The 57,671-nt window shown below is 52.6% G+C and carries 49 protein-coding genes, 2 tRNA genes and 3 pseudogenes (1 of these 54 running past the window's edge); 35 read left to right on the top strand and 19 right to left on the bottom strand.

Translation table 11 applies throughout. From position 1 onward, the window contains the following. Together A1355_RS15480 and A1355_RS15475 are read left to right on the top strand one after the other, a co-directional pair. Positions 1–357, top strand: the end of a protein-coding gene (locus tag A1355_RS15480; protein WP_064029749.1) for an SDR family NAD(P)-dependent oxidoreductase. The gene continues 378 nt to the left of window position 1, outside the view; the window shows 357 of its 735 coding nt (coding positions 379–735); its start codon lies off the left edge, out of view; the stop codon is at positions 355–357. 199 nt (positions 358–556) lie between these two features. Then, on the top strand, positions 557–868 hold the full coding sequence (locus A1355_RS15475; RefSeq protein WP_064029747.1) for a hypothetical protein: 312 nt from the start codon (positions 557–559) through the stop codon (positions 866–868). Positions 869–1,081: 213 nt separating this feature from the next. Here the strand turns inward: A1355_RS15475 and groEL are convergent. Both groEL and bfr read right to left on the bottom strand, forming a co-directional pair. Continuing rightward, positions 1,082–2,090, bottom strand: a pseudogene (gene groEL, locus A1355_RS15470) (chaperonin GroEL); the annotation flags it as partial. Between the two features lie 146 nt (positions 2,091–2,236). Continuing rightward, the gene (gene bfr, locus A1355_RS15465; protein ID WP_064029745.1) at positions 2,237–2,704 is read right to left on the bottom strand and encodes a bacterioferritin; all 468 of its coding nucleotides are present in this window, start codon (positions 2,702–2,704) and stop codon (positions 2,237–2,239) included. A 241-nt stretch (positions 2,705–2,945) separates the two neighbouring features. On the opposite strand from bfr, the gene gcvT reads away from it, so the two are divergent. From gcvT to A1355_RS15355, 22 genes and pseudogenes are all read left to right on the top strand, one after another. Continuing rightward, a complete protein-coding gene (gene gcvT, locus A1355_RS15460) occupies positions 2,946–4,031 on the top strand; it encodes a glycine cleavage system aminomethyltransferase GcvT (RefSeq protein WP_064029743.1) in 1,086 nt (361 codons plus the stop codon). A gap of 3 nt (positions 4,032–4,034) precedes the next feature. Then, positions 4,035–6,941, top strand: a complete 2,907-nt coding sequence (gene gcvP, locus A1355_RS15455; protein ID WP_064029741.1) for an aminomethyl-transferring glycine dehydrogenase — start codon at positions 4,035–4,037, stop codon at positions 6,939–6,941. A gap of 149 nt (positions 6,942–7,090) precedes the next feature. Then, a tRNA-Val gene (locus tag A1355_RS15450) sits at positions 7,091–7,168 on the top strand. A gap of 48 nt (positions 7,169–7,216) precedes the next feature. After that, positions 7,217–9,124: a threonine--tRNA ligase gene (gene thrS, locus A1355_RS15445; RefSeq protein ID WP_064029739.1), complete on the top strand. Its 1,908-nt coding sequence runs from the start codon at positions 7,217–7,219 to the stop codon at positions 9,122–9,124. A gap of 22 nt (positions 9,125–9,146) precedes the next feature. After that, positions 9,147–9,671, top strand: a complete 525-nt coding sequence (gene infC, locus A1355_RS15440; RefSeq protein WP_082885574.1) for a translation initiation factor IF-3 — start codon at positions 9,147–9,149, stop codon at positions 9,669–9,671. A 148-nt stretch (positions 9,672–9,819) separates the two neighbouring features. After that, positions 9,820–10,017 (top strand): 50S ribosomal protein L35, encoded by a 198-nt coding sequence (gene rpmI, locus A1355_RS15435; protein WP_054761633.1) that lies wholly within the window; start codon positions 9,820–9,822, stop codon positions 10,015–10,017. A 31-nt stretch (positions 10,018–10,048) separates the two neighbouring features. Then, entirely contained in the window at positions 10,049–10,411 is a 363-nt protein-coding gene (rplT, locus tag A1355_RS15430; protein WP_064029735.1) for a 50S ribosomal protein L20, read from the top strand. 127 nt (positions 10,412–10,538) lie between these two features. Further along, positions 10,539–11,558, top strand: coding sequence for a phenylalanine--tRNA ligase subunit alpha (gene pheS, locus A1355_RS15425; RefSeq protein WP_064029733.1), 1,020 nt, complete (start codon positions 10,539–10,541; stop codon positions 11,556–11,558). Between the two features lie 14 nt (positions 11,559–11,572). Then, on the top strand, positions 11,573–13,948 hold the full coding sequence (gene pheT, locus A1355_RS15420; RefSeq protein WP_064029731.1) for a phenylalanine--tRNA ligase subunit beta: 2,376 nt from the start codon (positions 11,573–11,575) through the stop codon (positions 13,946–13,948). Continuing rightward, on the top strand, positions 13,948–14,247 hold the full coding sequence (gene ihfA, locus A1355_RS15415) for an integration host factor subunit alpha (protein WP_064029817.1): 300 nt from the start codon (positions 13,948–13,950) through the stop codon (positions 14,245–14,247). The genes pheT and ihfA overlap by 1 nt, the downstream gene beginning before the upstream one ends. After that, positions 14,231–14,584 (top strand): MerR family transcriptional regulator, encoded by a 354-nt coding sequence (locus A1355_RS15410; RefSeq protein ID WP_064029728.1) that lies wholly within the window; start codon positions 14,231–14,233, stop codon positions 14,582–14,584. The genes ihfA and A1355_RS15410 overlap by 17 nt, the downstream gene beginning before the upstream one ends. Positions 14,585–14,642: 58 nt before the next feature. Beyond that, positions 14,643–14,719 (top strand) — tRNA-Pro (locus A1355_RS15405). 308 nt (positions 14,720–15,027) lie between these two features. Next, positions 15,028–15,470 (top strand): annotated as a pseudogene (locus A1355_RS26630) (restriction endonuclease subunit R); the annotation flags it as partial. A gap of 477 nt (positions 15,471–15,947) precedes the next feature. Continuing rightward, entirely contained in the window at positions 15,948–17,861 is a 1,914-nt protein-coding gene (gene pgaB / locus A1355_RS15395) for a poly-beta-1,6-N-acetyl-D-glucosamine N-deacetylase PgaB (RefSeq protein WP_231883687.1), read from the top strand. A 6-nt stretch (positions 17,862–17,867) separates the two neighbouring features. Next, positions 17,868–19,217, top strand: coding sequence for a poly-beta-1,6-N-acetyl-D-glucosamine synthase (pgaC, locus tag A1355_RS15390; RefSeq protein WP_139306161.1), 1,350 nt, complete (start codon positions 17,868–17,870; stop codon positions 19,215–19,217). Beyond that, positions 19,214–19,654: a poly-beta-1,6-N-acetyl-D-glucosamine biosynthesis protein PgaD gene (pgaD, locus tag A1355_RS15385; RefSeq protein WP_064029722.1), complete on the top strand. Its 441-nt coding sequence runs from the start codon at positions 19,214–19,216 to the stop codon at positions 19,652–19,654. Before pgaC ends, pgaD begins: the two co-directional genes overlap by 4 nt. Before the next feature lie 90 nt (positions 19,655–19,744). Further along, the gene (locus A1355_RS15380) at positions 19,745–20,269 is read left to right on the top strand and encodes a glycine cleavage system protein R (RefSeq protein WP_064029720.1); all 525 of its coding nucleotides are present in this window, start codon (positions 19,745–19,747) and stop codon (positions 20,267–20,269) included. Position 20,270: 1 nt separating this feature from the next. Beyond that, a complete protein-coding gene (locus tag A1355_RS15375; RefSeq protein ID WP_231883686.1) occupies positions 20,271–20,741 on the top strand; it encodes a peroxiredoxin in 471 nt (156 codons plus the stop codon). A gap of 287 nt (positions 20,742–21,028) precedes the next feature. Continuing rightward, positions 21,029–21,268, top strand: coding sequence for an OadG family protein (locus A1355_RS15370; protein WP_064029716.1), 240 nt, complete (start codon positions 21,029–21,031; stop codon positions 21,266–21,268). A gap of 55 nt (positions 21,269–21,323) precedes the next feature. Beyond that, entirely contained in the window at positions 21,324–23,147 is a 1,824-nt protein-coding gene (gene oadA / locus A1355_RS15365; RefSeq protein WP_064029714.1) for a sodium-extruding oxaloacetate decarboxylase subunit alpha, read from the top strand. Positions 23,148–23,185: 38 nt separating this feature from the next. Beyond that, the gene (locus tag A1355_RS15360) at positions 23,186–24,313 is read left to right on the top strand and encodes a sodium ion-translocating decarboxylase subunit beta (RefSeq protein WP_064029712.1); all 1,128 of its coding nucleotides are present in this window, start codon (positions 23,186–23,188) and stop codon (positions 24,311–24,313) included. A 16-nt stretch (positions 24,314–24,329) separates the two neighbouring features. Beyond that, positions 24,330–25,571, top strand: a complete 1,242-nt coding sequence (locus tag A1355_RS15355; RefSeq protein ID WP_064029710.1) for a glycosyltransferase — start codon at positions 24,330–24,332, stop codon at positions 25,569–25,571. Here the strand turns inward: A1355_RS15355 and A1355_RS15350 are convergent. The 17 genes from A1355_RS15350 to A1355_RS15290 form a co-directional block, all read right to left on the bottom strand. Further along, the gene (locus tag A1355_RS15350) at positions 25,568–26,695 is read right to left on the bottom strand and encodes an FAD-dependent oxidoreductase (protein ID WP_064029709.1); all 1,128 of its coding nucleotides are present in this window, start codon (positions 26,693–26,695) and stop codon (positions 25,568–25,570) included. The genes A1355_RS15355 and A1355_RS15350 overlap by 4 nt on opposite strands. Continuing rightward, positions 26,692–27,759, bottom strand: a complete 1,068-nt coding sequence (locus A1355_RS15345; protein ID WP_197471822.1) for a glycosyltransferase — start codon at positions 27,757–27,759, stop codon at positions 26,692–26,694. The genes A1355_RS15350 and A1355_RS15345 overlap by 4 nt, the downstream gene beginning before the upstream one ends. Before the next feature lie 29 nt (positions 27,760–27,788). Next, entirely contained in the window at positions 27,789–29,048 is a 1,260-nt protein-coding gene (locus A1355_RS15340) for a glycosyltransferase family 2 protein (RefSeq protein WP_064029704.1), read from the bottom strand. Continuing rightward, a complete protein-coding gene (locus A1355_RS24685) occupies positions 29,035–30,276 on the bottom strand; it encodes a glycosyltransferase (protein ID WP_082885573.1) in 1,242 nt (413 codons plus the stop codon). Before A1355_RS24685 ends, A1355_RS15340 begins: the two co-directional genes overlap by 14 nt. Positions 30,277–30,283: 7 nt before the next feature. Beyond that, complete coding sequence (locus A1355_RS24680) at positions 30,284–31,195, bottom strand: glycosyltransferase family 2 protein (protein ID WP_082885572.1); 912 nt, start codon at positions 31,193–31,195, stop codon at positions 30,284–30,286. A 584-nt stretch (positions 31,196–31,779) separates the two neighbouring features. Then, on the bottom strand, positions 31,780–32,943 hold the full coding sequence (locus tag A1355_RS15335; RefSeq protein ID WP_064029702.1) for a glycosyltransferase family 4 protein: 1,164 nt from the start codon (positions 32,941–32,943) through the stop codon (positions 31,780–31,782). An 89-nt stretch (positions 32,944–33,032) separates the two neighbouring features. Continuing rightward, positions 33,033–34,094, bottom strand: a complete 1,062-nt coding sequence (locus tag A1355_RS15330; RefSeq protein ID WP_082885571.1) for a glycosyltransferase family 2 protein — start codon at positions 34,092–34,094, stop codon at positions 33,033–33,035. Continuing rightward, positions 34,091–34,990, bottom strand: coding sequence for an alpha-1,2-fucosyltransferase (locus A1355_RS24675; protein WP_082885570.1), 900 nt, complete (start codon positions 34,988–34,990; stop codon positions 34,091–34,093). Before A1355_RS24675 ends, A1355_RS15330 begins: the two co-directional genes overlap by 4 nt. A gap of 36 nt (positions 34,991–35,026) precedes the next feature. Continuing rightward, complete coding sequence (locus tag A1355_RS15325; RefSeq protein WP_197471821.1) at positions 35,027–35,776, bottom strand: DUF268 domain-containing protein; 750 nt, start codon at positions 35,774–35,776, stop codon at positions 35,027–35,029. Then, entirely contained in the window at positions 35,769–37,082 is a 1,314-nt protein-coding gene (locus tag A1355_RS24670; RefSeq protein WP_082885569.1) for a polysaccharide ABC transporter ATP-binding protein, read from the bottom strand. Before A1355_RS24670 ends, A1355_RS15325 begins: the two co-directional genes overlap by 8 nt. 29 nt (positions 37,083–37,111) lie before the next feature. Further along, on the bottom strand, positions 37,112–37,942 hold the full coding sequence (locus A1355_RS15320; RefSeq protein WP_064029812.1) for an ABC transporter permease: 831 nt from the start codon (positions 37,940–37,942) through the stop codon (positions 37,112–37,114). A gap of 132 nt (positions 37,943–38,074) precedes the next feature. Further along, positions 38,075–40,285, bottom strand: a complete 2,211-nt coding sequence (locus A1355_RS15315; RefSeq protein WP_064029697.1) for a YgiQ family radical SAM protein — start codon at positions 40,283–40,285, stop codon at positions 38,075–38,077. Further along, on the bottom strand, positions 40,282–41,085 hold the full coding sequence (locus A1355_RS15310) for a spermine synthase (protein ID WP_064029695.1): 804 nt from the start codon (positions 41,083–41,085) through the stop codon (positions 40,282–40,284). Before A1355_RS15310 ends, A1355_RS15315 begins: the two co-directional genes overlap by 4 nt. 404 nt (positions 41,086–41,489) lie before the next feature. Continuing rightward, a complete protein-coding gene (locus A1355_RS15305; protein WP_064029694.1) occupies positions 41,490–42,110 on the bottom strand; it encodes a glutathione S-transferase family protein in 621 nt (206 codons plus the stop codon). Between the two features lie 3 nt (positions 42,111–42,113). Then, complete coding sequence (locus tag A1355_RS15300; RefSeq protein WP_064029692.1) at positions 42,114–42,581, bottom strand: hypothetical protein; 468 nt, start codon at positions 42,579–42,581, stop codon at positions 42,114–42,116. A gap of 17 nt (positions 42,582–42,598) precedes the next feature. Next, complete coding sequence (locus A1355_RS15295) at positions 42,599–43,684, bottom strand: flavin monoamine oxidase family protein (RefSeq protein WP_064029690.1); 1,086 nt, start codon at positions 43,682–43,684, stop codon at positions 42,599–42,601. Continuing rightward, positions 43,677–44,633 (bottom strand): hypothetical protein, encoded by a 957-nt coding sequence (locus tag A1355_RS15290; protein ID WP_231883685.1) that lies wholly within the window; start codon positions 44,631–44,633, stop codon positions 43,677–43,679. The genes A1355_RS15295 and A1355_RS15290 overlap by 8 nt, the downstream gene beginning before the upstream one ends. A gap of 355 nt (positions 44,634–44,988) precedes the next feature. Here A1355_RS15290 and ftsH point away from each other — a divergent pair, with 355 nt between their 5' ends. From ftsH to A1355_RS15240, 11 genes and pseudogenes are all read left to right on the top strand, one after another. Next, on the top strand, positions 44,989–46,896 hold the full coding sequence (gene ftsH / locus A1355_RS15285; RefSeq protein WP_064029688.1) for an ATP-dependent zinc metalloprotease FtsH: 1,908 nt from the start codon (positions 44,989–44,991) through the stop codon (positions 46,894–46,896). 25 nt (positions 46,897–46,921) lie between these two features. Continuing rightward, entirely contained in the window at positions 46,922–47,074 is a 153-nt protein-coding gene (locus A1355_RS25755; RefSeq protein WP_197471820.1) for a hypothetical protein, read from the top strand. 183 nt (positions 47,075–47,257) lie between these two features. After that, positions 47,258–48,442, top strand: coding sequence for an alanine transaminase (gene alaC, locus A1355_RS15280; protein WP_064029686.1), 1,185 nt, complete (start codon positions 47,258–47,260; stop codon positions 48,440–48,442). A gap of 35 nt (positions 48,443–48,477) precedes the next feature. Then, entirely contained in the window at positions 48,478–49,788 is a 1,311-nt protein-coding gene (locus tag A1355_RS15275; RefSeq protein WP_064029685.1) for a homoserine dehydrogenase, read from the top strand. Between the two features lie 3 nt (positions 49,789–49,791). Continuing rightward, a complete protein-coding gene (thrC, locus tag A1355_RS15270) occupies positions 49,792–50,886 on the top strand; it encodes a threonine synthase (RefSeq protein WP_064029682.1) in 1,095 nt (364 codons plus the stop codon). Between the two features lie 53 nt (positions 50,887–50,939). Next, positions 50,940–52,685, top strand: coding sequence for a single-stranded-DNA-specific exonuclease RecJ (gene recJ / locus A1355_RS15265; RefSeq protein ID WP_082885568.1), 1,746 nt, complete (start codon positions 50,940–50,942; stop codon positions 52,683–52,685). Then, entirely contained in the window at positions 52,682–54,211 is a 1,530-nt protein-coding gene (locus A1355_RS15260) for an ArnT family glycosyltransferase (protein WP_064029680.1), read from the top strand. The genes recJ and A1355_RS15260 overlap by 4 nt, the downstream gene beginning before the upstream one ends. After that, entirely contained in the window at positions 54,198–54,893 is a 696-nt protein-coding gene (locus A1355_RS15255) for a phosphatase PAP2 family protein (protein WP_064029678.1), read from the top strand. The genes A1355_RS15260 and A1355_RS15255 overlap by 14 nt, the downstream gene beginning before the upstream one ends. Before the next feature lie 81 nt (positions 54,894–54,974). Beyond that, positions 54,975–55,850, top strand: a complete 876-nt coding sequence (gene dapA, locus A1355_RS15250; RefSeq protein ID WP_064029676.1) for a 4-hydroxy-tetrahydrodipicolinate synthase — start codon at positions 54,975–54,977, stop codon at positions 55,848–55,850. A 1-nt stretch (position 55,851) separates the two neighbouring features. Next, positions 55,852–56,643 carry an outer membrane protein assembly factor BamC gene (gene bamC / locus A1355_RS15245; protein ID WP_064029674.1) on the top strand — a complete coding sequence of 264 codons (792 nt, stop codon included), beginning with the start codon at positions 55,852–55,854 and terminating at the stop codon, positions 56,641–56,643. A gap of 90 nt (positions 56,644–56,733) precedes the next feature. Beyond that, positions 56,734–57,671, top strand: a pseudogene (locus A1355_RS15240) (phosphoribosylformylglycinamidine synthase); the annotation flags it as partial.

Here is a 57,671-nt window from a genome sequence, read left to right as displayed (position 1 = left end):
GCGATCATGCAATCCCAGGGACGTGGCACGTTGATTTTTACCGGCGCGACGGCCTCAACCCGCGCCAGACCGCCGTTTACCGCGTTCGCCGCCGCCAAGGCTGGCTTGCGGGCCTTAGCGCAGGGCATGGCGCGGGAGTTCGGGCCCAAGGGTGTCCACGTCGTTCATACCATTATCGACGGCGTTATCGACGGCGACAGGGCAAGAGGCCAGTTTTCCCGATACGTCTCGACCAAGGGCGACGACGGCTTGTTAAAGCTGGAGGCGCTGGCCGAAAGCTACTGGGCGCTGCACCGGCAGCATCCCAGCGCCTGGACGCAGGAACTGGATTTTCGACCTTTTAAGGAGCCGTTTTGAACAGATTGGCCGATCGATCGGCGCAAGCCAAGACTCGTCGGCGCCGACCGATAAGTTAACGATAGTCAAACGGTGTTCGTGCACTGGAAATTACAGGATCGGTTTGTGAGCGGCGATTGGGAGTATTCCTAGACCCGTATGTCGGTACGCCTTCCAACGCCTTTCAGAGTAAACACACTAATTCAAACGAGGTAGACGGATGAAAATATTTTTGTATGCGGAGTTCCAAGTGGCGATTCCGTTCGAGCATATTGATTGGAGACCGATCAATGTCGAGATGAAAACATATCCGGGTTTAAAGTCCAAAACTTGGTTGAGCGGTATCAACAATCACACGGTAGGCGGTTTTTACGAATTCGATTCGATAGAAAATGCCCAACGTTATATCGACGGCTTGTTACTGCCGTTTACCCAACAAGTGAAGGGCAATTTGTCGGTAAAACTGTTCGATGGCGACGTCACCCAAGACGCCAATATCGGCATGGACTCCCCGTTTTATACGGGTGGATAGCCTGAATGACGATGACGTTGCCCGTCGCGTTCAACATCGGAAGCCACGCACTTGAAATTCGTTAGAAGACGTCACGTTTACGCCAATATCGGCACGTTACCCTGGCGTTTCCAGGCGATCGGTCGCAAAGTCCGGCGCAGGGACGCCTAATGCGCGAGGGATGATCGTAACCGTACGCGGGGCGATGACATCCACGTTGATGTTCTCGGTACTGCCGGCGCTGTCGACGATGATGGAGTTTTCCTTCGAGACCTGGACTTTCTTTGCGCTGCCCTGTTGTTCCAGCTCGGCTTTTTCCAGGCTGAAGCCCAGCTCTTCGGGAATCACCGTGCCGCCGGTCAGAATCGCCATGTCTTCCAGCATGGCTTTGCGGCGGTCGCCGAAGCCGAGCGCCTTGACCGCGCAGACTTTCAATATGCCGCGCAAGGTGTTGACCACCAGGGTGGCCAGCGCTTCGCCTTCCACGTCTTCGGCGACGATCAGTAGCGAACGGCCGGCTTTGGAGACTTTTTCCAACGGCGGGATCAGATCGCGGATGTTCGATATTTTCTTGTCGTGCGGCAGGATATAAGGATTTTCCAGTTCGGCGGTCATGCCTCTTTTTGGTTGGCGAACTACGGCCAGATGTAGCCGCGGTCGAACTGATTGCCTTCCACCACCTCAAGCTCGTTCTGCATGCTGGAGCCTTCCTCGACGGTAATCAAGCTTTCCTTGCCGACCTTGTCCATCGCATCGGCGATGATTTGACCTACAGCGTCGTCGGAGTTGGCCTAAATGGTACCGACTTGGGCGATGGCTTTGCTGTCGGTGCGGGGCTTGGACAGTTTTTTCAATTCCTCGACTGCGACGCTAACGGCTTGGTCGATGCCGCGCTTGATGCTCATAGGATTGGCGCCGGCCGAGACCGATTTTAAACCATCGCGGACGATGGCTTGCGCAAGACCCGTGGCGGTGGTAGTGCCGTCGCCGGCCACGTCGGAAGTCTTGGAAGACACTTCCTTGACCATTTGGGCGCCCATGTTCTCGAACTTGCCTTTCAGCTCGATTTCTTTTGCTACGGAGACGCCGTCCTTGGTCACGGTCGGCGCGCCGAAACTGCGCTCCAATACTACATTGCGGCCTTTCGGGCTCAGAGTTTGTTTGACGGTATCGGCCAGAACATTCACCCCGCCAGCATGCGTTGGCGGGCTTCGCCGGCAAATAACACTTGTTTGGCAGCCATAAATGCTTTTCCTCCAAAAACACTTCAATCGGAATGTTAAAAATGAATCGTCTTGGAAATTCAGCCTTCTAAGACGCCGAGGATTTCGTCCTCGCGCACCATGACATGCTCGACGCCGCCGACCTTGACTTCGTCCCCAAGCGAAATTACATCTGCGATTGCAGATAGTTTTCCAGGCCGACCATTTGGATCAGGCCCAATTGCTGTTCCAGCCAATGAGCGTGGTCTTCTTCAGTGTCGTCCAGCATCACTTCCAGGATTTCGCGGGTTTGGTAATCGCGCACGCTTTCGCAGTAGGCGATGACTTTGCGCAACGCGCCGACTACTGAAATTTCCACCGCCAGATCGTTTTTCAGCATCTCCGGCACCGTCGCGCCGACCAACAGCGGGTCGCGTTTGGACAGATTCGGCGTCCCCTCCAGGAACAGAATCCGCTTGATTAGCGCGTCGGCATGGTTGGTTTCGTCTTGTACTTCGTGGGCGATGCGCTCGTACAGTTTGTGTAATCCCCAGTTCTGATACATTCGGGAATGCACGAAGTATTGGTCTATCGCCGTTAGCTCGCCCGCCAGCAGTTCGTTGAGGTAGTCGATGACTTGTTTGTCGCCTTGCATATCCGCTCTCCCGTGTTGAATTGTCTGGGGACTATGGTAATACAAAACCCTTTGGTCCGGTGGTGTTCCGGGCGGTGGCTCGGGCTTTTCCGGCTTTCTGACTATACTCAGGATGTCCACCGCATTCGCGGTAGCGATTCCTGTTAATGAAGGTTCTCACCTTGGCCCCACGGATTGGCGATTGGCGCCGTTCACGGTAAGCTTGGGCTGGCTTCGATCGGCGTCGTCCAGGAGGGGAGATATGTCCGAGTTAAAGACCACACCACTTTACGATTTGCATGGCCGGCTAGGCGCGAAAATGACCGCCTTTGCCGGTTATCGGATGCCGGTGCAATACCGAAACGGCATTCTGCGCGAGCATCGGCATTGTCGAGAGCAGGCCGGATTGTTCGATATTTCGCACATGGGTCAGTGTCTGGTGCTGGGCAAGCATGCCGCCGAAGCACTGGACCAATTGACGCCGGGCGGCATGACCGAACTTACGATCGGCGCGCAGAAATACTCGGTGTTAACCCACCCCGACGGCGGCGTGATCGACGACATCATCGTCACCCGGATTCCGTCCGGGGTATCGATTGTGGTCAACGCCGGCTGCAAAGCCGGCGATTTTGCCTATCTGCAATCCGTTTTGCCCGCCTCTTGCGAATTCGTCGAACAGTCCGAGTTGGCGCTGTTGGCATTACAAGGACCGTCGGCCGCGACTATTCTCGAAAAGCTTTCGCCAAGTGCCTCGGCCTTGAAATTCATGCAGGTTTGCGACGACGACATCGCCGGGATCGCTTGCCACATTAGTCGTAGCGGTTACACCGGCGAGGATGGATTCGAGCTGTCGGTGCATGTTGACGATGTCGAGCGGCTAGCGGTTTTGTTGCTGGAACAGGATGGCGTAGCGCCGATAGGCTTGGGTGCCCGCGATACCCTGCGTTTGGAAGCCGGTTTATGTCTGTACGGCCACGAGCTGAGTGCCGATATTAGCCCGGTCGATGCCGGGTTGTCGTGGGTATTTAAACAAGGTCATCAAGATTTTCCAGGCAGTTCGATCATTCTGCCGCAGTTGCAACATGGACCGCGCCGGCGAAGGGTCGGATTGAGCATAACCGGCAAAATGCCGGTGCGCGATGGTGCCAAGCTGTTTGCCGGCGAGCGGCCGGTCGGCGTTGTCACCAGCGGCGGCTATTCGCCAACGCTAGGCCGGCCGATCGCGATGGCCTTGGTCGAAGCGGCCTGCAGCCAAGTCGGTACCGAATTGCTTGCCCAAGTCCGGGACCAAACCGTACAGGCCAGCGTCTGTCGGTTGCCCTTTGTTCCTCACCGTTATCGGAGATAGGCTATGTCGGAACGTCTAGGTCTCGATCAATTGGAAATGCGCGGCAACTTCATCCAACGTCATATCGGCCCGGACCGCGAACAGGCTCAAGCCATGTTGGCCGCGTTGGGTTTGGAAAGGCTGGAGGACCTGATCGATAAAGTGGTGCCGGCCGACATTCTGAACCGTGAGCCACTCAAACTTACCGAAACCATCAGTGAGCGGGCGGTCATCAAATATCTGCGGCGGATGCGCGAGCGCAATCAGGTGCTGACTTCGATGATCGGCATGGGCTATTACGACACTATCCTGCCGTCGGTGATCAAGCGGAATGTCCTTGAGAATCCAGGTTGGTATACCGCCTACACGCCCTATCAGGCCGAAGTGAGCCAGGGCCGGTTGGAGGCGCTGTTGAATTTCCAGCAGATGATCATCGATCTGACCGGCATGGAACTGGCGAACGCTTCGCTGCTGGACGAAGCCACTGCGGTCGCCGAAGCGATGACGATGTCGCGGCGGCTGGCGAAGAGCTCGTCGAATCTGGTGGTCGTGGACCGCGATTGCCATCCGCAAACGATCGCCGTCGTGCAAACTAGGGCCAGTTCGTTGGGTTATCGCGTGCTGGTGACCGACCCGTTCGACGCTTTGGAACAACATGAGTTTTTCGCGCTGATTCTGCAATATCCGGGCTGTAGCGGCGAGATTCACGATTTGACTGCCCCCATTGCCATCGCCCACCAAAAGCAAGCGCTGGCGACGGTGGCCGCCGACTTGCTGAGCTTGGTGTTGCTGAAGCCGCCGGCGGCGCTCGATGCCGATATCGCGGTCGGCAGCGCGCAGCGCTTCGGCGTGCCTATGGGTTACGGCGGTCCGCACGCGGCTTATTTCGCCACCCGCGACGAGTTCAAGCGTTCGGTGCCGGGCCGGATCATCGGCGTGTCCAGGGACGTGCACGGCCAGATGGCCCTGCGCATGGCCTTGCAGACTCGCGAGCAGCACATTCGCCGCGATAAGGCGACCAGCAACATTTGTACTTCCCAAGTATTGCTGGCTGTGATCGCCGGTTTTTACGCGGTTTACCACGGTGCGGCTGGCTTGCGTTTGATTGCCGGTCGGGTGCATCGCTACGCGCAAATTTTGGCCGCCGGCATCGTCGAAAGCGGGCATCAGGTGGTTAGCCTTTGTTATTTCGATACGATTGTCGTCCGCATGCCCAACCGAGCCAAACGCATTGCCGCCCAAGCCGAGGAAGCCGGCATCAATCTGCGGGTGATCGACGCCGATCACGTCGGAATTTCGCTGGACGAAACCACGACTCGGGATCATCTGCGGGCGCTGTGGCAGGTGTTCGTGTCGCCGGTCGCCGATTTGCCGGACATTAACGGCCTGGATGGTCGATTGAGCGAATGTATTCCGGAAAAGCTGTTGCGCGGCGACGCGATTTTGCGGCATCCGGTGTTCAGCCTGTACCACTCCGAAACCGAGATGATGCGCTACATGCGCCGGCTGGCGCGGCGCGACATCGCGTTGGATAGGTCTATGATTCCGCTCGGTTCGTGTACGATGAAGTTGAACGCGGCGACCGAGATGCAGGCGATCTCGTTTTACGAATTCAACGCGATGCACCCCTTCGTACCGCTGTATCAAGCCCAGGGCTATCAGCAATTGTTCGCCGAATTGGAAGACATGCTGTGCGACCTGACCGGCTTCCAAGCCTTTTCGTTTCAACCGAACGCCGGTTCGCAGGGCGAATATACCGGCTTGCTGGTGATTCGCAAATTCCACGACATCAACGGCCAAAGCCAGCGTACGGTGTGCTTGATTCCGGCGTCCGCGCACGGCACCAACCCGGCGAGCGCGGCGCTGGCCGGGTTGCAAGTCGTCGTCGTGGCTTGCGACGACCACGGCAACGTCAGCGTCGACGATTTGCGCGCGAAATTGGCCGAACATGGCGATCGCGTCGCGGCCTTGATGATTACCTATCCCTCGACCCACGGCGTTTACGAACAGGCGTTCCGGCAAATCTGCGAACTGGTGCATCAAGCCGGCGGCCAGGTGTATATGGACGGCGCCAACTTCAACGCGTTGGTTGGATTGTGCCGGCCGGGCGCGATCGGTGCCGACGTAATGCATTTGAATCTGCACAAGACCTTCTGCATTCCGCACGGTGGCGGCGGTCCGGGCGTCGGGCCTATCGGCGTGCGCGAACATCTGGCGCCATTTCTGCCGGATCATCCGGTAGTGGAGGGCGTCAATCCGCTGAAGGGCGAACATGGCACCGTCGGCACGGTGTCGGCGGCGCCGTGGGGCTCGGCCAGCATATTGACCATCTCCTGGGCTTACATCGCGATGATGGGCGCGGCCGGTCTGAAACGGGCCACGCTGACCGCGCTATTGAACGCCAATTACGTCGCGCGCCGGTTGGCGCCGCACTATCCGATTTTGTACACCGACGCGAACGGCTGGGTGGCTCACGAGTGCATCATCGATTGCCACGAGTTCAAGAAGACCGCCAACGTCAGCGTCGAGGATATCGCCAAGCGCTTGATCGACTACGGCTTTCACGCGCCGACCGTGGCGTTCCCGGTCGCCGATACTTTAATGATCGAGCCGACCGAAAGCGAAAATCAGGCCGAAATCGACCGCTTTTGCGATGCGATGATCGCGATTCGGCACGAAATCCGCGAGATCGAAGCGGGGCGCGCGGCTATCGACAACAACCTTTTGCACAACGCGCCGCATACCCATAGGCTGTTGCTGCAGCAATGGAACTTGCCGTATTCGCGGCAACAAGCACTGTTTCCAGATAGCCACCAGCACGACGACAAGTATTGGCCGCCGGTCGGCCGCATCGACAATGTCTACGGTGATCGCCACGTGTTCTGTAGCTGTCCTTTGGATTGGACGGAAGCGGATTCAGGCGCGGTTTGATGCTTGCAGCGACTCGGTATTTTTAGCTTCGGCGCGCCAATTCTCTTCGAAAACCGCGCAAGTGAGCGGAGCGCGACAGGGAAGTCAGTGGAAAAAGCTTGCAACAAAAAAAAACATCGTTATAATGCCCGAATCGAATGACAGACTTTAGGCGCGTAGCTCAGTTTGGTTAGAGCACCACCTTGACATGGTGGGGGTCGGTGGTTCGAGTCCACTCGCGCCTACCAAATATAAAGCACCGCATGACGGTGCTTTTTTTATTGTGGGATCGAAAAATGCCGGTAATTACACTTCCAGACGGTTCTCAACGCCAATTCGACCAAGCGGTTACCGTAATGGATGTCGCCACGTCCATCGGCGCGGGTTTGGCAAAAGCCACCCTGGCGGGCAAGGTCAATGGCCGATTAGTCGATGCGTCCACGCTTATTGAAACCGATGCCACTCTGCAAATTGTTACCGCCAAGGACGATGAAGGCGTTGAAGTGATTCGCCATTCGACCGCGCATTTGCTGGCTCAAGCCGTTAAGCAGTTATTTCCTTCAGCGCAAGTCACGATCGGTCCGGTCGTCGAAAACGGCTTTTACTACGATTTTGCTTTCGAACGCTCGTTTACGCCCGACGATTTGGCGGCTATCGAGAAGCGCATGCAAGAACTGGCTTCGCAAGATATATCGGTTAGCCGGTCGGTGTTGTCGCGCGACGAGGCGGTTAGCTTTTTCGAGGGTCTGGGCGAAAAATACAAGGCGGAAATCATTGCTTCGATTCCGGCCAACGAAGATCTGTCGCTCTATAAGCAAGGAGATTTCACCGATTTGTGCCGCGGCCCGCATGTGCCGAGCACCGGCAAGCTAAAGGCGTTCAAATTAATGAAGATCGCTGGCGCCTATTGGCGCGGCGACTCCAAAAACGAAATGCTGCAACGCATCTACGGTACCGCCTGGGGCGATGCCAAGGAATTGGCGGCGTATCTGCATCGGCTGGAAGAGGCCGAAAAGCGCGACCACCGTAAAATCGGCAAGGTCCTGGATTTGTTTCATACCCAGGAAGAAGCGCCGGGCATGGTATTCTGGCATGACAAAGGCTGGACCATTTATCAACAGATCGAGCAATACATTCGCGAAAAATTGCGAGTGAACGGCTACGGCGAAGTCAAGACTCCGCAGATCGTCGATCGCAGCTTGTGGGAAAGGTCGGGTCACTGGGATAAATTCAGTGCGATGATGTTCACGACCAATTCGGAAAATCGCGATTACGCGGTCAAGCCGATGAACTGTCCGTGCCACATCCAGATTTACAACCAAGGCATCAAGAGCTATCGCGATTTGCCGGTCCGCTTGGCCGAATTCGGTTCCTGTCACCGTAACGAGCCGTCGGGTACCCTGCACGGTTTGATGCGGGTCCGCAACTTTGTCCAGGACGATGCCCATATTTTCTGCACAGAAGATCAGATCCAGTCCGAGGTTTCGGCGTTCATCGATCTTTTGTTCGAAGTGTACAAAGACTTCGGCTTCGATCAAGTGATCATCAAATTGTCGACACGCCCTGAAAACCGGGTCGGAGATGACGCGGTTTGGGACAAGGCGGAAGGCGCTCTTGAGTTGGCCTTGAACAACAAAGGCCTGGACTGGCAATTGCAACCTGGGGAAGGGGCTTTTTACGGTCCGAAGATCGAATTTTCATTAAAAGATTGCATTGGCCGGGTTTGGCAGTGCGGCACGATACAGGTGGATTTTTCGATGCCGGCCCGGTTGGATGCCAGTTATATCGGCGAAGACAGCGCTCGCCATGTGCCGGTGATGCTGCACAGAGCGGTGTTGGGCTCGCTGGAGCGTTTCATCGGTATTCTGATCGAGCAATACGCCGGAAATTTTCCGTTGTGGCTGGCGCCCGTCCAGGTCGTCGTGATGAATATTACCGACAAACAGGCCGATTACGCCGAACAAGTGCGTCTGGAGCTGGAAAAACAAGGTCTTAGAGTTAAAATTGACTTGAGAAACGAGAAGATAGGCTTTAAAATCCGCGAGCATTCCATGCAGCGTGTACCGTATTTACTGGTAATCGGCGACAAAGAGATGGAGAATAGGACCGTCGCGGCGCGTACGCAGCAAGGTGACGATCTGGGAAGTCTGGCGGTTTCGGAGTTGGTTGAACGCTTGAAACACGAGATTGCCGACAGGAAATAATAACAACGTGGAGGATTAGGGTATCAGCTCTAAAAAAGATGCAACACGCTTAAACACCGATATAACCGCTAGACGGGTTCGGGTGATAGGCGCAGAAGGTGAACAAGTCGGTGTAGTCTCAATAAACGAAGCTTTACAGCTTGCTTACGACGCAAATCTGGATCTTGTCGAGATTTCGCCGAATGCCGATCCTCCCGTTTGTAAAATCATGGATTTTGGCAAGTATCAGTTTGAGCAGAACAAAAAACTGCAAGCTGCCAAGAAGAAACAAAAGCAAATCCAGATTAAGGAAATCAAGTTCCGACCGGGCACCGAAGAAGGTGATTACCAGGTCAAGATTCGGAGTTTGGTCAAATTCCTCAACGAGGGCGATAAAACCAAGATTACCGTGCGTTTTAAAGGTCGCGAACTGACTCACCGTGAGTTGGGTATGGACTTGTTGAAGCGTATCGAAACCGACCTGGAAGAGCTGGCCTCCGTCGAGCAATTCCCCAAGTTGGAAGGTCGGCAGATGGTCATGGTTATGGCCCCGAAAAGAAAGAAATAATTAAGATTTCGCCGTTTCGATAAACGGTAGTCCGCGCGGGATGGTGCGGTCTTAAGGGCGTTTTGCCCAAAAATTCAATGGGGCCAAGCATTTTGCCTCACTGGGTTTTTTCTCAGGGATTATTACTTTGACTCATTGGAGAAAACAAATGCCAAAACTGAAAAGCCACAGTGGCGCGGGTAAGCGCTTCAAGAAAACCGGCACCGGCGGTTTCAAATGCAAGCAATCGCATAAGCGTCATATCCTGACCAAAAAAACCACCAAACGTAAAAGACAATTGCGTAAAACAGCCATCCTGCATCCATCGGATACGCCATTGGTAGCACGCATGCTGCCTTATAGTTGATCGATTCGTCATTTGCAGAGAGAGTTAAAACATGGCTAGAGTTAAACGCGGTGTCACCGCTAGAGCAAGACACAAAAAAATCCTGAAATTGGCTAAAGGCTATTATGGCGCCCGCAGCCGAGTCTATCGCGTCGCCAAGCAAGCGGTCATTAAGGCCGGCCAGTACGCTTACCGCGACCGTAAGGCTAAAAAACGCCAATTCCGCGCTCTGTGGATCGTGCGTATCAACGCTGCCGCGCGTCAGTTCGGCATATCCTACAGTCGCTTGATCAACGGTTTGAACAAAGCCAATGTTGCCATCGATCGCAAAGTCCTGGCCGATTTGGCCGTGCGCGACATCGAAGCGTTTGGCGAGATAGCCAAAGTCGCTATCGCCAACCAAAGCAAACCGTAACAAAATCCGAGTCGTCCGCGCGGACGACTCGCGGTCGCTACCTCTCCGCCAAGGCGGGGAGGGCTCCCCGGGAATCCGCTAAAGGGAGCGGTTACCCCCTCAATGTCAGACTATAGTGAGCTGAGTCGTGTCGGCTGGTATCGAAGATATTATTACGCAGGCATTACAAGCGCTTGCCAATGCACAAGATCTGGAACAGCTGGATCAGATCAGGGTTCATTATTTGGGCAAAAAAGGCCTGTTTACGGAGCGCATGAAGGCCCTGGGCGGTTTGGACCCCGAGCAGAGACGGAGTGTCGGTCAAGTTATCAATAATGCCAAAACCGCCTTTCAGGACGCGCTCGAAACGCGTAGGCAGTTGCTGGAGAATGCCGAACTCGAGGCTCGTTTGGCTGCGGGGCGAATCGACGTCACGTTGCCCGGTAGAGGGCAATCCAGCGCCGGACTGCATCCGGTAACCGTCACCCAGCGACGCATCGCTAAGATTTTCGCGGACGCCGGTTTTACGATCGCCGAAGGTCCGGAAATCGAAGACGATTACCACAATTTCGGCGCGCTCAACATACCCGAGCATCACCCGGCCAGGGCGATGCACGATACCTTTTATTTCGATGCGCATACCGTGCTGCGCACCCATACGTCGCCGGTACAAATTCGGGTCATGGAATCGGAGAAGCCGCCGCTGAAAGTCATCGCGCCCGGCCGCGTCTACCGTTGCGATTCCGATATGACCCATTCGCCGATGTTTCATCAGGTTGAGGGCTTTCTGGTCGATACCGACGTCAGCTTCGGCGACCTGAAGGGCGTCATATTCGAATTCCTGCGGGCTTTTTTTGAGAAGGAAGTCGACGTCAGGTTTCGGCCGTCTTATTTCCCGTTCACCGAGCCGTCGGCGGAGTTCGACGTTTCATGCGTCATGTGCGACGGCCAGGGCTGTCGCGTCTGTAAACAGACAGGTTGGCTGGAAGTTGGCGGATGCGGGATGATCCATCCGGAAGTCTTCAAGTCGGTCGGTATCGATCCCGAGCAATACTCGGGTTTCGCCTTCGGAACCGGTGTTGAGCGCTTGGCAATGATGCGTTACGGTATCAACGACCTGCGGATGTTCTTCGAAAACGACTTGAAATTTTTGCAACAGTTTAGGTAACGGTGGATTGAATCATGCAAGTTAGCGAAGCCTGGTTGAGGGAGCTGGTTAACCCGCCGATCGATACCGCCGCCTTGGTTGCTCAACTGACGATGGCCGGCTTGGAAGTCGATGCGGTCACGCCGGTCGCGGCGGAATTCAGCGGCGTCGTCGTCGCGGAAGTGCTGTCGACCGAGCAGCACCCCAACGCCGATAAGTTAAGAGTCTGTCGAGTCAATGTCGGCCAAGCCGAGCCTCTGCAAATCGTTTGCGGTGCCAGCAATGTCCGGCCTGGTTTGAAGGTGCCGGCCGCTCTGATTGGCGCGATCTTGCCCGGCGACTTCAAAATCAAGGAATCCAAGTTACGCGGTGAATTATCGTTCGGCATGCTGTGTTCGGAAAAAGAACTCGGCCTTGCGGCGACTTCCGACGGTTTGATGGAGTTGCAAAGCGACGCGCCGGTAGGCGTGGATATTCGCGAATATCTGTTGTTGAACGACAATATTATCGAGTTGGGATTGACGCCTAATCGAGCCGATTGCCTCAGTGCGGTTGGCGTTGCCAGGGAAATGGCGGTATTGAACAAGCAGGCGTTTACGCCAACCGAACCCGCCGCCGCCGAAATCGGTCATTCGGACGTGCTGGAAGTTCAGGTTGAAGCACCGGAAGCGTGCCCGGTTTATTTGGGACGCTTGATTAAAGGGATCGCTAGGGATGCTAAAACCCCGCTCTGGATGTTGGAGCGCTTGCGTCGTAGCGGTGTCCGCGGCTTGAGCGCGGTTGTCGATGTCACCAATTACGTGCTCTTGGAATTGGGTCAGCCCTTGCATGCATTCGATGCGGCGAAACTGGCCGCGCCCGTCGTCGTTCGGCGCGCTAAGGCGGGCGAATCGCTGGCGTTGTTAAACGACCAAACCATCGAGTTGGACGAAGACAGTCTGGTTATTGCCGATCAACGCCAATCCCTGGCATTGGCCGGTGTGATGGGCGGCAAGAGCAGTGCGGTATCGGATCAAACTTGCGATATTTTCTTGGAATGCGCATTCTTCACGCCGATTAGCGTAGCCGGCAAGGCTCGGCAATATGGCTTGCATACCGATTCGTCCCACCGTTTCGAACGTGGCGTCGATTTCAGATTGCAACATCGGGCCCTCGAGCGCGCGACGCAATTGATACTTGAGATTGCGGGTGGTAGCGCTGGTCCGATCACGGAAGCGGTCGACGAAGATGCGCTGCCGGCCCGTAGTCCGGTCAAGTTGCGTAGCGACCGAATTGCGAAGATACTCGGAATCGAGTTGTCCAACGAAGCGGTCGCAACCTTATTCCAGGGCTTGGGAATGACGGTTGCGCAAGTCGCGGATGGTTGGGAAATCACCCCGCCAGGATTTCGTTTCGATATAGCCATCGAAGCGGATCTATTGGAAGAAATCGGCCGCATCCATGGTTATAACAACCTGCCCAGCAGCAATTTGCGCATGCGCGCCGAACTGGGCAAAGCGCCGGAAAATCGCTTGACGCTCGAGCGGTTGCAAGACGCATTGGTGGATAGAGGCTATCAGGAAGTTATCACGTACAGCTTTGTCGATGAAGCGATGCAAAACGCCGTCGCACCCGGTGCCGAATTTATACGGATTCAAAACCCGATTTCGTCGGAACTGGCGGTCATGCGTACCACGCTCTGGTGCGGTCTATTGAACGCCGCGCTTTACAACACTCATCGCCAACAAAGTCGAGTTCGCTTGTTCGAGTCCGGCCTGCGTTTCGTATATCGCGATGGTCAGATCCAGCAGCAAAAAATGCTCGCCGGGCTGGCCCTGGGTAGCGTTCATGCGGAACAATGGGCAGAGAAGACCCGTAGGGTCGATTTCTTCGATGTAAAGGCTGATGTCGAAGCTCTACTCGCGTTAGGTGCGTCAGCCGCCGGTTTCCGCAGTGCTCAACATTCGGCCCTGCATCCTGGTCAGTCGGCTGAAATCGTTGGTTTAGAGGGCGACAGTATCGGTTGGCTGGGAATGTTGCATCCTTTGTTGGAAAAGCAGTTGGGTTTCGATAGTCCGGTATTTTTATTTGAATTGGCTCTCGATGCTTTAACGATTCGGCAAGTGCCCAGTTTCAGCTCGCTGTCTAAATTTCCGTCGGTACGTCGGGATTTAGCATTGGTGGTCGATCAGGCCGTTGCCGCCGGCGATATCGTCCGTTGTGTCCTAGACTGTCGGGAACCGGCTATTCGGGAAGCGGCGATTTTCGACGTCTACCAAGGGCAAGGCGTCAGTGAGGGTCACAAAAGCGTGGCCTTGAGCGTGGTATTACAGGATTTCGAGCAAACTCTGACCGACACTGAAATTGATGCTATATTTCGCAGGGTGCTCGATACTTTGGCGACCAATCTGAATGCAAAATTGAGGGAGTGATTGTGGCATTAACCAAAGCAGACATTGCGGAAAGACTTTTCGAAGACCTAGGCTTGAACAAACGAGAAGCCAAGGAAATTGTCGAATTGTTTTTCGAAGAAATTAAACGTTGCCTGGAGACCGGGGAGCAAGTGAAAATTTCCGGATTCGGCAAATTCGAGCTGAGAGACAAAAACGGCCGACCGGGCCGTAACCCCAAAACCGGAGAAGAAATCCCGATTACTCCACGCCGGGTCGTGACGTTCAGAACCGGACAGAAACTGAAAGCCCGAGTGGAAGCCTATGCTGGAACCCAGTAATAACAACGAGTTGCCGGTTATACCGGCGAAGCGCTATTTCACGATAGGCGAAGTTAGCGAACTATGCGGGGTTAAGCCCCACGTATTGCGATACTGGGAGCAGGAGTTTAGCGAACTCAGTCCGGTAAAACGCCGTGGCAACCGCCGTTATTACCAACGACACGACGTATTACTGATACGGCAAATCAGAGCGCTGTTGTACGAGCAAGGCTACACGATAGGCGGCGCCAGGGCGCATCTGGCCAGCGGTAGCGCCAAGGAAGACACGCTAAGGACCAAGCAGCTTATCCACCAGATGATAAGCGAACTGGAAGATATTTTAGAACTTTTGAAGTGATCAATCGGCAAAGCCGTGCTACAATAACCGGCTAATTTAGTTCATCAGCATTTCTTTTCGGGGCGTAGCGCAGCCTGGTAGCGCACTTGTCTGGGGGGCAAGTGGTCGTGGGTTCAAATCCCGCCGTCCCGACCAATTAAATCAACTACTTATAAAGCATGTGGTTGCTATAAGTTTCAGAATTGTCATTTCGGCACAACAATTTTCAATGCTTGCCGACTGATCGTTACTGGAAAGCTACTTACTCTCTTTGCTCTAGCCGGACTTGGTTAAAATCCCGGTCATCCAAATTAGTTGCAAACTAATCCCGGCCTGATTCCCAAATTTTCTGGCAATATCTAAGTTCAGCGATTCTAACGTTATACTATTCGGCCAACCGAATCGTTAGATAGGACTCCTGATTTACGGATAGAAACGAAAAGAAGGCCCTCAGCGAAACCGACATCTGCGACCTTTTCATCACTCCAGCTATCCGCGACGCCGGCTGGGACACCATCCGACAAATTCGCCGCGAAGTAACTTTAACCCCCGGCCCCATCGTCGTTCGTGGCAATGTTTCCTCGCGCAATAAGAAAAAAAGAAATTTGCCGACTATGTGCTGTACTGGGAACCCGGCGTGCCAGTTGCGGTAGTTGAAGCCAAAGACAACAGCCAAACCGTCAGCCACGGCCTGCAACAAGCTTTGGGCTATGCCGAAATCCTGCAAGTGCCTAGCGCTTTCAGTTCCAACGGAGACGCTTTTACCGCCCATAACAAGGTACCAAATCCCGGCGACGATATGGAAACCGAATTTGCACTGGATGCCTTTCTGCCTCCTGACCTAGTTTGGCAACGCTACAAACACTATCGCGGTATCGCCGACCAAAACGAAAAACTGGTCATTCAGTCCCGAGGCTTCCGGTTTCTGGACTGGGGCGAAGTCTCAGCAGCGCCGCCATTTATCGGCCACGAGGTGCCAATTGCTAAACTGACACTTGTCGCGTGCTAATTGCCCACAGTTTGAACATTGCACTAAGCCGGTTGTGACCTCGTGTTCTACGTTCAAAACATGTTCCGCATGGCTTAGCGCCGCTGCCATGGTTGTCGCATCCTGACTGCACTACCCGAGGAGTTCATTGATGATGCTGGGATCGTTTTCGCCAATGCCTACCCAGTAATCGAGTGGCTTCTGACGATCACTGGCTGATAGCTCTACTTTCAGCTTGATGCTCTTTTTGTCTGACGGAACCTGCGGAACCTCTGTTATTAAATTAAAACAGGCTAAAAATTGCGTTTCAGGTAAAATCCGCAGTCCAAATCCGGCGCGATCCCGCCGCCGGCAATCTCTGCTATTCTGACATTTCCCTCTTGTTATCAAATGGATATGAGTTTTTTTGCTCGCGTGATTTTTTTGGCGCTTTGCCTGTATTCCGCAGTCGGCCGAGCTGCCGATGTCGACAATGTCGGCTTTCTGATTTTGAATTACCACGACATTCTGGAAGAGGAAGAGCGAGTGCCGCCGTTCGACAGGATCGCGGTCAACAAAACCCATCTGGAAGACCACTTCGCCTGGCTGAAAAAGAACAACTACCATGTCATCAGCATTCAGGATTTAGTGGATGCCCAGCACGGCGAGAAGGCGCTGCCCAGCAAGGCGGTGATTCTGACCTTCGACGACGGCTATTTGAGTTTTTATACCCGAGCCTTGCCCTTGTTGAAAAAGTACAAGTATCCGGCGACGTTGGCGGTGGTCGGTTCGTGGTTGGATCAAAAAGCCTCGCACAACAATATTCCGCTGATGAGCGCGGCCCAGGTTCGCGAAGTGATGGCCAGCGGTTTGGTCGAGATCGCTTCGCATAGCTACGACCTGCATCATGGCGTGGTCGCCAATCCGCAAGGTAGTGAAGAAAGCGCCGTCACGTCCAGACTTTACAGCAGCGAATACGAAGAATACGAAAAAGACGAGGATTATCGAAAACGCCTGTTTCAGGAGCTTAATAAGAGTTCGGAGCGACTGTTGCAGGTGTTGGGTCAGCGGCCCCGCGTGATGGTATGGCCCTACGGCGAATACAACACCATCGCGCTGGAAGCCGCCAAAATGGCCGGCATGTCATTGACGATGGGCTTGGACGACGGGGTGAACACGCTGGCCAACGTTCACGCGATGAAACGGATGATGTTGGCCGACGATCCCAATGTTCAACAATTCGCGGAAATCGTCACCAAGAAACGCGTGGGGAGAGAGTTGCGGGTCGCGCATGTGGACATGGATTATATCTACGACGACGACGAGGAGCAGACCGCCAAAAACTTGAGCGCGTTGGTCGAACGGATCGCGCAGAGCGGCGCCAATACTGTTTATCTACAAGCCTATTCCGATCCCGATGGCGACGGCAACGCCGATAAATTGTATTTCCCGAATCGGCACCTGCCGGTACGCCGGGATATGTTTAATTACGTGGCGTTTCAATTGCGTAAGCGTGCCGGCGTCAAAGTTTATGCCTGGATGCCGATCATGGCCTACAAGGCCGACGTGCCATTGAAGTGGTATGTCAAGGAATGGCGGGACGGCGAGCCGCAGTTATCTCGGCACGTCTACACCCGCTTGTCGCCGTTCAACCCGGAAGCTCGCCAATTCGTCGGCGAAATTTACGAGGACTTGTCCAAGCACTGCGATTTCAACGGTATTTTGTTTCATGACGACGGCATTCTGTCCGATTTCGAGGATGTGTCGCCCCAGGCATTGGAGTTTGCCCGCGACGTTTGGGGATTGCCGGGCGAATTCGACAAACTCCACGCTTCCAGCGAACTGCGTCTCCGCTGGGCGCAACACAAGACCGAGTTGATCGGCCAGTTCACCGACTATTTGACCGATCGAGTGCGCTTTTACCGCCCCTATATTTCGACCGCGCGCAATTTTTATTCGCTGCCTTTGTTGAAGCCGTATAGCGAGGAGTGGTATGCCCAATCGTTTCCGGCCTTTATGAAGCATTACGACTATGTGGCGATCGAGGCGATGCCGTTCATGGAAGATGCCGAGAATCCCAAGCAATGGTTGACGGAATTGGTGCAGAAAACCGCGCAAGTGCCTGGCGGCTTAGACAAAATGGTGTTCGAACTGCAAACGGTGAATTGGAAAAAACAGCAGGACATCCCGATGGCGGTATTCGGCGAACAATTTCAGATTCTGAAAAAAAACGGCGCCAAGCACATCGGCTATTATCCGGATAACCTGTATCACGACCAGCCCAAGTTGGAAGAATTGAAGAAGTATTTTCCGGTCGCCAGGAAGGAATAAGCCCTTATGGATGACATCATGGCTCAACCGTGGTTCGAACAGCTGATTGACTGGAAACTGCTGTTGCAGGAACGTTTGCAAGACTTACCTTGGGAGCACATCGACGAATGGTTGTCGCGCTTCGTATTTTACTATCCGTTGCTGATGGCCTACGTCTGGATGCTGGGCGGCATCCTGTATTACTGGCGTTGGGAACGCAAGCGCGGTAGCGTTTGGTCGGACGTTCCGGATTTGGCCGAATACCCGCCGGTGTCGATTCTGATCCCTTGTTACAACGAGGGCGAGAATGTCCGCGAGACCATCGAATACTTACTGCACCAGAAATACCCGAATTTCGAAATTATCGCGATTAACGACGGCAGCAAGGACAATACCCTGGAAATTCTGCACGAGTTGGCCGACCAACATTCCAAGCTTAGAGTCGTGAATCTGGCCAGCAACCAAGGCAAGGCCGTGGGTTTGCGGACGGCGGCCTTGTTGGCCAACAGCGAGATTCTGATCGGCATCGACGGCGATGCGCTATTGGCGCCCAATGCGACCGCCTGGATCGTCAGGCATTTTTTGGAAGATCCGAACGTCGGCGCGGTGACCGGCAATCCGCGTATCCGCAATCGCTCGACGCTGCTGGGCAAGATTCAGGTCGGCGAATTTTCGGCGATCGTCGGCATGATCAAGCGCGCGCAGCGCTCTTACGGACATATCTTTACGATTTCCGGCGTGATAGCGGGCTTTCGCAAGTCCGCGTTGCACGATGTCGGCTATTGGAGTCCGGACATGGTGACCGAGGACATCGACATCAGTTGGAAGTTGCAACTGGCCGGCTGGATGATACGCTTCGAGCCGAATGCCTTATGCTGGGTGCTGATGCCGGAGACCTTGAAGGGCTTGTGGAAACAGCGTAGCCGCTGGGCGCAAGGCGGCGTCGAGGTGATGCTGCGCTATTTTCGCTCGCTGTTTAACTGGCGCAGCCGCGGTATGTGGCCTTTATACCTGGAATGCTGCATTAGTCTGAGCTGGGCGTTTTTGGTCGTGGGAATGTTGGCTTGGGTGCCTTGGCAATGGGTTTCCGCCCAGCAGCCGGCCGAGGCCCTGGAGGACCTGTCGCCGCATTGGACCAGCATGCTGTTGTGCGTGACCTGCCTGATCCAATTTGGGGTGAGTCTGGCGATCGATGCGCGCTATGAGCGCCAGAACGGCCAGTCCGCGCAGCATTACTACTGGATGATTTGGTATCCGATCGTGTATTGGTTGATCAATGTCGGCACGACCATCAACGGCTGCATCAGCGCATTGCGTAAGAAGCGCGGTCAACGAGCGGTCTGGGTCACCTTGGACAGAGGTTTGCGGAGCAAATGAAGGATATCATCATCAATCAGCCGCACCTGCAAAGCGTGCGGCAGAAGCTTGGTTCGGCGTTGCTGGCGCTCGCGAGTTGGCTGTTGTGGCTATATTTCTTAACACCCTTGTTCACGCTTGGGGCCTGGTTGATGGGTTTGAAGAGTCTGTCCGACGAAATCCGCTGGTTCGGCGGCTACAAAACCCTGTTGGAGCTGATGCAGCTCTATGCCGAAATTATATTGGTCATCGCGCTGCTTTGGTTGGTGTGGACGGTCTATCTGGCTTGGCTACGTGCGCATCGTCCGCCGCATCGGCCGCCGCCGGTGACCGATTCGCAGTTGGCCACCGCCTTCAAAGTCGACGTCGAGTTGTTGAGCAAAGCGCGTACGGGTAATAAGTTGACCGTGCATTTCGACGACCACGCCGTCATTACCCGGATTGGCGACAGTTCTTGATCCCGCGGGCGGGTCGCCGGCGGCGGTGGCTTTTGTCCGGACGGGGCTTGGTGCTACACTGTAAACACCCGTATTTAAGGATCAATGACCATGCAGCTTGCAATCTCGGCGCTAGGCAACAAGGCTAGCGGCTTCATCGTGGAAATTTTATCGGCATTGAGCGCCTGTCAGTGCACGGTGATCGAGTTGCGTACCGCCAATTTGACTCAATTGAGTTCCGCCTATCTGTTGATATCCGGCAACTGGAATCATATCGCTAAATTGGAAGGTATGCTGGATGCGGTCAAGCTACGCTTCAACCTGCAAATCAGCTATCTGAGGCCCGAGGACGGCAAGTCGGAGATTGAGGGCGTGCCGTATACGCTGGAAACTATTTCGGTGGATAAGGATGATGTGTTGTTCGCGGTGAGTGCGTTTTTGCTGGAGCGGGGCATCACGATCGAGGAAGTCAGTGCCAGCCGCCATCAAGCGCCGTTCTTCAACAATCCGGTTCTATCCAGCCGTTTCGTTCTGCTGGTTCCGCCGGACGTGCGGATTCTGTCGTTGCGGGAAGAGTTTTTGGATTTCTGCGACACCTTGAATATCGATGCGATTTTGGAACCTATCAAAAGGTAACGTGATGACTCTTTCTATTGGCGCCCCTGTTCCTGATTTTGAAATTGCCGCCACCGGCGATAAAACCATTCGTCTCGGCGACTACCGGGGTAGGAAACTGGTTTTGTATTTCTACCCCAAAGACAATACGCCGGGCTGCACTCAGGAAGGTATTGCGTTTCGCGATAATATAGACCGCTTCTCTCAATTGAATGCGGTGATCTTCGGGATTTCCCGCGACAGCGTTAAAGTACACGAAGGCTTTAAAGCCAAGCAACAATTTCCGTTCGATCTGCTGGCCGACCAGGACGAGGCGCTTTGTCGTTTGTTCGATGTGATCAAGACCAAGAACATGTACGGCAAACAAGTATTAGGCATCGAGCGTAGTACCTTCGTCATCGACGAAAACGGGGTATTGCTGAAGGAATGGCGTAAGGTTCAGGTTAAAATTCATATCCCGGAAGTCTTGGCCTATTTGGAAAGTCTGGCCTGATTCCCCGGTCGAGCCGGCCCTCCCTAGGTGTTTAAGGAATCGCTAGGGAAGTCCCCGTTGGGTTAATTCGCGCGATTGCCGCCCAAAAAGCAATCTGCCGCCGCTTAGTTGGAACGCCCGATACCCGATAGGTTTTCCGGCCTGATTTCAACTTCTTACGAGCGCTAGGCCGCGCCCGCTCTAGCGTTCGTTCCATTGCCCGTCCTAGCTCGCGGCCCGCTTAAGATTGTTTAATCGGGTGGTTTTGGCGATAATGCCGTGACATATTAATCATTTGGACACCAAACATGAACGAAATGCTGACCTCCGGAATTGAAGTCATGTTGATTGGCATGGGCATGGTTTACGCATTTTTGGCCATGCTGATCGTCGCGATCAGCTTAATGTCGGCGTTTATCCAACGCTATTTTCCGGAACTGCCGGCTCAGTATCCGGATGCTCCGGTCGCTCAAAGCGGTGACAAAGCCGTGGTTGCCGCCATCGCGGCGGCGGTACATCAATACCGCAAGAAACATCGAAAAGCATAAGCCTTGCCCAAAAGGCATCGATATACGACCCAAAAAAGTCATTAGGAGATAGAGAGTGGAAAAGGTTATCAAGCCCCTGGGAATCACCGAGGTGGTGTTGCGAGACGCCCATCAGTCGATTCTGGCAACTCGGTTGCGTATCGAGGATATGCTGCCGATCTGCGCGCAGTTGGATCAAATCGGCTACTGGTCGCTCGAGTCTTGGGGCGGTGCCACTTTCGACGCTTGCGTGCGCTATTTGGGTGAAGATCCTTGGGAGCGTTTGCGCTTGCTCAAAAAAGCCATGCCCAACACGCCGCAACAGATGTTGTTTCGCGGCCAGAATATTCTAGGCTATCGGCACTATGCCGACGATGTAGTCGATAAATTTGTCGAGCGTTGCGTCGTAAACGGTATCGATGTGTTCCGGATATTCGACGCGATGAATGACATGCGCAATATCGAACGTGCCGTCAAAGCTGTTTTAAATACCGACGCTCACGCCCAAGGCACGATTTCGTACACCACCAGCCCGGTACATACCATTAAAAAGTGGGTCGAACTCGGCAAACAGATCGAGGACATGGGGGCCCATTCCATCTGTATCAAGGACATGGCCGGTCTGTTGACGCCTTATGACGCCTACGAATTGGTCAGCAAGCTGAAACGAGCGGTGGCCGTCCCTATCCATATGCAATGCCATGCCACCACCGGCCTGAGTGTCGGGACCTATATCAAGGCGATAGAGGCCGGCGTCGATAACGTCGATACCGCGATCTCGTCGCTGAGCATGACTTATGGTCACAGCCCCACCGAAACGGTCGTGGCGATGATGGCCGGTCAAAAGCGCGACACCGGCCTGGATTTGGTCAAGCTGGAACGTATCGCCGATTATTTCAGGGAAGTCCGTAAAAAATACGCGCAATTCGAAGGCAGTTTGAAAGGCGTGGACGGCCGCATCCTGATTTCGCAGGTACCCGGCGGCATGCTGACCAATATGGAAAGTCAATTGAAGGAGCAGGGGGCTTCCGATCGTTTCGACGAGGTACTGCTCGAGATTCCCAAGGTTCGCAAGGATCTCGGTTACATCCCCTTGGTAACGCCAACCTCGCAAATTGTCGGTACTCAGGCCGTGTTGAACGTGTTGTCCGGCGAACGTTACAAAACCATCAGCAAGGAAACCGCGGGGGTATTGAAAGGCGAGTACGGTGCGACGCCCGCGCCTGTCGATAAGGCATTACAGGCCAGAGTGTTGAATGGCGGTGAGCCGATCACGTGCCGGCCGGCCGATTTGTTGGAGCCGGAAATGGATAAGTTGATCGCCGAGGTTAAAGCCAAGGCGGCGGCCGATAACGTCAAATTGGCCGAGAATGTCGAGGAAGATGCGTTGATCGACGGTTTGTTTGCTCAAGTCGGTTGGAAGTTCATTCAAAACCGAGGCAACCCTGCCGCGTTCGAACCTGCTCCCGGCGCCGAGCCCGCGGCCGTCGTTGCCGCGCCGACGCCGGCGCAGATTAGCTCGGAAGCTCCGGCTGAAAGCTATACCGTCAACGTGGACGGCAAGAATTTCCACGTGGTGGTCGCTCCGGGCGGCGGCGCGGCCGAGATCGTTGTACAGCCGATTGCCAGCAAATTGGTCATCGACGAAAGCGGCCCGATGTTGGCGGCTACCGCGCCCATCGTCAGCGGCAAGGGCGTGGTCGAGTCGCCGCTGGCCGGCGTGGTATTGCGAGTTAATGTCAACGTCGGTTCGCATTTGTCGGAAGGCGACGTGGTGTTGATCATGGAAGCCATGAAAATGGAAACCGAGATTCGCGCCAAGGTGGCCGGCATCGTTAGCGCCGTCAACGTCAGGCAGGGCGACTCGGTGGCGGTCGGCGACATCCTGGTCACGTTGTAAATATTCGTCAGGCCTTTATCGAACCAATCAAGAGCTCCATGGAAAATATCAGACTATTGTGGGAAAACACCGGCATCTATAACGCGACCGGATCGCAGGTCGCTATGATGGCGGTCGGATTTCTATTGCTGTATTTGGCCATTAAAAAAGGGTTTGAACCCCTGTTGTTGCTGCCTATCGGTTTCGGCGCGGTACTGAGCAATATTCCAGCCGCCGGCATGATAGACGAGGGCGGTATCTTGTACTACATGTATTACGGCATTAAAGCCGGCGTGTTTCCGTTGTTGATCTTCATGGGTGTCGGTGCGATGACTGACTTCGGCCCGATGCTGGCCAATCCGAAAACCTTGTTTTTGGGGGCCGCCGCCCAGTTCGGCATCTTCGCCACATTGTTCGGCGCTTTGGCTTTGAATGCGGTTCCGGGCATGCAATTCAGCTTGCGGGAAGCCGCCGCGATCGCGATTATCGGCGGCGCCGACGGTCCTACCGCGATTTACGTAGCCTCCAAATTGGCGCCGGAATTACTTGGCGCTATCGCGGTGGCCGCTTATTCTTACATGGCGCTGGTGCCGTTGATTCAACCGCCGATTATGCGAGCGCTGACCAGCGAAGCCGAGCGCCGGATCGAAATGCAGCAATTGCGTAGCGTCGGCAAGACCGAAAAAATTGTGTTCCCATTGATGTTGCTGGTGTTAACCGCCTTCTTGCTGCCGTCGGCCGCGCCGCTGGTCGGGATGTTTTGTCTGGGCAATCTGATGAATGCTAGCGGTGTGGTTGACCGCTTGAGTAAAACCGCACAGAACGAAATGATTAACATCGTCACGATCTTTTTAGGTTTGTCGGTCGGATCCAAACTCAGCGCCGAAGCCTTTTTGAAAGTCCAGACCTTGGGCATCCTGGGTTTGGGGGCGATCGCGTTCGCGATCGGTACCGCCAGCGGCGTCATCATGGCCAAGATCATGAACCGCTTCAGCAGCACGCCGATCAATCCGCTGATCGGTGCCGCCGGCGTCTCGGCGGTGCCGATGGCGGCCAGGGTCGCCAATAAAATCGGTCTGGAGAGCAACCCGCACAATTTCTTGTTAATGCACGCGATGGGGCCGAACGTGGCAGGCGTGATCGGCTCTGCGGTTGCGGCCGGTGTGTTGTTGAGTTTGGTGCGTTGATAGTCTGACCAATTTTATGACAGCCGAAGCCGAGGCTCGAAAGCCGAGTGTTCTTTGGCTAACCTCAAGCTATCCGCGCTACCAAAACGATAGCGCATCGGTTTTTCTACGCTACTTGGCCGAAGCGCTTGCCAAACAAAATTTCGATATTCGGGTGTTAGCCCCCGATCATCCGGATCAATGTTCATACGACTCCGCCGTTTCCCTCCAGCATTTTCGTTACAGTTTCAATCGACGTAAACAGGCCCTGGCGTACGGTTCTGGCATATTGCCAAATCTGCGAGTTAGACCGACGCTGATTTTTCAGGTGCCTGGGTTCATCGCGGCGATGTTTTTCCGCGCCGCCAGAGAAATCGTCCGTGATAAACCCACGTTGCTTCATGCCCACTGGATTTTTCCGCAAGGCACACTGGCTGTGGTGTTAGGCAAACTGTTTAAGATCCCGGTGTTAGTCACCGCGCATGGCGCGGATGCGTTCGGATTAACTGGGCCTGGGCTGGCGGCGATAAAGCGCTGGACCGTCCAGCAGGCATCGGCTTGGACTAGCAATACCCAGGCGACGGCCGGAGCAGTGGCTTGCAAGCATTGCGGTGCGGTTATTTTACCGATGGGCATACCCTTCGACTGCTTCGCGGCGGTTTCTAAACCGATAGTGACCGATAAAAGTCATCCCGAAAAATACGTGGTGTTGTTCATCGGTCGCTTAGTCGAAAAGAAGGGCGTGACCGATTTAATCATGGCGTGCGCCCGGCTGCCAAATGAGTTACACGAGCGAGTCGAGCTAAGGATTATTGGTGATGGCGAGGAACGGCAAGCGCTCGAAATGCAAGCCCTACGCTCGGGTATCTCGCACCATGTGACATTTCTCGGACGAATCGCGAACCACGAGTTACCGGACCACTACGCAAATGCCGATATATTTGTTGCCCCGTCGATAGTCGATTCGAGCGGCGATACCGAAGGGCAGGGCGTTATATTGCTGGAAGCCATGGCGGCTGGGGTACCTGTGGTCAGCACCAGAACCGGCGGTATCGGCGAAGTGATCGAACACGCCGTGAACGGTATTTTGGTTGAGCCTAATTGTCCGGAACAATTGGCCGAAGCCCTGACGACCTTGATTCAAGATCGGCAATATCGTCAACGATTGAGTGACGCGGGGAAAATCACCGCGAGTAAATACGATTGGAAAGCGGTTTCCGAGACGTTTGCGACCGTTTACCAGAAACTCATTCCCGATTGTAAGTATGGATGCGGTTAGCTAGCCCTCTCCAAGAAAACTTGGGCGATTTTCAAACTATTAGCGACCACTTGATGCATATCGTAATAAATATATTGGCCGCAACGGCCGATAAAGGTCATATGCTTCAGTTGTTCCGCTTTAGCTTTATAGCGCTTATATAACTGTTGCGGCTCGCCGGATACCGTCTTAACCGGATAATAGCGCTCGAAACGATTGTCCTCGTCGCGGCACGGCATTTCCTTGGTCAGCAACACGTGCTCGGCGCCTAAATTACAACCAGGATATAAACGCCAGTCGGTTTGCCGGGTATAACACCCGTCATCGGTAAAATTTATGGTGGGTGTCGGTTGACTATGTTCCGGCATCAATTGATGCTCAAACTTGATGGACCGATAAGGCAAGCGCCCGAAGCATTCATCGAAATAAACATCGATCGGCATCGAATTGAATACGTGGAAATACTCGTGTTCCATGGCTTTATCGAATTCGCAATTTAAAACAATGGAAATCGCCGGGTGGTCCAATAGCTTTTTGAACAGGCCGATATAACCATCCGCCGGCATAGCCTGAATACTATCGTTAAAGTAATCTGCGTTGTCGTCATAGCGTATCGGCAAACGTTTCAACACTTCGGCCGGTAATTCCGTTAAATCCAAATCCCACATCTTACGTGTGTAACGGCCGAAAAATAACTCGGTTAAATCCGGGCCGAATACGTTTTCCGCTACTTGTCGCGCGTTACTTGGGTTTTCATTCGGAATACGCAAGGTACTCAGGAATACCTTGACCGCCTCTTCATCATAGAGACTTTGCCGATATATGCGGTTAATGGTGGTTCTATTAATCGGCAAAGGCACATAACCTACGTCATCGACCCAGGCTTGAACCTGATGTCGATAAGGTAGCCACTCGGTAAATCGCGACAGATAATCGAAAATCCGCTGGTCGTTGGTATGAAAAATATGCGGACCATATTGGTGAACGCGTAAATTCAAATCCGGATTAATCGGGTCATGCGCATTGCCGGCAATATGGTCGCGTCGGTCGATCACTTTCACGTTAAACCGCCCGCTATCGGCCAACTGCCGTGCAATCACAGCGCCGGCAAACCCGGCGCCAACGATGAGAATATCCGCTATCATGAGTTAATCCATTCGATAAGGCGACGCGCTTGGTCTGCCCAACTGGGAATCGGCAGGCGAACTGTATAGCCGGAGTTCAATAAATAACTAGCCTTGTTGCAGAAGTCGGCCAGATCATCCTGTGTATATAAACATTCCGGGTGATCGCGAAAGGTTTGCCCAACCGCGCCGACATTCGTGGCTAAAATCGGCGTTTCGGTGGCGAGAATCTCGTAGGTCTTTTGCGGAAAGGCGTATCGGCCGAACTCGCTATCGCGCAGACAAATCATTGCCAAGTCAAGCGCGCTATAAAAGCCGTTAATTTGACGATGCGGCAATAGACCCAAATAGTGAACTCGCGGATGATTGGGGATAGGGCAGCTAGGGTCAGTTGGTCCGGCCAACACTAAATGAACCGAACTGTCGTTATCGGCTAATTGCAAAAAGCCGGCGTAGAGCAAATCGACACCGCGATTTTTGTCCAGCGAACCGGCTAAGCCAATTAGTTTTGCATGAGCAGGCAAATTCAGGTGTTGCCTGCATAGAGTTTTATTCTGTGGAAAAAAGTCATTGCCCGCGATCGTGCTTTCCAACGTGATAACGTTGTGATGCTGATATCGCTGCCGGATAAAATTTGAAAGTGGTTCGCTGACACAACTAATGCCTTCGGCGTTTCTTATCGCGAGACGATATAAAGACAAAAGTCCGGGCAATTTTGCCAGCCCGAAACTCTCATAATTATCGTAAAGATCGAGATAATAGGGTATCTTAAAAAGTTTGGCGAATAGAGCGGTTATAACGGCATGAAGACAGTCGGAGCTACCCAATAAAATATCCGGTTCAAATTGCTTAATAAGCAAAAATGTGTTGGCAAAGTACCTCGGCAAACCGGGGACTATTAACCTGCCGGCATCGAAGCCATGCCACTCCAAAGAATTCGAGCTATTATTTATGTGTATAAAATGACCGGAAGTGCAGCGATGGTAGCCAAGACAAATTCCTCGGATATAGTGCCCAATTAATGCTAATTGTTTTGGCAGTTCGTAAAGCCTAGCATAACGGTCGTCGATGACGTCGTGTTGCATATAGTGGCGCTTGCATAAGAAAACAATTCTCATTTAAATTGAGAAATATATTTTCCAGCAAAAAAAATACAGCGATAAATAATAAATGCTGTGTTTTTAATTTTGCTGTTTTTAATGACGCGTGATCCATTTTCTGTTAATAGAATAGCAAAGCTAGAAAATAGCATAAATATATTTAACTGATTGCCAACTGCGATAGAAGGTTTAATAATCGATTTTAATAAAGCTAACGAAAACTTAGTGGCGGACAAATTGGTGTCTATGACATGATGTATTGTGTTATCGCCAAATGCTGAATAGCTTAGTTGACCATAATTATGATCATAAATTACCAAATAATTGTTATCGGGAATTATATCTGGTTGAAAGTGTGTGGCCGTGGTTGGGATGTAAGCCTGGGAAGGCCATTTTCCTCGAATATCATTTTTAAAATCAGTAATGGCTGATTCAACAGAATAAGAATAATCGACAATCCCCATGTAGTGGTAAAATTCCTGCAGTTCTTCGTAAATTGCTAAAAGCTTGGCTACGGCACTTTTAGATTTTGAGTATTTGTTGAAAAAATATAGCTTGTTCCTGACTCTGTAGTAAACACGCCATACATTGGATGGCTTGTAACCATTGAAATGATGCCAAACAACGGAATTTGTATTGCAAAATATTTTCTTGCCAAAAGTCTTTATTCGAGTTGACCATTCGATATCATCCCAGAAGATAAACATATCCGGATCTATTTTGCCAAAAGCAATAATATCACTCATTCTAACGAGCATCGAGCAAGCTGCACAGTAATCAACTTCTAATACGCTCTTATCCGGTCGCTTTGAAATTTTGGATTTACCATGGTTAATTAACCTAACTTTAAAATTATTCCAATCAATATCGCCACCGCATTCTTGTATAATATCGGTACCAGCTATTAATATTTGAGATCCGCAGATACTTGTTTCAAGGCTGCTATCCAAAGTATTAACCAAATGAAGCAAGGCGTCGCTTTCAACGACCACATCGTTATCTAGCAGCCAACAATACTTATATCCGTTATCTTGCGCGTATTGTAAACCTATATTGAAACCGCCAGCTCCGCCAGTATTTTCCGGATTGTTGATAACAATAGTATTTGGAAAGTATTCGGCTATAGCTTCAAAAGTGTGATCGCTTGAGAAATTATCAACCACGATTACATCGTAATTTGGATAATTAAGATGTTGTAATGAATTGAGCAGTTCTAAAACGAATGCTTTCTTATTCCAGGTTACGATGACAATTGCAACTTTAGAGGTCTGCATAATCGTTATTTAGAACTTTTTGATAAATTTTTAAATGAGCCGCTAAAAACATTTCCTTGGCATAGCGTTCTTTGACTATTTGAAGGCCGATTGATCGCCATATCACCAATGTTTCCGGGTTGTTGACGGCGTAATTCAAGCCATCAACTAAACCTTGCACATCGCCGGTTTTTGCAAGCCATCCGGTTTTGTTATGTTCAATAATTTCAGGAACGCCACCGGTTGCAAATGCAATAGCTGGTGTTCCACACGCCATGGTTTCAATGGCGACGGTTGGTAAATTATCAGCCAATGTAGGAAAAAGAAATACATCTGCCGCAGCATAATATTGTGCTAAAAGCTGGTCATTATAAATATATCCAGTATTATAAACATTTAATCCTTGAAAAAGAATTAAATGGCTTTGTTCTAATTTTCCAATGGCCAAAATAAAAGGTGATGGATTTATTTTTTTTAGTGCTTCAACAGCAAGATGCGAGCCCTTTCTAACTTCTGACAAACTAGTCGCCGTTAATAAAACAATAAACCGGTCCTGAGGTAGATTAAGAATGGTTCTAAGTATCCTGCGGTCCAATGGTTTGTAGATATTCGTATCCACATAATTAGGTATTACAAGGGGTGTTATTTTGAAATCGATAACCTTCATCGCTTCTTCTGCCAACCATCTCGATGGGGCGATAGGCACAATCGGCCATTGTTGCAGTAATCGCCGTTTATATTGCTGCATATAGCCTGTTAAATCAATTGATGTCCCCAATGGCAACAAATTTAATTGCGGACAATTATTGCAATGATCATAGTGAGCTTTACAATCCATAGGATATATACAGCCACCAGTAAATGGTGAGCAATCATGAAATGTCCATATAATAGGTTTACGTTTTACAAGCCAAGAGATAGCTAAAGGGGAAAATGTAAATGAAATGTCATGAAAATGATAAAGATCATATTCGACAGTTTTGCGACTCATATGAATCAAAAGCTCAGGCGTTAGAAAGTCTGGAAGTCCAATAGTTCTAGATGTAATTGAGCAAGCACCTTGAATCAGTGATAGCCATTGGCCACCATGGAGCTTATAAGTGTACCAATCAGAATTAATGCTGGGCCGACCTGCCCAGTGATGTGCTGCGTATTCTGAGTTATTGTTTAACAATCGAACTAAACCAGATGCTAGACGACTGCCGCCACCTCCTGTGGCATCCGATTTACTAACGATTGCAATATTCATATTGTCATCATTTAAGAGAATGGCTTAAGATTTTATAATAACTAATGAGCTTTTTATATATAGTGAATGCGATATTCTTTGAGATATAGATAGGACTGCCTCGCCTAATTGTCCTTTCAAGTAGATCAATCTCGTGAGCAATGTTTGCTACAAAGCCAAGTCCGATACTATTGGTACTTAAGTCTTGTCTTAGAAGTTCATTTCTGAGTATTGCGCAGTACTTTGAGTGTATATTATTTATATCGCTCTGATTGTATGAGCTACCTTTAGTTTGGCTGCGACGATGGCAGTTAGCTAAGTATTCTGGTATAAAACCTATATCAAACTCCCTTAAAAAACGAAGATTAAACTCCCAGTCACCAACAACGGGATAGTCTTCACGATATAAACCGATAGTTTCTAACGCGTCACGATGATAAACGAATGATAAATTGGCAATATAATTTCTTCTAGCTAAATGAAATAACGTAACTGAGTCTAATTCTGGTGCGAATGGGTAAGAGCATATTGATATTATTTCAGTATCTAAAAACTTCTCTTCTACTACCAAGGTGTTTGTAACAACCCCTCTATAGCATAAATTGGATGGATTATCCAGAAAGGCAACGGTTTTTCTTAAAAATTCAGGATGCCATGTGTCGTCGTCATCTAAGAATGCAATATATTTGCTTAATGAGTTGGTGATGCCATAATTAGAAGATGCTTCCATTCCCATTGAATGCTCGTTATGCAATACAGTTGAATCTATGCCAATACGCTCTGCTTCATCAATAATTTCATTGACTTTTACTATACTTCCTCCGTCATTAATAACAACCCATTTATAATCTTTAAAAGATTGTGCGGCTATGCTATTTAAAGTCCTTCGTAAAGTCATAGGTCTATTTTTGGTTCGAGTAATAATAACGACGCGTTTCATATAATATTTATTATGATTGTTACTTGTGTTAACACCAAAAATAATAAAGGTGGTTAACTATTCATGCATGATCTTTTCCCATGCATGACCAAATCATCTGAACAGTGCGAATCGATAAAGCTATTCATAACCCTCACTCCTATCGTGATCAAGCCAATAGGTGCAAAAAAATATGACATGTTGTTGGCTTAAGGTGTTTATTACATCCGTCAATAGTATTTTGGCGGTACAATGACTCATAATAACTTTTTTGCAGAAGCCTTTCGATAATGTTCGTAATAATGAAAGCGAAACCTCGCTTTTTATCATGGATGCATGGCAACAATTTTTGCTCAGCCATTGCCTTTGGCAAGTGCGGCCGATGTCAATTATGCCAATATCCGTTACATGAATCGCGATAAAGTCACATCGCTGGACGGTTCTCTTAGTTCAGTTCTTCGCGAATCTCCAGGAGATTGTTTTAAAATGCTGATAACTAAAAGTTAAGGAACCTCTGATTAATTCAGGTTTTTAAGAAAATCAATGCACAAGTCGTTGATTTAATTGCCTCTGAAATTCATGTTGACGAATTAATCAGAGGTATCTTAATATTCTCTATTAAGCAGTAAGGTTCTGTATTTTTTTATAAATAAATTTTTATCAAAAAAAACTTTCGAATAATTATAACAATTATTTGATATATTTTCAGGAAGTGCATGATCGCCAAACAATTTCAGCAAAATGCTTACAAAGTCATCAACTATCTTGTCTTCATTACTGTGATTTTTAACTAAAAATCCATTATATCCATCGGTTATAAATTCACTTATTCCACCTACGTTTGTGGAAATTGGTATAGCGCCGTGAGACATCGATTCCATCAGCGCTAATGGGGAGCCCTCTCTATATGATGTTATTAATACAGCGTCTATGTTGTTATAAGCTTCGGTTATCGTTTCATTATTCAATATTTTGCCTAAGAAAATACAGTTCTCTCTATCTTCCTCTAGAACCCATTCATCGCAACAGCCTATAACTAAAACCTCATAATCATACGATTTTAAAGCCGAAGCAATTTTTCCAATCAAATAAATGCGTTTTTCTTCGGAGCCTCTGCCGATATAAGCTATGCGTATTATTTTATTATTTATTGGGCGTGTATTTATTTGATATGGAATGTCTACATAATTTCGTATTGTAATAATTCTTTCATAAAACTTTTGATTCAAGCCAAGTTTTTCGTATAATTTATAAAGTTTTGTTTTTGTATCTTCATTAATTACTACACGTTTATCTAACAATTTTACATACGGGATACTGTATCCTTCGTAGCCTGGTCTATCCTCATCGCAAAAAGCATGTATCAAGTCTACTTTATAAACACTTTTTGATAAAAATGGCAAAATAAGATAGAAAAATTTTGTGTTTGCGCCAAAGACAATTGATTTGCCACCTATGCTAGCAACTATTTTTCCCAAATAAAAATATTTACTTAGCCCAGTCTTGGACAATTTGTCAGACAAATCATAAACATTTCCAGCTATTTTAAAATCATCCAAATACCGTAAGTCATTTGATAAGCACGTAAAATATATTTGAGGATTGTAATCTGAAACAGACGAAACAATTTGCAAATGCACTTTCTCTCCCCCTCCTACATGATAGAATGGAAAAAAGAAGTGTATGCCATTTTTTTTGCCCTTATTCTTTATTTTAAAAAAAATAGCGCTTAATAAAATGGTGGAATGAATAACTAATTTTAGCAGCATTTTACTTTCTTAATCACTAAGATAAAGTGGTTTAAAATAGCATAAAAAAATATCTATGCATTGTTAATGCCGTTAATTAAAGGGATTGATTATGTTTTGTATTGCCTATTTTTAATTATATTCTTTTTGGTATTGTTTTTAAAATATCGCCAAAACATTCTCGCAGCCATATATAATTTCTGTAATGAAAGATGTGTTGAGCCTGTTTTTAGAAAACTTATAGCTACTCTAGGGTCTTCAAATGAGGTTTTTAAACAAACTTCTATCCATCTCAGTTCTAGTTCCTTTCTGAAAATATGAGATAAGTATAATTGCGTTTTATTGTTTGCACTTTCAAGTTGGCGTAGCCAGTCGGCATATTGCTCTACGGGAGTGAATTCTTTCGTATGAAAAGCTTCTAAACAAGACAGATTTTCATGGCAAATAAACTCCTTCTCATTGGGAGATAATCCCAAAAAGGCAAGTTGGTTTTTGCGTATTTTCCTAGACAAGGCACGCTGAGTAGCAGCATATTCGGTACGATCATTATTTGGATGTATACGGTATTTTGTTAATACTTCAGGTATGTTTCTAAAGATTATTTCGTGACATCTCGATAATCTTATAAAGAAATCGTAGTCTTCAGCAGACTGTGTACGATAGCGACATCCTGTTTTCAGTACTATTTCTTTTCTAAACATTACTGTAGGATGCCATATGCAATTTTCAAATAAAAGTCTTGCACGTATTTCTTCATTTTCTTCTAGTGTTTTTATTATGCTCCCATTTTTCTCATATATTTCCATATACCCTCCACAGACAGCTATCTCATGGTGGGTTGTCATGTACTCTATTTGTTTTTGAAGTCGATTTGGAAACGCATAATCATCGGCATCCATAATCGCTATAAAACTCCCTCGCGCAAGGTGAAGTCCCTTGTTACGTGCTTTGGCAGCACCTAGGTTTCTCTTGTTTCGTAAGATGCTGATTCGACCATCTTTTTTGGACAAATAAAATAAAATTTCTTGAGTGGCATCTATAGAGGCGTCATCAATAATAATAAGCTCAAAATTAAAATATGATTGATTCAATATTGAATCAACAGCTTCTTCTAAGTATTTTTCGCCGTTGTATACTGCCATGATTACGCTAATCTCAGGTGTTATTTTCATAACCTTATCCAAGTCTCTGGATATATATCCCTCGTGTCAATATTTAAGTCAGAAAACCATAGCCGAGGCGCGCAAACGATGCCTTCCTGTCTGGATAACCAAGCTCCCCACCATGAAAAGCTAGAATTTGCAACAATATGATGGCGACAAAGTGACATCAAATGCATGTCGTGATAAGGTGCTTTAATATGTTCTGGGACATCAACAATGGTAGTTGCATGACCATGTGGGTCGAAGTTATCCTTCACCCAGGAAGGATCATCGCTAAATATATATAGGTTTAATTTATTACTTTTTTCTTTTATATAATTAATAGAATCCTTGTAGTACGATGGAGGACAACATCCACCATGAAGTGTTATAGCGGCAGGTTTGTTAATATAATCACCTCGGCGCACATGCACGGCCACTGAATTTTTGCTACTTTTAATTTTTTTATATAACTCATGCGACTGATTGCTTTGAAACGAAGGAAACATAAAATCATAACGGATCACATTAGCGATATTCTTGAAATATCTTTCGCTTTGCCAATATCCTAATAAAAAAATCCTACCTGATAGTTTTTCGAATCCAGCCCAATAATGGAAATGAGGCTCATGCACAACTACAATTGAAGAGTCCAAGATCTGTCTTGACAAAAATGTTGTAGCTCGTCGCAATATACTCGGCTTTGAGCAAAATTCTTGTTTGGCGAATTCCTGAGTTGATATATTAAATGCATTTAGTCCAAAGTTACGTGGTGTGCAGTCTCCCATGCATCTAAACCACGATAAATCTATTTCATACTCTGCATCTAAACGTAAAGCTAGTGCTTTTCCTGCGGCATATTGGAACATCTGATTACCTAGTCCACCCATGAGTTGGGCTACGACCAATCTGTTAAATATAGCCATCTGTTTTGATGAAAAAGTTCAAAAATGGTGTTCTCGTTACATTGCATGATCAAGGTAATCAGTTGGCTTTATGAACATAAAACACCCGCAACCGTAATTTTGTGCATCAGCGGTTCTAAAATTTGAAGGGGATTCAAAATTGCCGTCATCTTTAATCAAGGAGAAATCCACTAATTTTAATGTATTGAAATAGTTTAGGATTTGTCGAACGGTATAAATCCTATGGGCGTTGTATTGAATTCGAGCTACGCCCCCAATTGGAACAACAAAAAGAAGATACCCTCCTGGCATGAGCACTCGTTGGAGTTCATGCATAGCAATTATGTCTCCCTTTGGGTCAAAAGGGTCACCGTAACGCTCTAGCCCTATATGTTCGGCGACATGCATGCAGGAAAGTGATTCGATTGAATTGTCTGGAAACGGAAGTGCAGTGATATCCGCATAACCAGATTCCAGTCCTAACAAACCTGTCTTAACAGGACGATAATCGAAAAACTTAATTGGTATAAATGCTGAAATCAGCGTTACAAAACGAAAACAGGAGCCAATATCTACATGTTCGTTAGGAAGCAATCGAGATAGAATTCGTGCAGCCCAAGCAGTGTGATAAACATAATGGGGGTCGAATGTTGTTGTTTTTGTTATATCTTCAAGGCACGCGTATCGATCTTTCCACTCGCACTTAAATCTTCCATCCATCAATAACTTTTTTCGGTGTTTAAAACGTATCGTGTATTTTCCAAAGGCAATAATAAATCTCGTTTTTTTTATGATTAATTTAAGCAAAGTTAGTATCATTAATTGATGCGCTCATATCGGCATGCGTAAACCAAGGTAATACAGGAGCGAGAATTCCCGGTCGACATACTTGCCATAAGGGTGACTCACTTAATCCTCCTTGAATACTAATATTTATAGACGGGCCTATACCTGGTGCTAGTATCCATTCTCTACAATGCAGACTGCTAATGTGTTCTAGTCGATAATTTCCTTCATTGAGAAGATGCATAGGTAAAGGCGTACATAATCGCATCCGTCCCAATTTCATTATTGGCCAAGCCGATTGTGCTTGATCTGTTTGATACGACCAATAAAGTAGCTGCCCTTCTTGTGTATAAATGGCGTAACCTAATGTCAAAGAGGGATCGGTAGTTCGAAGTTCAAGCTCCAATTCAATTACAGCTTGTTCATTATTAGCAATTGTCCCTGTGATCGGTGTGCCATCTTCTTTGCGGATAGAAAGGATGAGTGGTACAACCGGTAAAGTTGACAATTCTGGATTCGGGTTTATCCATTCCAATTGGTTTTGTTTATCTAAACCTAGATAAATAAGAGAGGCTCTTCGTACTTCGTTTGTATCTAAATCAAGCCTCCCTTCATCCAGAAATATTACCCGATCGCAAAGAGCTTGTATCGCGTTCATATTGTGACTAACAAAAAGCACTATTCTGCCATCTCTTTTGCTAACATCTTCCATCTTTCCTAGGCATTTTTTTTGGAATTCGGCATCTCCAACCGCCAATACTTCATCTACGATTAGAATTTCGGGCTCCAAATGTGCCGCTACGGCAAAAGCCAGCCGAACATGCATGCCGCTAGAATAATGTTTAACCGGCGTATCTATAAATTTCTCTACTTCGGCGAAATCAACTATTTCATCAAATTTCCTTTGGATCTCATATTTTCTCATCCCTAAAATTGCACCGTTAAGAAATATATTTTCTCTACCAGTTAATTCAGGATGAAAACCTGTACCAACTTCCAATAAACTTGCTACTCGGCCATTAATGATCACTTTGCCTGTTGTGGGGGCGGTAATGCGGCTAAGAATTTTAAGTAATGTCGATTTTCCCGCACCATTGCGGCCGATAATGCCAACCCTATCACCTTGTCGAATTTCAAAGTTAATATCTTTTAATGCCCAGAATTCTTCTGTTTCAATTTTTGGTAAAGCTTGAAATGGATGACGAAAACGATAGGCTAATTTTTTCGTGTTATGACTTAATTTATCTCGTAATGTGCTGTAACGAGCCTGACTGTCCTGACTAATATTGTATTTTTTGCCTAGATTTTCGACTTTAATGGCTGGCATGGCGATGATTATTTTGAAGCGGTCTTAGGTTAGAGGCTGTCGGCAAATTGACGCTCGGTATGCATAAAGTATCTATAACCCGTTAGAAATAAGGCCAGAGAAACTGCATTGGACAGTAGAAAACCATCCCAATAAAGATTGGCTTTATCGCCAATTACCATCCAGCGAAAGCCATCGATGACACCGACCATTGGGTTCAACGAATACCAAATCCTCCATTCATCTGGTACAACCTGGCTGCTAAATCCGACAGGTGATATATACAGACCTATCTGTACGATAAAAGGAATAACGTAACGAAAATCCCGGTATTTGACGTTTAGCGCCGAGATCAGATAACCTAACCCGAGCGCGGTGATGGCCGCCAATAATAGGAATAAAGGCATCAAAAAAATATAAATCGATGGCTGGAATCGATACCATGCCATCAGCGCCAGCAATAATATGAATGAAATTAGGAAATCTACGATGTTTACCAGCAACGGTGCGGTCGGCGCGATAATGCGCGGAAAATAGACTTTGCTGATCATCGCGGAGTTATTAACCACCGCATTCGCCGATTCGCTGAGGGTATTGGCAAAAAAGTACCAGGGCAGCATCGCGGTAAACACCATGATGGCATAAGGTGCTTCGCCTTCCGTTGGCAGTTTGGCGATTTTGCCGAAGATTACTGTGAACACCAGCATCGTCAATAACGGCCTAATGATCGCCCAAGCCGCGCCAATCGCGGTTTGTTTGTAGCGGACTTTAAAGTCGCGCCAAGCCAGAAAGTAGAGTAAATCCCGATATTCCCATAGTTCCCGGCCGGAGTCGCCTAGGGTTTTTGTTGGCGTGATGACGATTTGGGGACGGCCGGACATCGGTTGTTTGGGCAAGTTGGAAGTATAGGCAGCGAAAGTTTAGCGGAAAATCGCTGAGACGGGAGAAGCCACCCCGGCTCAGACCGGCATTTTCTCGACTGACGGACGGTTTTGGCGGCAATGACGCCTGATTCAGCGCCGCCGGCCCTTGACGGGCTGCGATTTTTCTTGGGTGTGTTTGGTGGCAAAACGCATTTTTGGCGACTGCGGCGCTGCGTCGCCCTTGGGCTGAAAATTTGGAATCAGTTGATGTTTGCCATTACCGATTAAATCCGCGCGTCCCATTTGTTTCAAAGCCTCCCTCAACAGCGGCCAATTTTTCGGGTCGTGGTAGCGTAGAAAGGCTTTGTGCAACTTGCGTTGCTTGTCGCCACGCGGAATCGCGATATCCGGCACATTGCGGCCGACTTTATGCAGCGTGTCCTTGCCCGAGTGGTACATCGCAGTCGCGATCGACATCGGTGACGGCAGGAAGGCTTGCACCTGATCGGCTCTAAAGCCATTTCGTTTCAACCACAGCGCCAGATTGAGCATGTCCTGGTCGGTGGTGCCGGGATGGGCGGCAATGAAGTATGGGATCAAATACTGTTCCTTGCCGGCTTCCTTGGAGTATTTGTCGAACATCGCCTTGAAACGGTCGTAACTGCCCATGCCGGGTTTCATCATCTTCGATAACGGGCCTTGTTCGGTGTGCTCGGGCGCGATTTTTAGATAGCCGCCGACGTGGTGAGTCACCAACTCTTTTACATAGGCCGGGGTTTCGACGGCGATGTCGTAACGCAGACCGGAAGCGATGAAGATTTTTTTGATGCCGGGCAGCGCGCGGGCGCGCCGGTACAGCTTAATTAATGGCGTCTGGTCGGTGTTCAAGTTGTGGCAGATGCCGGGATAAACGCAGGATGGCTTGCGGCAGGACTCCTCGATTTTCGGGTCCTTGCACGCCAGTCGCCACATGTTGGCGGTCGGGCCGCCCAGGTCGGAAATGTGGCCGGTGAAGTTGGGCGAGGTGTCGCGGATGGCTTCGATTTCGCGAATGATCGAATCTTCCGAACGGTTTTGGATGATGCGGCCTTCGTGCTCGGTAATCGAACAAAAGCTGCAGCCGCCGAAACAACCGCGCATGATTAGCACCGAGTGCTGAATCATCTCAAAGGCTGGGATGTTGGCTTTGCCGTAAGCATGATGCGGCAGGCGCGAGTAGGGCAGATCGAACACGCCGTCCATTTCCGGCGTGGTTAGCGGCAGCGGCGGCGGATTGATCCACACTTCCCGATTGCCATGACGCTGAATCAACGCGCGAGCGTTGCCGGGATTGGTTTCGCCGTGCATGACCCGCGAAGCATGGGCGTACAAAATCGGATCGTCCTTGACCGCGTCGTAATCGGGCAGGCGAATCACGGTTTGCGCGCGGTTTTTGTTGGCGATCGGTTTGAATTGGATGACTTGTTCACGATGCGTGGGAGGAGCGTCAGCTCCGCTCAAGCCATCAGTCGCGGCTAAAGCCCCTCTTACGGGTTTATCCTCGGCAGCACGGGCTCCCGGCCCGTTGTCGCACTCGGATCGTCCCTGATCCTCGCATGCCGGCATTTCCTGATACGGATTTTGGTGCACGATGACCGCGCCGGGTTTATCGAGGTCGGTTGAATCCTTTTCCAACCAGCCTTGCGGCACTTGCTTGACGAAGTGTACGGTGCCGCGGATGCCTTTCAGGTCGTGAATGCTCTCGCCCTTGGCCAGGCGGTGGGCGATCTCGACGATCTGCCGCTCGGCGTTGCCGTACACCAGCAAATCGGCCTTGGAATCGAGCAAGATCGACTTGCGCACCTTGTCCGACCAATAGTCGTAATGGGCGATGCGGCGCAAACTGGCCTCGATGCCGCCGATGATGATAGGCACGTTTTTATACGCTTCGCGGCAGCGGTGCGAATATACATTGACCGCGCGGTCCGGGCGTTTGCCGGCGGCGCCGTCGGCGGTGTAGGCGTCGTTGGAACGGATTTTCTTGTCCGAGGTATAGCGGTTGACCATCGAGTCCATGTTGCCGCCGGTGACACCGAAAAACAACTTGGGGGGGCCGAGCCTCCGAAAATCGTCGGCACTCTGCCAGTCCGGCTGAGAAATGATGCCGACCCGGAAACCTTGCGCCTCCAGCACCCGGCCGATCACCGCCATGCCGAAGCTGGGATGATCGACATAGGCGTCGCCGGTCACCAATATCACATCACAGGCATCCCAGCCCAAGGCGTCCATTTCGGCGCGGCTCATCGGCAATTCCGGCGCCGGGCCGAAGCGGTGAGCCCAGTATTTTTTGTAGCCGAACAGGTTGGGGGCGTTGTGTATCACGGTTTGATGATCCGGTTGAAAACGTTGGGATTGTGGCGTTTTAAGTCCAACAGATACGTCGGAAATTCGATTTGATAGCGTTGCTCCAGGTGCTTGGCTCGGTCTATCAAATTTTTTAGAGTGGGTTTCGCGGTTTGATCAGCGAAAGCAAAGCCGATCACGTTGCCGCGGCCGCGCACCGGCAAAAACAGCATCCGCCAGTTGAACACCCGGCCCAGATTCCAACTGACTTGTTGAAACATCGGCTTGTCGGTACCCCAAAGGTTGATGACCAACAGACCGTCGCGGGTCAGCAAGGTTCGGCAGGCGTCGAAAAAGGCTTCGCTACTGACCTCGGGGGCCATGCCGTCGTGGTCATAGGCGTCGATCATGATCAGATCGTGGCATTCGCCATGTTCGCGGGAATATTGTCTGACGTGTTGGGCGCCGCAACCGATTTTAATTTTCAAGCGGGCATCGAAGGGCAGGCTGAAATGGCTACGCGCCACTTTTAAAACGCTGCCGCGAAACTCGACCACCCGCACCCGGCAGTCGGCAAATTGATGGAGCAGAAACTTGGCGATCGTGCCCCCGCCCAAGCCGATCAGCAGGGTATCCCTGGGCGGCGGCTGAAACAGCAGGCCGGCCATCATCGCGCGGGCGTACAGGGAATGCAGGCGGTCGGGTTCGGCGATCAACATCGAACTTTGCCGGGCGTGCGAACCGAAATGCAGGGCTCGAACCCCATCGTTATCGACGACTTCGATGATGCCCTCGTCGTCGTGGCTTTGGTGGATAACCAGGCCGTCGTATTTGTACATGTAACGCGGAAACGTTGAAAATCCCCGGTATTTTCCTTGAAAAACCGATAATTGTCTTGCGAATTGTTGCGGGTGACGGAAAGGGCCGGGTGTGCCGACTGATCGCGACCCGAGTCTGGAACCGGACTTTGCGGTAAAAAAATCAGTAGCTGAAGTCAGTAGAAAGTCATTGTGGGAGTGCGACAACTTCGTCGCGCCGAAGGCGTTACTCTTGTCGAGGGCGTTTCATTGGAAGGAGGAACGCCCAAGACAACGCCACGAATATCGCGTTCCGATGCGAGTTTCTCGACTTTTCCCTAGTTTGTCTTAGGACAGGCCGGAGAAAGCCGCCGCCAGCGCCGACAACCGGGCTTGTCGAAAGCCGAGCGATCAACCAGCCCGGCGGGTAATTACGGGTGACTTGCTTAGTTCACCCGATAACCTTCTTCCATTAGCACTTGCCGGACTGCCGGCCGGGTCAGCATCAGGCGATAGTGATTCAGACAACGTTCCGGTAGCTCGATGGCGGTTTTATCGGCCCAGAAACAGGGGTAGAACAAGGCCGCGTCGGCTATGCTGAATTGACCCAGTGCGTAGCCTGCCGTCGGTAAACTGTCGTTCAATACCTCAAATCCGCGCCGGACGATCTCCAGGCCTTGCGCTTTGACCGCGTCGATGTCGGCGGATTGGCTGGCGAATTTTTCCGGCGTAAAAATCCGGGCAAAACCTGCGCCGTGCAGGGTGCCGACCGCGTGTGCCATCAGTTCTATCGCGCGGGCGTCGCCGTCGGCATCGCCCGGCAACAGGCCAGCCTTGGGGTAACGGCGTGCCAGCCAGTAAGCGATTGCGCTGAACTCGGTCAACGTCCCGCCGTCGTCGCGCACCAGCGTCGGAATCGTCCCCTTGGGGTTGATCGCTAGATATTCGGGTTTTAGTTGATCGCCGGCCAACAAATTGACCGGATAGACTTCGAAGACCAGTTCCAATTCTTCCAACAAAATGTGGATACCGGTCGAACACGAGCCGGGGGTCATGTAAAACTTCATGGTTTACTCCGTCGTTAAGGCGAGAAATCGGTTGTTGACGTTGACCGCAAACTCCCGCCATAACTGGGCGATATCGCGTTTCACCACCTCGAGATAATCCCGATCGGGTTTGTGTTCGTCGGGGAAGTTAGACAACGCGCAGGACGTGCGGTGTTTATCCACGACATAGGCGAGGAATGTCTCGATAAAGCCGTCGAACTCGGCCAGCACCAATTTGGTCAGCGCGGACATGCCCCTATCCAATGGCGTGGGGTCCGGGGCAAACGGCAACGTTTGTAGTACGTTTGCAGCCTGGTCGTAGACTTGCGCCAGCACCGCCAGCACATTGCGTTGAAAACAGCCGTCCCAACGTTGCCGCGATAAATCCGCCGCGAGCAGGCGGTCGTAACTGGATCGGGCGGCGCTTTTAATCTCGGCGGCCTGACGGGCAAAACGCGCCAGACTTTCGGTGTTTACGGGGTGTTCGGTCATCGTGACTCCGGAAGGGTTCAGGTTAATGCGGCGTAGACTCTTTCCGCCGCGACCAGCGCGCCTTCCAGATAGCCGCCGTGCTCGGCGGCGGTTTCGGTGCCGCCGAAATAAAGTTTGTCGGTCCAATGGTCGAGTTGCAACCAACGGTGGCCGTAATCGGGGTGGCCTATCGGCGGCAGCCGGTCCAGCGCGGTGGCGGTATAGGCCTCCATGCTCCAGTCTTGTATCGTCGATCGTAACGGCTCGGCCGCGTCCGGACCGTAGAGCTCGGACAAATGGTGAATCAGCAAGCCGGGCAAGTCCGCACGATAGCGGTCGCGAAATTCGGCCGGTATCCCAAAAAAGCCGAACAAGGCGCCGAATTCGCCGCGCGGGTCTTCGGCGTCGTAAATTTCCGACAAAATCGCGCCGGGGTAGGGCAACACCGCGTTGCCGGACCAGCCCTGTTGGCGCCAAAAGGCGCTCGGATAGGCCAATGCCGCCTTGGCGTGGCCGGCCATCCAGGTTGGGGTGGCCCGGCATGCTTCGAACAAGTCGGCCGACAGGGCCGGAACGAAGGCGATTCGTTCGGCCATCAAACGTGGCGGAACGGTCAAGACCGCGCGTTTGGCTCGGACAGTGTCGGTCCCGTTGACGGTCGAAAAGCTCAGTTCGACGTGATCGTCGCGGTCGACGATTCGCAATAACGCTTGATTCAGGCGGATATCGATATCGGCGAGCCTGGCTAGCAGCGCATCGATCAATGTGGCGCAGCCGCCCTGAATGCGCCAGGCATCGGCGTGGGTTTGCCGGTCGTGGTAGCCGACCGGCACGGTGTCCGCGCTGATTTTATAAAGACTTTGTCCGGCGTCGGCTTGGCGAAATAATGTCAATCCCAGTCGACGGCACAGCGCGGCAATGCGTGGTTGGCTACCGGGCCACAGCCAGGTCGGGCCCAAATCGACTGTTAAATTGTCCGCCAACGGCACCGACAATATGCGTCCGCCGCAGCGGTCGCGGGCTTCGAATACGCCGACCGCGCGGCCGTCGGCGGATAGCCGTTCGGCCAGCGCCAAGCCGGACAATCCGGCGCCGACGATCGCAACCTCCAACAGTTCAGACATCCAACGGAGTCCGGCAACGCAGGCTGTTGTCGGTCCAGGTCGGTAACGGCGGCGCTTCGGTCGAAGGTGTCGGCATGATCAGCTTACGCCGAAATATGTCCCAAACGCCGTCGAAGCGTTGTTGCACTCGTATGCTCCAGCCCCAAACGATCGGCAAATGCACTGGCGTCCAAATGAAATCATCCGGCCGGTCGGGCGCGGTGTTGGCTAGGAAGTACAGCGTGTATTGCTCCAGGACGCTGATAGACGCGACCGGTTGGCCGTCCAATTCGGCGTAAATTGGCTGGCGCACCGACTCGCTGAACTCGAAGCGGCTGGTTTCATCGGCGTTTTGAAAGCCGCACACCGGAATGACTGGCGAAGGCGCACCGGGATCGTCCAGATATAAAACCGGCCCGGCATTGGCGCTCGCGGTATTTAACAGGTTCAACGTGCCGCCGTCGGCGAAATGGGCGGTGCGGGCCGATTCGACTAGCTGCACCACGCCGAGCTGTGCGCCGTGGCCGCGGGTTTCCCACTCCACCGCAAACCTCGGGGTGATGTTCAACACCGGTAGTTGCTGAATCAGTTTGACCTCGAGTCCTTCCAGAGTAGCCGCGTGCAAGGTCAGGCGGCTGCGTCCGCCGCCGACGTGTGACGCGGCCAACTCCGTCGCGACGCCGACCGGCAGGCGGCCCTCGTCCCAGACGAAGCCGTGAGCAGCGCCTTGGTTCGGAACTATCGGCAGGATCTCGGCTCTGTCCAGGGATAAACGATAGCCGCCGATCAGGCCATCGATGCCGCCGGCAATGTTCGCGAAATTCGGATTGAGCGGGTAGCGCCGGCCGGGCGAAATCGCCGCCATCGGGTGGATACCGGCTTTCGGCGGTAGTTGGCGTCCAGGCAGCGGAAAAATGTGTTCGCTGGGGTCGGCTGTCGGCTGCGAATGGTTGGTCATGTACTCGGCCATACAAAATCGGGGCCAAGCGTCCCGCTTGTGGCGGCATTGCGGACTGAAAGCCGTAACTTGTTGACATGTGGGTAAAATCAGGGAAGGCTTACCGAGGCCGTAAGCCTAAGATATCCGAAGCGGCTTGTGTCGGAGAGACGACAAATCGACTAAGAATTTGTCACGCGCATGGTTTCGGCACTACGACCGCCGAGTTTTTCGGAAATTAGGCCGACGAATCCGGACGCCGAATGGCGCCGCGCGGCGACGAACTCGCGCCGGTCCGAAAGTCTGGTAGGCTGTCGACTTGATCGAGCACGGGATGCGGCGAAGAACCGATTTTTTCCGAGATAATAACCAATAACCGGGGGTGGTCATGACGGGTAAGCAAGTAATCGAAGCGCTGGCGAAATTGTGGTCGGCGGCTTGGGCGTGGTTGCAAGACCATTATCGGGCTTGGAAGCAGCAAGCGCCCGCCGCCGACGGCGATAAGCCTAGGTCGCCTCGCTGGTTTTGGTATGCCTTGGTCGGCGTGCTATTGCTGTCGATACTGGCCGGTGGCGAGCGTATCGAAGGCCGCGAAATTCCCTACAGCCAATTCTTGGCCTTGGTCAACGACAACAAAGTCGAAAAAGCCGTGGTGACGCAACGCTTTATCAACGGTACGCTGAAGACCGAAGACAAGGTTCTGGGCAAACAGTTTTTTACCGTGCCGCTGTGGGACGACTCCTTGGGAAAGCAACTTCAGGAACACCGGGTCGAATACGTGGTGCGTAGCGGCGACAATTGGCTGAGCAATCTGCTGTTTAACTGGGTGATACCGCTAGCGATTTTCGCCGGAATCTGGATGTGGCTGTTACCGAAAATGACCGGCGGGGCGGGGCGGTCGTTTCTGAACCTCGGCAACAAGGTCAGAATCCAACAAGAAGCGGTCAAAACCACCTTCGAAGACGTGGCCGGCGCCGAAAGCGCCAAACAGGAACTGAAGGAAACCATCGACTTTTTAAAGTCGCCGGAGAAATTGCAAAAACTGGGCGGCAGGATGCCGAAAGGGGTGTTGTTGGTCGGCGCGCCGGGTACCGGCAAGACGCTGTTGGCCAGGGCGGTGTCCGGCGAAGCAGGGGTGCCGTTTTTTAACATCAGCGCTTCGGAATTCATCGAGCTGTTCGTCGGTATCGGCGCGGCCAGGGTGCGGGATTTGTTCGAGCAGGCCCGCCAAAAAGCGCCTTGCATCATTTTTATCGACGAGCTCGATGCGATCGGCCGCAGTCGCGGTGGGCCGATGGCCATGCCCGGCAACGACGAACGCGAACAAACCCTGAACCAGTTATTGACCGAGATGGATGGCTTCGACGCGACTGCCGGCGTCGTGGTGATGGCCGCGACCAATCGGCCGGAGATCCTCGACAAGGCCTTATTGCGCGCCGGACGCTTCGATCGGCAAATCGTCGTCGATAAACCCGATTTGATCGACCGGGTGGCGATCTTGACGCTGCATTGCAAGGCGATGCGTTTGGCCGATGACGTGGATTTGCAGACCGTTGCCAAGCGCACGCCGGGTTTCGTCGGCGCGGACTTGTCGAATATCGCCAACGAAGCGGCCATTTTGGCTGCCCGCGGCGGCCGAGAAACCGTGACGATGGCCGATTTCGAGGCTGCTATCGATCGCGTGATGGCCGGTCCGGAAAAGAAAAATCGCATTTTGGGTCCCGACGAAAAACGCCGGGTGGCTTACCACGAGGCCGGGCACGCCCTGGTCGCGGAAAACTTGCCGACCGGCCAGCCGGTGCATAAAATTTCCATTATTCCGCGCGGGGTCTCGGCACTAGGCTTCACGTTGCAACTGCCGGTCGAGGAAAAATATCTGTCCACCGAAGCTGAGTTGAAAGATCAGTTGGCCATCCTATTGGCCGGCCGCGCCGCCGAGCAATCGGCGCTGGGTAGCGTTTCGACCGGGGCGCAAAACGACCTGGAGCGCGCCAGCGAAATCGCCCGTAACATGGTGTGCTACTTGGGCATGAGCAAAAAACTGGGACCGAGGATCTACGGCCAACGTCAGCAATTACAATTTCTGCCCGGCGATGTCGGCGAGCAGCGCAATTACAGCGAAGAGACCGCTCGCGCGGTCGACGCCGAAATCGGCGCATTGTTGGAGGAGGCCGAAAATCGGGCTGCGGGTGTGCTGGCCGGCCGGCGCGCTCAGCTGGACAGACTTGCCGACTTGCTGCAGGAAAAAGAGGTGATCCAGCGCGATGATATGTTGGCGGCGCTGGCCGGTATTTGAATTAGAGGATAGAGCGAGTGAGGCAATGACTGAAATCAATCCGGACGACGGCAGTAAACGGGCAAAAAATATCGCGGCGGTGCTGTATCTGATAGTACTGGTGTTTTTGGTGGGCGGTTCCTATCTCAACCAACCCGCGAGCGAAGGCGTGGAGAAATCCTCCTCGGCCGGCCGCTGATCGCTATCGCCGGCTCGCCGCTCAGTCCGCCGGTCGACATTTAGGCCGCTAGGCTACAGCTGCGGGCCATAAGCCTCGCCGCCGGCCTGTTGCATTTGGGCCGGCAATTGACATTGCCAGGCAACACCAGTACCTTAGCCGGCCTTGTTTAAAACCTCACCAGCACCAGATCAAGAGTCGTTAATGGAAGAATTTCATCGCATCAGCCGCCTACCGCCTTACGTCTTCAACATCGTCAACGAACTGAAAGCCAAAGCCCGAGCGGACGGCGAGGACATTATCGACTTCGGCATGGGCAATCCGGACCAACCGACCCCGCCGCACATCCTGAACAAAATGTTGGAAGTCGCCCAGCGCGACGATACTCACCGTTATTCGGTGTCCAAAGGGATTCCGCGCCTGCGCAAGGCGATTTGCGGTTGGTATAAAAGACGCTTCGACGTGGATTTGGATTTCAATACCGAAGCCATTGTCACGATAGGCTCCAAGGAGGGCTTGTCGCATCTGGCGCTAGCGACCTTGGGTCCCGGCGACGTGGTGTTGGTGCCGAATCCAGCCTATCCGATCCATCCTTATGGCGTCGTCATCGCCGGCGCCGACATTCGGCACGTGCCGCTGACGCCCGGTACCGATTTCTTCGAGGAATTGCACAAAGGCATCGCCGAATGCTGGCCTAAGCCTAAGATGCTGATCCTCAACTTTCCCGGCAATCCGACTTGCCAGTGCGTCGAGCTGGATTTTTTCGAGAAAGTCGTCGCGATTTGTAAGGAACACAATATCTGGATCGTTCACGATATTGCCTACGCCGACATCGTATTCGACGGCTACGTCGCACCGTCGATTCTGCAAGTGGAAGGCGCCAAGGACATCGCGGTCGAGTTTTTCTCGCTGTCTAAAAGTTACAACATGCCCGGCTGGCGGGTCGGCTTCATGTGCGGTAATCCGACCTTGGTCGCGGCATTGACCCGGATCAAATCTTATATGGATTACGGCACCTTCACGCCGATCCAGGTCGCGGCGATTACCGCGCTGGAAGGTCCGCAGGATTGCGTCGCGGAAATCCGCGATATGTATAAGGCGCGCCGAGACGTATTGTGCGACGGCCTGAACGCGATGGGTTGGCATGTGGAAAAACCCAAGGCGACGATGTTCGTCTGGGCCAAGATTCCGGACGCCTATCAAGGCATGGGATCGATCGAGTTCGCCAAGAAATTGATCATCGATGCCAAGGTGGCGGTATCGCCGGGCATCGGTTTCGGCCAACACGGCGACGATCATATCCGCTTCAGTTTGATCGAGAACGAACATCGCACCCGGCAGGCCTTGCGCAGCATCCGTAATATGCTGAAAAAAGACAACGTTGTATAATCGCCGCCATTTTGGACAAAGTTTAGGAGTCGGATTTGAAGCCGGTTAGAGTGGGTGTACTGGGGTTGGGGACCGTCGGCGGCGGTACCGTCAACGTCTTGAAACGCAACGCGGAAGAAATCGCGCGTCGTGCAGGCCGCGAAATCGTCGTGACCCGCGCCTCGGCGCGGGATCTGAACCGGGCGCGCATTTGCGACACTCAAGGCATCGCCCTCACCACCGACCCGTTCGAAATCGTCAACGATCCCGAGATAGACGTCGTCGTCGAATTGATAGGCGGGTACGACCTCGCCAAACAATTGGTTTTGACCGCGATTGCCAACGGTAAGCACGTGGTCACCGCCAACAAGGCCCTGATCGCGCTGCACGGCAACGAGGTATTCGCCGAAGCCGGCAAGAAAGGCGTGATGGTGTTGTTCGAAGCGGCGGTGGCCGGTGGCATTCCTATCATCAAAGCCATCCGCGAAGGCCTGGCCGGCAATCAAATTCAATGGTTGGCCGGCATCATTAACGGCACCGGCAATTTCATCCTGACCGAGATGCGCGACAAAGGTCGCGACTTCGCGGATGTATTGGCCGAAGCCCAAGCCTTGGGTTATGCCGAAGCCGATCCGACTTTCGACGTCGAAGGCATCGACGCCGGCCATAAATTGACGATCTTGGCGTCGATCGCGTTCGGCATACCGTTGCAGTTCGACAAAGTCTTCACCGAGGGGATTACCAAAATCACCCGCCTCGACGTGGAATACGCCGAGGCCTTGGGCTATCGAATCAAAAATCTGGGTATCGCCCGCAAGACCGAGTCCGGCATCGAATTGCGCGTGCATCCGACGCTGATCCCGAAGCGCCGCTTGATCGCCAACGTGGAGGGTGTCATGAATGCGGTATTGGTTTGCGGCGATGCGGTCGGGCCGACCTTGTATTACGGCGCCGGCGCCGGCGCGGAGCCGACCGCGTCGGCGGTGGTGGCGGATTTGGTGGATGTGGTGCGGGCGATGACCAGCGATCCGGAAAACCGAGTACCGCATCTGGCTTTTCAGGCCGACGCCATCGCCGATATTCCGGTCCTGTCCGCCGACGCGATTCGAACGGCGTACTACCTGCGCTTGACCGCGGAGGACAAGCCCGGCGTGCTAGCCGATGTGACCCGGATTCTAGCCAAATACAACATCAGCATTGAAGCCTTGATTCAAAAAGAGCCGCCGCAAGGCGAAACGTCGGTGGCTATCATCATGCTGACCCAGCAAACCTTGGAAAAAGAAATGAATGCGGCGATCGCCGACATCGAAGCGTTGACCGCGGTCAGCGGCAAAGTCGCGCGCATCCGCTTGGAAACCTTAGGATAATCAATGGCACAACACACACGCTACACCGGCTTGATAGAGCATTACCGCGATCGCCTGCCGGTCTCGGACACCACTCGGCTGATCAGCTTGGGCGAGGGCAACACTCCGCTGATTCAATTGCAAAACATCCCCCGCCTGATCGGCAAGGATGTCGATATTTACGTCAAGTTCGAAGGTCTGAATCCAACCGGCTCGTTCAAGGATCGCGGCATGACGATGGCGGTCACCAAAGCTGTCGAAGCCGGTAGCCAGGCCATCATCTGCGCCTCGACCGGCAATACCTCGGCCGCCGCCGCCGCTTACGCGGTGCGGGCCGGCATCAAAGCCTTCGTGTTGATTCCGGAGGGCAAGATCGCGTTGGGCAAATTGGCGCAGACCCTGATGTACGGCGCGCAAATCATCCAGATCAACGGTAATTTCGACGCCGGCATGGCCTTGGTCAAACAAGTCGCCGACCACGCGCCGGTTACCATTGTCAATTCGATCAACCCGTTTCGTTTGGAAGGCCAAAAGACCGCCGCGTTCGAGATTGTCGACGAACTGGGCCGGGCGCCGGACTTTCACTGTCTGCCGGTCGGCAACGCCGGCAACATCACCGCGTATTGGAAGGGTTACAGCGAATACGCCTCCGACAGCGCCGGCCACGCGGCCGTCATCGATAAGCGTCCGGTGATGTGCGGATATCAAGCCGCCGGCGCGGCGCCGTTCGTGGTCGGCAAAATGGTCGACAACCCGGAAACGGTCGCGACCGCGATTCGGATCGGCCACCCGCAATCCTGGGATTTGGCTTGGAACGTCCAAAAAGAATCCGGCGGCTGGTTTGCGTCGTTCGGCGACGAACAAATTCTGGCCGCGCAAAAGATGTTGTCGCAATTCGAAGGCATCTTCTGCGAGCCGGCCTCCGCCACCTCGCTGGCCGGCGCGCTGCACGATATTGGTAGCGGCAAGATTCCGGACGGCAGTACCATCGTCTGTACGCTGACCGGTAACGGCATCAAGGACCCCGATACCGCGATCGCTCAGTGTAAGGACACGCATCCGGTCACGATAGAAGCCACGCTGGATGCCGTAAAAAAAGCGATTCTGGACAACATGTGATCTCCGCCGCGAACTTGGCGAAGCCGGCTTAGCCGGCTTTTTTATTGGAAGACATGTACTTACAGGGCAGCAAGAAAGCGATCGTGCCGCGGCCGGTGCTGGTCAAGCACGGCCATTTCGACGGGATGGACCCGGTGTTGCAGCGCGTCTTCGCCAGTCGCGGCGTGCAGGGTAGCGACGAACTGGATCGCGGTTTGGCGCGTTTGCCGTCGCCGTGGTTGTTGTCCGGTATCAAGTCGATGGTCGAGCACTTGGTGAACGCGGTCGAGCAGCGCTTGGCGATTACGATCGTCGCGGATTTCGATGCCGACGGCGCAACCAGTTGCGCATTGGCGATCAAGGGTTTGGCGTTGATGGGCGCTCGCGGGGTGGATTTCGTCGTGCCCAATCGTTTCGAATTCGGTTACGGCTTGACGCCGGAAATCGTCGAACTGGTCAAACGCCGGAAGCCAGATTTGATCGTCACCGTCGATAACGGCATTTCCAGCATTGCCGGGGTGGCGGTGGCCAAGGCGGCCGGCATTAAAGTGTTGGTGACCGATCATCATTTGCCCGGCCAAGAATTACCGGATGCCGACGCCATCGTCAATCCCAATCTGCCCGACGACAAGTTTCCCAGTCGCCACATCGCCGGGGTCGGTGTGATGTTCTATGTGCTAATGGCCTTGCGGATTCGGCTGCGCGAGCGGCATTGGTTCGAGAAAAACGGCATCGCCGAGCCGAATCTGGCGCAATTGCTGGATTATGTCGCACTCGGTACGGTCGCCGACGTCGTTGCGCTGGATCAGGTCAACCGGATACTGGTGCACCAGGGTTTGTTGCGAATACGCTCGGGACAATGTCAGCCGGGCATCAAGGCGCTCGCGGAAGTGGCCGGCAAAACGCTGGCCGGCATCCACGCCGCCGATCTTGGCTTTGCGTTGGCGCCGCGCCTGAACGCGGCTGGCCGGATGGACGATATGAGTTTGGGCATTCAATGCCTGTTAACGGAAGACGCCGGTCTGGCCCGCGACATCGCCGAGCAGCTGCACGCCCTGAATCAGGATCGCCGCGACGTCGAAGGCCAGATGAAATCCGAAGCGATGGCCTTGCTGGCCGAGATGAAGGCGCTGGACGAAAAGCACGTCCCGGCCGGGGTTTGCTTGTACGACGCCAATTGGCATCAAGGCGTGGTCGGCATTCTGGCTTCACGGATCAAGGACAGGTTGCATCGGCCGGTGATCGCATTCGCGCCGGCCGACCACGGCGACATCAAGGGCTCGGCTCGCTCTATACCCGGCGTGCATATCCGCGACGTGTTGGCCGATGTCGCGGCCGCTCATCCGCAGGTGTTGGAAAAATTCGGCGGTCACGCGATGGCGGCCGGATTGACGATCAAATTGCACGATTACCCGCACTTTGCATTGGCGTTTGCCGACGCGGTCGAAGCGCGTCTGGATGCGGTGGATCTCGAGCAAAAAGTGTATAGCGACGGCGAACTGGATGAAGCGCATATGACGCTGGCCTTTGCCGAAACTTTGCAACAAGCTGCCGTTTGGGGGCAGGCTTTTCCGGAGCCGGTGTTTAACGGCGTGTTCGACGTCATCCAATGTCGCATTGTCGGGCAGCAGCACCTGAAGCTGGTGCTCAAATTACCGTTCGGCGGCCAATTGTTCGACGCCATCGCGTTTTTTGCCGATAGGCCGGAAAATTGGCTGGGTTGCCGCAAGGTGAATGCGGCCTTTAAACTGGATATCAACGAATTTCGCGGACAACGCAGTCTGCAATTGCTGGTGCATTATTTGGAGAAATGGGAATGAGCTCGGCCGGTTTCGAGCACTGGTTGGACAGCGTACACCGATGGCGCTGGCCGTTGCTGCTGGCGATTCTCGCGCTACGGATCGGCTTCTTGGCGTTCAACGGCCTGGATCTGATCGGCGACGAGAGTTATTACTGGGACTGGTCGCGGCGACCGGACTGGTGCTATTACAGCAAACCGCCGATGGTAGCCTGGCTGATAGGCGCTTCCACCTGGTCGTTCGGCGATACCGCTTGGGCGGTAAGGCTGCCGGCGGTGTTGCTCGGCACCGGTTTTCTTTACTATCTGCACGCCACGGCCAGGGCGTTTTACGGCACGCGGGCGGCGGCGCTGACGCTGTTGCTGGTATTGGCGACGCCGAACAATGTGCTGGCCAATTTTCTGATGACCATCGATCCGCCGTTATATTGTTTTTGGATCGCCGCAGTTTATTATCTGCGCCGCGCCGTGTTCGACGGTCACCAGCGGGCTTGGCTGTGGGCGGGATGCGCGACCGCCTTGGCCTTGCTGAGCAAGCAGGCCGCATTGTTGCAGCCGTTGGCGTTGGCGGTGTTTCTGAGTGCGAGCGCGGCGCGCCGCCGCCATTTTCGCGGTGACTTTTGGCGCTATCTGGCGCCGGTCGTTTTGGCTGCGGTGCCTATTCTGGTCTGGAACGACCAGCATGATTGGGTCATGTTCGGTCATAGCAAGAGTCATTTCGGCAACGAGGGTGAATTCGATGCTTGGCGACGCCTGCGCGATGTTCGGGATTTCTGGTTTTACCAACTGTTGCTGTTGAATCCGCTGATGTTTGTTTTGACGTTGGCGACCGCGCTACGCGGGTTGTCAGGATTTCGGCAATGGGATGACGAGCGGCGCTTTCTATGGCTGATGGGGCCGGCCTGGTTGTTGTTGATCTTGGCGCTGAGTTTCGGCCAAAAAGTCCAGGGCAACTGGCCGATGCCGTTTTATTTCACTGGCTTGATTCTAGTGGCCGGCGCCGCGCCGGCTCCCGGCCGCTGGTTGAAAGCCGGCTTGGCGGTCGGCTTGGCGATGGTCTTGCTGACCTATGCGTTACCGGCGGTTTTACAAGCCTTGAATTTGCAAAACTCCAAACTCGATCCGACGAAACGTTTCAAGCAATGGCGGGTGTTGGCGGAGCGTATCGACACGTATCGGACCGAATCCGGCTCGGACCGGCCGGTCCTCGTCACGGTCGGACACCGCTTTTTGGCCAGTCAGCTGGCGTTTTATTTGCCGGACCATCCTCGCGTCTACCGCTACGAAGCCAGCGGCGGCGTGACCTCGCAGTACGAAGTCTGGCCCGGTCCGAACGAACGCTTGGGCCAGCCGGCGTTTCTGGTCGCCGACATTCAAGCCGCGCGCTTCGACAAGCGCTGGTCGGACAGCCTGGAAGGCCTGACTTTGCTGGGCGAAGTCGCCGATCCGGCCAAGCCGTCGACAAAATACTATGTTTATCGGGCCGAGAAGTTGAAGGCTTGGCCAGCGCCGCTAACACTGCATCAGGAAGGTCATGCCTCACCGTAAACTCGCCCGCGCCCGATTGGAATTGGCCATTTGGTTTCTGCTCGCGACCACGACGACCTTGGTTTTCTGGTTGACCGATCTGGATTTGACGATCGCCGGTTGGTTTTATCGGCCCGACGACCCGGAACAAGCTTGGCCTTATCGGCATTGGTGGTTGGTTAAGCCGCTCTACGACTACGCGTTTCCGTTTACAGTATGGTCGGGTGTCGCGGCGCTGGCGGTATATATCTCCAGCCATTTTCACCACTTCACTCGCCGCTTCCGGCGGCGGGCGCTTTACATTCTGTTGGTGATCGCGGTAGGACCGGGCGTGGTCGTCAATTTGATTGTCAAGGATCATTGGGGGCGGCCGCGGCCGGTGCACGTAACCGAGTTCGGCGGCGAGCATCGCTATATTCCGCCCGGCAAGATCGGCGGAACGCCGGACAAGTCTTTCGTCTGCGGTCATTGTTCGGTCGGCTACAGTTTTTTCGTACTGTATTTTCTGTCGCAAAATCACAAGGTAGTTTATCTGCTATTGACCTTGGCGCTGGGTTGGACCTTGGGGTTCACCCGGATGACCGCGGGCGGCCATTTTTTATCGGACATTCTTTGGTCCGGGTATCTGGTGTTTTTGGTGGCGTTCGCGCTGTATTACGGCTGGTTTCTCGAGATTAAATGGTTTCGCCGCCGCGACGGTTAAAATCGGTAAGCGCACTGGGCTTTAGCGCTTGGCTTGATATAATGCCGACTGTTTTTGATTAATTCCTGACGAGAGATTTGCATGATTCAAGGTAGTATCGTTGCTCTGGTAACCCCGATGACGGATGACGGCGCAGTGGATTTCGCCGCTCTGAAGCGCTTGGTGGAGTTTCATATCGAGCAAGGTACCGACGCTTTGGTCGCGGTCGGCACGACCGGCGAATCGGCGACGCTGGACGAAGACGAGCATTGCCGAGTCATCCAGGCAAGCGTCGAATATGTCGCCGGCCGGATACCGGTGATCGCCGGCACCGGCGCCAATTGCACCCGCGAAGCGATCGCGCTGACTCGGCGGGCCAAGGCGGCCGGAGCGGATGCCTGTTTGCTGGTGACGCCTTATTACAATAAACCGACTCAACAAGGCTTGTATCTGCATTACAAAGCCGTCGCGGAAGCGGTCGACATCCCGCAGATCCTTTACAACGTCCCAGGCCGTACCGGTTGCGATTTGTTGCCGGAAACCGTCGGCCGTTTGGCGCAAGTCGAAAACATTGTCGGCGTTAAAGAGGCGACCGGCAAATTGGAAAGAGTCCGGCAAATCCGGGATCTCACCGGTGCCGAGTTTGCGATTTACACCGGCGACGACGCCACCAGTCTGGAATTCTGTCTATTGGGCGGCAACGGCAGCATCACCGTGACCGGCAACGTCGCGCCACGCCTGGTTCACGACATGTTGACGGCCGCGATGCGCGGCGACCGGGCGGCGGCCGAAGCGATAGACGCCAAATTGCAAGGATTGCATGCCAAGCTGTTCATTCAGTCCAATCCGATTCCGGTGAAATGGGCCGTCGCCGAAATGGGCCTGATCGGTACCGGTATTCGTTTGCCGTTGACTTGGCTGACCGAGGATTGTTACGACCCGGTAAGAGCCGCGATGCGGCAGGCGGGTGCGCTTTAACATGCGCGCCATTCGGTTAGGTCGCTGGCTATTGCTGGCGGGTGTGCTGAGCGCGGTCGGCGGTTGCGGTTACGTCAAAAGCCTGTTTCCCGATAAAGAGCGGGATTACCAGTTTACGACAGAGATCCCCGAATTAGTCGTGCCGGACGATTTGAAAAACAAAACCTTTCCGACCCGCGCGCCCGCGTCGCCCAGGACCGACTCCCCGGCGCGGGTCGCCGCGACAGCTCCGGCACCGATCGAAAGCGAGGGTGCAGAGGCAACTTCGGCCGCGGCCGAGGAACGCTCGTCGCCCATGCCAAGCGAGCCGGTCGAGAAGCCGGAAGTCGCCAAGGCTCAAGTAGCGCCGGCGCCAAGCCGCTCCCAGGCCGAACCCGCCGTAGGAGGCGCGCCGCGCCAATCCAGCGACGGCGTCAGCAGTCTGGAAATCGATCAATCGATTATCCAAGCTTGGTGGTTGGTCAGCAAATCGCTGAGCCGCCAGAAGTTGGAGATCGTCGAACGTAACATGGACAAAGGCTATTTCTTTGTCAAATACGATCCGAATGCGATCAAACCCGAAGACGGCTCTATTCTGGACGAGTTTAATTTCATGTTCGGCGACGATCCCAGCCAGGAACTCGAGTACCGGATCAGCTTGCAGGCCTTGTCGGCCGATGCCACCGAAGTGACGGTGCAAGACAGCGAAGGTCGAAGTTTGTCCAATACCGCCGCGACTTCGTTATTGCGCTTGATCACCGACGGTATCAAGCAGGACTTGCCGGCGGATGGCGAGCCGGCCGCGCAACCCTGACGGGTTCGCCCCGCGCCGCCCGCGCGCCTGAATTCACCGTATCCAAACAGCCTCGCGGCCGACGCCGCACCTAATATCGAGTACATGCCCATGTTGACCCTACCCGGTAGCTCCGCACTGTCCCGTTTTCGAATCGAAAAACTACTCAGCGTCTTGCAAGTTCAGCAGCCTCAAGTGACCGCCGTAGCGGCCCGTTATCTGCACTTCGTGCAATTAGCGGCCGATCTGGATACTGACCAACGGGCGATGCTGGAACGCTTGTTGGATTATGGCGATCGTCATGAGGCTTGGCCGGCCGAGCCGATGAATCGGGTTTGCGTCGTACCCAGGCTGGGAACTATTTCGCCATGGTCCAGCAAAGCCTCGGAGATCGCCGAACGCTGCGGATTGACCTCGGTCAAGCGGATTGAGCGCGGTATCGAATACGCGTTCACCACTAGCTCACCGTTTGACGAATCGGACATAGCCGCGTTGACGGCCGCGCTGCACGACAGGATGACCCAGCAAGTCGTCACGAATCTTGCCGAACTGACTCTGTTTGCCGAACACGAACCCAAACCGCTGCAAACCGTGGCGATAATCGAACGCGGCCGTGCCGCGCTGGAGCAAGCCAACGTCGAATTGGGTCTGGCATTGTCGGCCGACGAAATCGATTATCTGACCGACAGTTTCACAAAGCTTGGCCGCAATCCGACCGACGTGGAACTGATGATGTTTGCCCAGGCGAACTCCGAGCACTGCCGCCACAAAATTTTCAACGCCAGCTGGACGATAGACGGCGAAGAACAGGCCAAATCGCTGTTCGCGATGATCCGCAACACCCACAATCTGCATCCGCAAGGCGTACTGTCGGCTTACAAGGATAATGCCTCGGTGCTGGAAGGACCTAGCGCGCAAGTGTTTATTCGCGACGCGCACAGCCATCGTTACGGCTATGTCGAGGAAGCCGCGCATATTTTGATGAAGGTCGAGACCCATAACCACCCGACCGCGATTTCGCCGCACCCCGGCGCCGCGACCGGTTCAGG

The organism is Methylomonas koyamae (assembly GCF_001644025.1).
GTDB lineage: Bacteria > Pseudomonadota > Gammaproteobacteria > Methylococcales > Methylomonadaceae > Methylomonas > Methylomonas koyamae_A.
The sequence above is the reverse complement of the archived record's forward strand: the minus strand, read 5'-3'. Positions and strand labels throughout refer to the sequence as shown.

What these genes read in the sequence shown, in the direction of transcription:
- A1355_RS15475 (WP_064029747.1), top strand. Translation starts at nt 557, where the DNA reads ATGAAAATATTTTTGTATGCGGAGTTCCAAGTGGCGATTCCGTTCGAG.
- bfr (WP_064029745.1), bottom strand. Translation starts at nt 2,704, where the DNA reads ATGCAAGGCGACAAACAAGTCATCGACTACCTCAACGAACTGCTGGCG.
- gcvT (WP_064029743.1), top strand. Translation starts at nt 2,946, where the DNA reads ATGTCCGAGTTAAAGACCACACCACTTTACGATTTGCATGGCCGGCTA.
- gcvP (WP_064029741.1), top strand. Translation starts at nt 4,035, where the DNA reads ATGTCGGAACGTCTAGGTCTCGATCAATTGGAAATGCGCGGCAACTTC.
- thrS (WP_064029739.1), top strand. Translation starts at nt 7,217, where the DNA reads ATGCCGGTAATTACACTTCCAGACGGTTCTCAACGCCAATTCGACCAA.
- rpmI (WP_054761633.1), top strand. Translation starts at nt 9,820, where the DNA reads ATGCCAAAACTGAAAAGCCACAGTGGCGCGGGTAAGCGCTTCAAGAAA.
- rplT (WP_064029735.1), top strand. Translation starts at nt 10,049, where the DNA reads ATGGCTAGAGTTAAACGCGGTGTCACCGCTAGAGCAAGACACAAAAAA.
- pheT (WP_064029731.1), top strand. Translation starts at nt 11,573, where the DNA reads ATGCAAGTTAGCGAAGCCTGGTTGAGGGAGCTGGTTAACCCGCCGATC.
- A1355_RS15410 (WP_064029728.1), top strand. Translation starts at nt 14,231, where the DNA reads ATGCTGGAACCCAGTAATAACAACGAGTTGCCGGTTATACCGGCGAAG.
- pgaB (WP_231883687.1), top strand. Translation starts at nt 15,948, where the DNA reads ATGAGTTTTTTTGCTCGCGTGATTTTTTTGGCGCTTTGCCTGTATTCC.
- pgaC (WP_139306161.1), top strand. Translation starts at nt 17,868, where the DNA reads ATGGATGACATCATGGCTCAACCGTGGTTCGAACAGCTGATTGACTGG.
- pgaD (WP_064029722.1), top strand. Translation starts at nt 19,214, where the DNA reads ATGAAGGATATCATCATCAATCAGCCGCACCTGCAAAGCGTGCGGCAG.
- A1355_RS15380 (WP_064029720.1), top strand. Translation starts at nt 19,745, where the DNA reads ATGCAGCTTGCAATCTCGGCGCTAGGCAACAAGGCTAGCGGCTTCATC.
- A1355_RS15370 (WP_064029716.1), top strand. Translation starts at nt 21,029, where the DNA reads ATGAACGAAATGCTGACCTCCGGAATTGAAGTCATGTTGATTGGCATG.
- A1355_RS15360 (WP_064029712.1), top strand. Translation starts at nt 23,186, where the DNA reads ATGGAAAATATCAGACTATTGTGGGAAAACACCGGCATCTATAACGCG.
- A1355_RS15355 (WP_064029710.1), top strand. Translation starts at nt 24,330, where the DNA reads ATGACAGCCGAAGCCGAGGCTCGAAAGCCGAGTGTTCTTTGGCTAACC.
- A1355_RS15350 (WP_064029709.1), bottom strand. Translation starts at nt 26,695, where the DNA reads ATGATAGCGGATATTCTCATCGTTGGCGCCGGGTTTGCCGGCGCTGTG.
- A1355_RS15345 (WP_197471822.1), bottom strand. Translation starts at nt 27,759, where the DNA reads ATGCAACACGACGTCATCGACGACCGTTATGCTAGGCTTTACGAACTG.
- A1355_RS15340 (WP_064029704.1), bottom strand. Translation starts at nt 29,048, where the DNA reads ATGCAGACCTCTAAAGTTGCAATTGTCATCGTAACCTGGAATAAGAAA.
- A1355_RS24685 (WP_082885573.1), bottom strand. Translation starts at nt 30,276, where the DNA reads ATGAATATTGCAATCGTTAGTAAATCGGATGCCACAGGAGGTGGCGGC.
- A1355_RS24680 (WP_082885572.1), bottom strand. Translation starts at nt 31,195, where the DNA reads ATGAAACGCGTCGTTATTATTACTCGAACCAAAAATAGACCTATGACT.
- A1355_RS15335 (WP_064029702.1), bottom strand. Translation starts at nt 32,943, where the DNA reads ATGCTGCTAAAATTAGTTATTCATTCCACCATTTTATTAAGCGCTATT.
- A1355_RS15330 (WP_082885571.1), bottom strand. Translation starts at nt 34,094, where the DNA reads ATGAAAATAACACCTGAGATTAGCGTAATCATGGCAGTATACAACGGC.
- A1355_RS24675 (WP_082885570.1), bottom strand. Translation starts at nt 34,990, where the DNA reads ATGGCTATATTTAACAGATTGGTCGTAGCCCAACTCATGGGTGGACTA.
- A1355_RS24670 (WP_082885569.1), bottom strand. Translation starts at nt 37,082, where the DNA reads ATGCCAGCCATTAAAGTCGAAAATCTAGGCAAAAAATACAATATTAGT.
- A1355_RS15320 (WP_064029812.1), bottom strand. Translation starts at nt 37,942, where the DNA reads ATGTCCGGCCGTCCCCAAATCGTCATCACGCCAACAAAAACCCTAGGC.
- A1355_RS15310 (WP_064029695.1), bottom strand. Translation starts at nt 41,085, where the DNA reads ATGTACAAATACGACGGCCTGGTTATCCACCAAAGCCACGACGACGAG.
- A1355_RS15305 (WP_064029694.1), bottom strand. Translation starts at nt 42,110, where the DNA reads ATGAAGTTTTACATGACCCCCGGCTCGTGTTCGACCGGTATCCACATT.
- A1355_RS15300 (WP_064029692.1), bottom strand. Translation starts at nt 42,581, where the DNA reads ATGACCGAACACCCCGTAAACACCGAAAGTCTGGCGCGTTTTGCCCGT.
- A1355_RS15295 (WP_064029690.1), bottom strand. Translation starts at nt 43,684, where the DNA reads ATGTCTGAACTGTTGGAGGTTGCGATCGTCGGCGCCGGATTGTCCGGC.
- A1355_RS15290 (WP_231883685.1), bottom strand. Translation starts at nt 44,633, where the DNA reads ATGGCCGAGTACATGACCAACCATTCGCAGCCGACAGCCGACCCCAGC.
- ftsH (WP_064029688.1), top strand. Translation starts at nt 44,989, where the DNA reads ATGACGGGTAAGCAAGTAATCGAAGCGCTGGCGAAATTGTGGTCGGCG.
- A1355_RS25755 (WP_197471820.1), top strand. Translation starts at nt 46,922, where the DNA reads ATGACTGAAATCAATCCGGACGACGGCAGTAAACGGGCAAAAAATATC.
- alaC (WP_064029686.1), top strand. Translation starts at nt 47,258, where the DNA reads ATGGAAGAATTTCATCGCATCAGCCGCCTACCGCCTTACGTCTTCAAC.
- thrC (WP_064029682.1), top strand. Translation starts at nt 49,792, where the DNA reads ATGGCACAACACACACGCTACACCGGCTTGATAGAGCATTACCGCGAT.
- recJ (WP_082885568.1), top strand. Translation starts at nt 50,940, where the DNA reads ATGTACTTACAGGGCAGCAAGAAAGCGATCGTGCCGCGGCCGGTGCTG.
- A1355_RS15260 (WP_064029680.1), top strand. Translation starts at nt 52,682, where the DNA reads ATGAGCTCGGCCGGTTTCGAGCACTGGTTGGACAGCGTACACCGATGG.
- A1355_RS15255 (WP_064029678.1), top strand. Translation starts at nt 54,198, where the DNA reads ATGCCTCACCGTAAACTCGCCCGCGCCCGATTGGAATTGGCCATTTGG.
- dapA (WP_064029676.1), top strand. Translation starts at nt 54,975, where the DNA reads ATGATTCAAGGTAGTATCGTTGCTCTGGTAACCCCGATGACGGATGAC.
- bamC (WP_064029674.1), top strand. Translation starts at nt 55,852, where the DNA reads ATGCGCGCCATTCGGTTAGGTCGCTGGCTATTGCTGGCGGGTGTGCTG.